At 67.3% G+C, this 52,652-nt stretch carries 72 protein-coding genes and 1 tRNA gene (1 of these 73 running past the window's edge); 13 read left to right on the forward strand and 60 right to left on the reverse strand.

The features are described from left to right. Positions 1-206 precede the first annotated feature (206 nt). Entirely contained in the window at positions 207-1,061 is an 855-nt protein-coding gene (locus DEI89_RS12895; RefSeq protein WP_110904541.1) for a trimeric intracellular cation channel family protein, read from the reverse strand. Positions 1,062-1,131: 70 nt separating this feature from the next. On the opposite strand from DEI89_RS12895, the gene efeU reads away from it, so the two are divergent. From efeU to DEI89_RS12910, 3 genes are read left to right on the forward strand one after another with little or no spacing between them, the layout of a single operon-like run. Further along, complete coding sequence (gene efeU, locus DEI89_RS12900; RefSeq protein WP_110904465.1) at positions 1,132-2,748, forward strand: iron uptake transporter permease EfeU; 1,617 nt, start codon at positions 1,132-1,134, stop codon at positions 2,746-2,748. After that, complete coding sequence (gene efeO, locus DEI89_RS12905) at positions 2,735-3,982, forward strand: iron uptake system protein EfeO (RefSeq protein ID WP_110904466.1); 1,248 nt, start codon at positions 2,735-2,737, stop codon at positions 3,980-3,982. The genes efeU and efeO overlap by 14 nt, the downstream gene beginning before the upstream one ends. Then, positions 3,979-5,277, forward strand: coding sequence for a Dyp-type peroxidase (locus DEI89_RS12910; RefSeq protein WP_110904467.1), 1,299 nt, complete (start codon positions 3,979-3,981; stop codon positions 5,275-5,277). The genes efeO and DEI89_RS12910 overlap by 4 nt, the downstream gene beginning before the upstream one ends. Positions 5,278-5,586: 309 nt before the next feature. On the opposite strand, the gene DEI89_RS12915 is transcribed toward DEI89_RS12910, so the two are convergent. From DEI89_RS12915 to DEI89_RS12930, 4 genes are all read right to left on the reverse strand, one after another. Beyond that, positions 5,587-7,989, reverse strand: a complete 2,403-nt coding sequence (locus DEI89_RS12915; RefSeq protein ID WP_110904468.1) for a bifunctional UDP-sugar hydrolase/5'-nucleotidase — start codon at positions 7,987-7,989, stop codon at positions 5,587-5,589. Positions 7,990-8,140: 151 nt separating this feature from the next. Continuing rightward, positions 8,141-9,955: a thiamine pyrophosphate-requiring protein gene (locus DEI89_RS12920; protein WP_110904469.1), complete on the reverse strand. Its 1,815-nt coding sequence runs from the start codon at positions 9,953-9,955 to the stop codon at positions 8,141-8,143. A gap of 113 nt (positions 9,956-10,068) precedes the next feature. After that, positions 10,069-10,992 carry a sugar phosphate isomerase/epimerase gene (locus DEI89_RS12925; protein WP_110904470.1) on the reverse strand — a complete coding sequence of 308 codons (924 nt, stop codon included), beginning with the start codon at positions 10,990-10,992 and terminating at the stop codon, positions 10,069-10,071. Continuing rightward, positions 10,989-12,206 (reverse strand): Gfo/Idh/MocA family protein, encoded by a 1,218-nt coding sequence (locus tag DEI89_RS12930; RefSeq protein ID WP_110904471.1) that lies wholly within the window; start codon positions 12,204-12,206, stop codon positions 10,989-10,991. The genes DEI89_RS12925 and DEI89_RS12930 overlap by 4 nt, the downstream gene beginning before the upstream one ends. 102 nt (positions 12,207-12,308) lie before the next feature. Between DEI89_RS12930 and DEI89_RS12935 the strand changes: the two genes are divergently transcribed. The 3 genes from DEI89_RS12935 to DEI89_RS12945 all read left to right on the forward strand — a co-directional run bounded on the left by DEI89_RS12935 (position 12,309) and on the right by DEI89_RS12945 (position 14,725). Beyond that, a complete protein-coding gene (locus tag DEI89_RS12935; RefSeq protein ID WP_110904472.1) occupies positions 12,309-13,730 on the forward strand; it encodes a glucose-6-phosphate dehydrogenase in 1,422 nt (473 codons plus the stop codon). Positions 13,731-13,772: 42 nt separating this feature from the next. Then, a complete protein-coding gene (locus tag DEI89_RS12940; RefSeq protein ID WP_110904473.1) occupies positions 13,773-14,558 on the forward strand; it encodes a dienelactone hydrolase family protein in 786 nt (261 codons plus the stop codon). 94 nt (positions 14,559-14,652) lie between these two features. After that, positions 14,653-14,725 (forward strand) — tRNA-Arg (locus DEI89_RS12945). A gap of 105 nt (positions 14,726-14,830) precedes the next feature. Here DEI89_RS12945 and DEI89_RS12950 read toward each other — a convergent pair. After that, positions 14,831-15,067, reverse strand: coding sequence for a DUF3263 domain-containing protein (locus tag DEI89_RS12950; protein ID WP_110904474.1), 237 nt, complete (start codon positions 15,065-15,067; stop codon positions 14,831-14,833). Between the two features lie 54 nt (positions 15,068-15,121). On the opposite strand from DEI89_RS12950, the gene DEI89_RS12955 reads away from it, so the two are divergent. From DEI89_RS12955 to DEI89_RS12965, 4 genes are all read left to right on the forward strand, one after another. Further along, the gene (locus DEI89_RS12955; RefSeq protein WP_110904475.1) at positions 15,122-15,421 is read left to right on the forward strand and encodes a hypothetical protein; all 300 of its coding nucleotides are present in this window, start codon (positions 15,122-15,124) and stop codon (positions 15,419-15,421) included. A 53-nt stretch (positions 15,422-15,474) separates the two neighbouring features. After that, positions 15,475-15,867 (forward strand): hypothetical protein, encoded by a 393-nt coding sequence (locus DEI89_RS17395; protein WP_146236789.1) that lies wholly within the window; start codon positions 15,475-15,477, stop codon positions 15,865-15,867. A 28-nt stretch (positions 15,868-15,895) separates the two neighbouring features. Further along, complete coding sequence (locus DEI89_RS12960) at positions 15,896-16,171, forward strand: hypothetical protein (protein ID WP_110904476.1); 276 nt, start codon at positions 15,896-15,898, stop codon at positions 16,169-16,171. Between the two features lie 114 nt (positions 16,172-16,285). Next, complete coding sequence (locus DEI89_RS12965) at positions 16,286-17,023, forward strand: SGNH/GDSL hydrolase family protein (protein WP_181421645.1); 738 nt, start codon at positions 16,286-16,288, stop codon at positions 17,021-17,023. A gap of 1 nt (position 17,024) precedes the next feature. Here the strand turns inward: DEI89_RS12965 and DEI89_RS12970 are convergent, their stop codons facing one another. The 5 genes from DEI89_RS12970 to DEI89_RS12990 all read right to left on the reverse strand — a co-directional run bounded on the left by DEI89_RS12970 (position 17,025) and on the right by DEI89_RS12990 (position 20,593). Then, a complete protein-coding gene (locus tag DEI89_RS12970; protein WP_110904478.1) occupies positions 17,025-17,810 on the reverse strand; it encodes a hypothetical protein in 786 nt (261 codons plus the stop codon). A gap of 2 nt (positions 17,811-17,812) precedes the next feature. Beyond that, positions 17,813-19,180, reverse strand: coding sequence for an SGNH/GDSL hydrolase family protein (locus DEI89_RS12975; protein WP_181421646.1), 1,368 nt, complete (start codon positions 19,178-19,180; stop codon positions 17,813-17,815). 180 nt (positions 19,181-19,360) lie between these two features. Beyond that, positions 19,361-19,741 carry a hypothetical protein gene (locus DEI89_RS12980; protein WP_110904480.1) on the reverse strand — a complete coding sequence of 127 codons (381 nt, stop codon included), beginning with the start codon at positions 19,739-19,741 and terminating at the stop codon, positions 19,361-19,363. Beyond that, positions 19,738-20,094, reverse strand: a complete 357-nt coding sequence (locus DEI89_RS12985) for a hypothetical protein (protein WP_110904481.1) — start codon at positions 20,092-20,094, stop codon at positions 19,738-19,740. Before DEI89_RS12985 ends, DEI89_RS12980 begins: the two co-directional genes overlap by 4 nt. 124 nt (positions 20,095-20,218) lie before the next feature. Then, positions 20,219-20,593, reverse strand: coding sequence for a hypothetical protein (locus tag DEI89_RS12990; protein ID WP_146236790.1), 375 nt, complete (start codon positions 20,591-20,593; stop codon positions 20,219-20,221). 50 nt (positions 20,594-20,643) lie between these two features. Between DEI89_RS12990 and DEI89_RS18335 the strand changes: the two genes are divergently transcribed. Then, positions 20,644-21,147 (forward strand): NUMOD4 motif-containing HNH endonuclease, encoded by a 504-nt coding sequence (locus DEI89_RS18335; RefSeq protein WP_110904483.1) that lies wholly within the window; start codon positions 20,644-20,646, stop codon positions 21,145-21,147. A gap of 31 nt (positions 21,148-21,178) precedes the next feature. On the opposite strand, the gene DEI89_RS13000 is transcribed toward DEI89_RS18335, so the two are convergent. The 49 genes from DEI89_RS13000 to DEI89_RS17800 form a co-directional block, all read right to left on the reverse strand. Further along, a complete protein-coding gene (locus tag DEI89_RS13000) occupies positions 21,179-22,012 on the reverse strand; it encodes a hypothetical protein (protein WP_110904484.1) in 834 nt (277 codons plus the stop codon). A 67-nt stretch (positions 22,013-22,079) separates the two neighbouring features. Then, positions 22,080-22,535: a hypothetical protein gene (locus DEI89_RS13005; protein WP_110904485.1), complete on the reverse strand. Its 456-nt coding sequence runs from the start codon at positions 22,533-22,535 to the stop codon at positions 22,080-22,082. An 18-nt stretch (positions 22,536-22,553) separates the two neighbouring features. Continuing rightward, complete coding sequence (locus DEI89_RS13010; protein WP_110904486.1) at positions 22,554-23,354, reverse strand: hypothetical protein; 801 nt, start codon at positions 23,352-23,354, stop codon at positions 22,554-22,556. Positions 23,355-23,367: 13 nt separating this feature from the next. Next, on the reverse strand, positions 23,368-24,456 hold the full coding sequence (locus DEI89_RS13015) for a hypothetical protein (RefSeq protein WP_110904487.1): 1,089 nt from the start codon (positions 24,454-24,456) through the stop codon (positions 23,368-23,370). Positions 24,457-24,470: 14 nt separating this feature from the next. Beyond that, entirely contained in the window at positions 24,471-25,247 is a 777-nt protein-coding gene (locus DEI89_RS13020) for a hypothetical protein (protein WP_110904488.1), read from the reverse strand. Then, positions 25,244-28,234 (reverse strand): phage tail tape measure protein, encoded by a 2,991-nt coding sequence (locus DEI89_RS13025; RefSeq protein ID WP_110904489.1) that lies wholly within the window; start codon positions 28,232-28,234, stop codon positions 25,244-25,246. Before DEI89_RS13025 ends, DEI89_RS13020 begins: the two co-directional genes overlap by 4 nt. Before the next feature lie 27 nt (positions 28,235-28,261). After that, positions 28,262-28,720, reverse strand: coding sequence for a hypothetical protein (locus tag DEI89_RS13030; RefSeq protein ID WP_181421647.1), 459 nt, complete (start codon positions 28,718-28,720; stop codon positions 28,262-28,264). A gap of 50 nt (positions 28,721-28,770) precedes the next feature. After that, the gene (locus tag DEI89_RS13035) at positions 28,771-29,394 is read right to left on the reverse strand and encodes a hypothetical protein (RefSeq protein WP_110904491.1); all 624 of its coding nucleotides are present in this window, start codon (positions 29,392-29,394) and stop codon (positions 28,771-28,773) included. Between the two features lie 93 nt (positions 29,395-29,487). Then, positions 29,488-29,994, reverse strand: a complete 507-nt coding sequence (locus DEI89_RS13040; RefSeq protein ID WP_110904492.1) for a hypothetical protein — start codon at positions 29,992-29,994, stop codon at positions 29,488-29,490. Next, positions 29,991-30,293, reverse strand: a complete 303-nt coding sequence (locus DEI89_RS13045; RefSeq protein WP_110904493.1) for a hypothetical protein — start codon at positions 30,291-30,293, stop codon at positions 29,991-29,993. The genes DEI89_RS13040 and DEI89_RS13045 overlap by 4 nt, the downstream gene beginning before the upstream one ends. Positions 30,294-30,306: 13 nt before the next feature. Then, complete coding sequence (locus DEI89_RS18140; protein ID WP_110904494.1) at positions 30,307-30,759, reverse strand: hypothetical protein; 453 nt, start codon at positions 30,757-30,759, stop codon at positions 30,307-30,309. Then, entirely contained in the window at positions 30,756-31,169 is a 414-nt protein-coding gene (locus DEI89_RS13055) for a hypothetical protein (protein ID WP_110904495.1), read from the reverse strand. Before DEI89_RS13055 ends, DEI89_RS18140 begins: the two co-directional genes overlap by 4 nt. Continuing rightward, on the reverse strand, positions 31,162-31,587 hold the full coding sequence (locus tag DEI89_RS13060; RefSeq protein WP_110904496.1) for a DUF6093 family protein: 426 nt from the start codon (positions 31,585-31,587) through the stop codon (positions 31,162-31,164). Before DEI89_RS13060 ends, DEI89_RS13055 begins: the two co-directional genes overlap by 8 nt. Beyond that, positions 31,584-32,054 carry a hypothetical protein gene (locus DEI89_RS13065; RefSeq protein ID WP_110904497.1) on the reverse strand — a complete coding sequence of 157 codons (471 nt, stop codon included), beginning with the start codon at positions 32,052-32,054 and terminating at the stop codon, positions 31,584-31,586. Before DEI89_RS13065 ends, DEI89_RS13060 begins: the two co-directional genes overlap by 4 nt. Before the next feature lie 15 nt (positions 32,055-32,069). Continuing rightward, on the reverse strand, positions 32,070-32,201 hold the full coding sequence (locus tag DEI89_RS18145; protein WP_258368907.1) for a hypothetical protein: 132 nt from the start codon (positions 32,199-32,201) through the stop codon (positions 32,070-32,072). Further along, positions 32,201-33,100: a phage major capsid protein gene (locus DEI89_RS13070; protein ID WP_110904498.1), complete on the reverse strand. Its 900-nt coding sequence runs from the start codon at positions 33,098-33,100 to the stop codon at positions 32,201-32,203. The genes DEI89_RS18145 and DEI89_RS13070 overlap by 1 nt, the downstream gene beginning before the upstream one ends. Before the next feature lie 19 nt (positions 33,101-33,119). Continuing rightward, positions 33,120-33,596, reverse strand: coding sequence for a hypothetical protein (locus DEI89_RS13075; RefSeq protein WP_110904499.1), 477 nt, complete (start codon positions 33,594-33,596; stop codon positions 33,120-33,122). Between the two features lie 83 nt (positions 33,597-33,679). Continuing rightward, positions 33,680-34,357, reverse strand: a complete 678-nt coding sequence (locus DEI89_RS13080) for a hypothetical protein (protein WP_110904500.1) — start codon at positions 34,355-34,357, stop codon at positions 33,680-33,682. Beyond that, the gene (locus DEI89_RS13085) at positions 34,341-35,771 is read right to left on the reverse strand and encodes a phage portal protein (protein WP_258368908.1); all 1,431 of its coding nucleotides are present in this window, start codon (positions 35,769-35,771) and stop codon (positions 34,341-34,343) included. Before DEI89_RS13085 ends, DEI89_RS13080 begins: the two co-directional genes overlap by 17 nt. Then, entirely contained in the window at positions 35,768-36,736 is a 969-nt protein-coding gene (locus DEI89_RS13090; protein ID WP_146236795.1) for a hypothetical protein, read from the reverse strand. Before DEI89_RS13090 ends, DEI89_RS13085 begins: the two co-directional genes overlap by 4 nt. A 469-nt stretch (positions 36,737-37,205) precedes the next feature. After that, positions 37,206-37,502 (reverse strand): hypothetical protein, encoded by a 297-nt coding sequence (locus DEI89_RS13095; RefSeq protein ID WP_220034542.1) that lies wholly within the window; start codon positions 37,500-37,502, stop codon positions 37,206-37,208. Between the two features lie 179 nt (positions 37,503-37,681). Continuing rightward, the gene (locus DEI89_RS13100; protein WP_110904502.1) at positions 37,682-37,957 is read right to left on the reverse strand and encodes an HNH endonuclease; all 276 of its coding nucleotides are present in this window, start codon (positions 37,955-37,957) and stop codon (positions 37,682-37,684) included. A 145-nt stretch (positions 37,958-38,102) separates the two neighbouring features. After that, positions 38,103-38,543: a DUF3307 domain-containing protein gene (locus DEI89_RS13105; protein WP_110904503.1), complete on the reverse strand. Its 441-nt coding sequence runs from the start codon at positions 38,541-38,543 to the stop codon at positions 38,103-38,105. Between the two features lie 962 nt (positions 38,544-39,505). Further along, positions 39,506-39,952, reverse strand: coding sequence for a hypothetical protein (locus DEI89_RS13115; RefSeq protein WP_110904505.1), 447 nt, complete (start codon positions 39,950-39,952; stop codon positions 39,506-39,508). 95 nt (positions 39,953-40,047) lie between these two features. Next, complete coding sequence (locus DEI89_RS13120) at positions 40,048-40,704, reverse strand: hypothetical protein (RefSeq protein WP_110904506.1); 657 nt, start codon at positions 40,702-40,704, stop codon at positions 40,048-40,050. Then, positions 40,701-40,943, reverse strand: coding sequence for a hypothetical protein (locus tag DEI89_RS13125; protein WP_110904507.1), 243 nt, complete (start codon positions 40,941-40,943; stop codon positions 40,701-40,703). The genes DEI89_RS13120 and DEI89_RS13125 overlap by 4 nt, the downstream gene beginning before the upstream one ends. 202 nt (positions 40,944-41,145) lie before the next feature. Next, positions 41,146-41,850: a hypothetical protein gene (locus DEI89_RS17770; protein ID WP_181421648.1), complete on the reverse strand. Its 705-nt coding sequence runs from the start codon at positions 41,848-41,850 to the stop codon at positions 41,146-41,148. 5 nt (positions 41,851-41,855) lie between these two features. Then, positions 41,856-42,320, reverse strand: coding sequence for a single-stranded DNA-binding protein (locus DEI89_RS13135; protein ID WP_110904508.1), 465 nt, complete (start codon positions 42,318-42,320; stop codon positions 41,856-41,858). Further along, positions 42,317-42,643 (reverse strand): hypothetical protein, encoded by a 327-nt coding sequence (locus DEI89_RS13140; protein ID WP_110904509.1) that lies wholly within the window; start codon positions 42,641-42,643, stop codon positions 42,317-42,319. Before DEI89_RS13140 ends, DEI89_RS13135 begins: the two co-directional genes overlap by 4 nt. Then, on the reverse strand, positions 42,640-43,092 hold the full coding sequence (locus DEI89_RS13145; RefSeq protein ID WP_181421649.1) for an HNH endonuclease: 453 nt from the start codon (positions 43,090-43,092) through the stop codon (positions 42,640-42,642). The genes DEI89_RS13140 and DEI89_RS13145 overlap by 4 nt, the downstream gene beginning before the upstream one ends. Then, positions 43,092-44,321: a DnaB-like helicase C-terminal domain-containing protein gene (locus DEI89_RS13150; protein WP_110904511.1), complete on the reverse strand. Its 1,230-nt coding sequence runs from the start codon at positions 44,319-44,321 to the stop codon at positions 43,092-43,094. Before DEI89_RS13150 ends, DEI89_RS13145 begins: the two co-directional genes overlap by 1 nt. After that, the gene (locus tag DEI89_RS18150) at positions 44,311-45,036 is read right to left on the reverse strand and encodes a hypothetical protein (RefSeq protein ID WP_110904512.1); all 726 of its coding nucleotides are present in this window, start codon (positions 45,034-45,036) and stop codon (positions 44,311-44,313) included. The genes DEI89_RS13150 and DEI89_RS18150 overlap by 11 nt, the downstream gene beginning before the upstream one ends. A gap of 25 nt (positions 45,037-45,061) precedes the next feature. Continuing rightward, positions 45,062-45,238: a hypothetical protein gene (locus tag DEI89_RS17775; protein ID WP_181421651.1), complete on the reverse strand. Its 177-nt coding sequence runs from the start codon at positions 45,236-45,238 to the stop codon at positions 45,062-45,064. Then, positions 45,235-45,738 (reverse strand): DNA N-6-adenine-methyltransferase, encoded by a 504-nt coding sequence (locus DEI89_RS13160; RefSeq protein ID WP_309146532.1) that lies wholly within the window; start codon positions 45,736-45,738, stop codon positions 45,235-45,237. Before DEI89_RS13160 ends, DEI89_RS17775 begins: the two co-directional genes overlap by 4 nt. 326 nt (positions 45,739-46,064) lie before the next feature. Continuing rightward, the gene (locus DEI89_RS13170; protein ID WP_110904515.1) at positions 46,065-46,430 is read right to left on the reverse strand and encodes a hypothetical protein; all 366 of its coding nucleotides are present in this window, start codon (positions 46,428-46,430) and stop codon (positions 46,065-46,067) included. Then, positions 46,417-46,806 (reverse strand): hypothetical protein, encoded by a 390-nt coding sequence (locus DEI89_RS13175; RefSeq protein WP_146236796.1) that lies wholly within the window; start codon positions 46,804-46,806, stop codon positions 46,417-46,419. Before DEI89_RS13175 ends, DEI89_RS13170 begins: the two co-directional genes overlap by 14 nt. A 174-nt stretch (positions 46,807-46,980) precedes the next feature. Continuing rightward, complete coding sequence (locus DEI89_RS17400; protein WP_146236797.1) at positions 46,981-47,313, reverse strand: hypothetical protein; 333 nt, start codon at positions 47,311-47,313, stop codon at positions 46,981-46,983. A gap of 207 nt (positions 47,314-47,520) precedes the next feature. Further along, a complete protein-coding gene (locus tag DEI89_RS13180; protein WP_181421652.1) occupies positions 47,521-48,204 on the reverse strand; it encodes a lambda exonuclease family protein in 684 nt (227 codons plus the stop codon). Positions 48,205-48,586: 382 nt separating this feature from the next. Continuing rightward, positions 48,587-48,856 carry a hypothetical protein gene (locus tag DEI89_RS13185; protein WP_110904518.1) on the reverse strand — a complete coding sequence of 90 codons (270 nt, stop codon included), beginning with the start codon at positions 48,854-48,856 and terminating at the stop codon, positions 48,587-48,589. Between the two features lie 170 nt (positions 48,857-49,026). Next, positions 49,027-49,281 (reverse strand): hypothetical protein, encoded by a 255-nt coding sequence (locus DEI89_RS13190; RefSeq protein ID WP_110904519.1) that lies wholly within the window; start codon positions 49,279-49,281, stop codon positions 49,027-49,029. Next, positions 49,278-49,448, reverse strand: coding sequence for a hypothetical protein (locus DEI89_RS17780; protein WP_181421653.1), 171 nt, complete (start codon positions 49,446-49,448; stop codon positions 49,278-49,280). The genes DEI89_RS13190 and DEI89_RS17780 overlap by 4 nt, the downstream gene beginning before the upstream one ends. A 157-nt stretch (positions 49,449-49,605) precedes the next feature. Then, on the reverse strand, positions 49,606-49,773 hold the full coding sequence (locus DEI89_RS17785) for a hypothetical protein (RefSeq protein WP_181421654.1): 168 nt from the start codon (positions 49,771-49,773) through the stop codon (positions 49,606-49,608). A 103-nt stretch (positions 49,774-49,876) separates the two neighbouring features. Next, entirely contained in the window at positions 49,877-50,065 is a 189-nt protein-coding gene (locus DEI89_RS17405; RefSeq protein WP_146236798.1) for a hypothetical protein, read from the reverse strand. Then, a complete protein-coding gene (locus tag DEI89_RS17790; protein ID WP_181421655.1) occupies positions 50,062-50,226 on the reverse strand; it encodes a hypothetical protein in 165 nt (54 codons plus the stop codon). The genes DEI89_RS17405 and DEI89_RS17790 overlap by 4 nt, the downstream gene beginning before the upstream one ends. Next, a complete protein-coding gene (locus DEI89_RS13195) occupies positions 50,223-50,537 on the reverse strand; it encodes a hypothetical protein (protein WP_110904520.1) in 315 nt (104 codons plus the stop codon). Before DEI89_RS13195 ends, DEI89_RS17790 begins: the two co-directional genes overlap by 4 nt. Then, positions 50,534-50,677, reverse strand: coding sequence for a hypothetical protein (locus tag DEI89_RS17795; protein ID WP_181421656.1), 144 nt, complete (start codon positions 50,675-50,677; stop codon positions 50,534-50,536). Before DEI89_RS17795 ends, DEI89_RS13195 begins: the two co-directional genes overlap by 4 nt. 134 nt (positions 50,678-50,811) lie before the next feature. Then, entirely contained in the window at positions 50,812-51,138 is a 327-nt protein-coding gene (locus tag DEI89_RS13200; protein WP_181421657.1) for a GIY-YIG nuclease family protein, read from the reverse strand. Between the two features lie 430 nt (positions 51,139-51,568). Beyond that, on the reverse strand, positions 51,569-51,778 hold the full coding sequence (locus tag DEI89_RS13205; RefSeq protein ID WP_110904522.1) for a hypothetical protein: 210 nt from the start codon (positions 51,776-51,778) through the stop codon (positions 51,569-51,571). Next, positions 51,775-51,999 carry a hypothetical protein gene (locus DEI89_RS17800; protein WP_181421658.1) on the reverse strand — a complete coding sequence of 75 codons (225 nt, stop codon included), beginning with the start codon at positions 51,997-51,999 and terminating at the stop codon, positions 51,775-51,777. The genes DEI89_RS13205 and DEI89_RS17800 overlap by 4 nt, the downstream gene beginning before the upstream one ends. Positions 52,000-52,091: 92 nt before the next feature. Between DEI89_RS17800 and DEI89_RS17805 the strand changes: the two genes are divergently transcribed. Together DEI89_RS17805 and DEI89_RS18340 are read left to right on the forward strand one after the other, a co-directional pair. Next, entirely contained in the window at positions 52,092-52,466 is a 375-nt protein-coding gene (locus DEI89_RS17805) for a helix-turn-helix domain-containing protein (RefSeq protein WP_181421659.1), read from the forward strand. A gap of 21 nt (positions 52,467-52,487) precedes the next feature. Further along, positions 52,488-52,652 carry the 5' end (the start) of an ImmA/IrrE family metallo-endopeptidase gene (locus DEI89_RS18340; RefSeq protein ID WP_110904524.1) on the forward strand. It continues 222 nt past the right edge of the window, so the window shows 165 of its 387 coding nt (coding positions 1-165); it begins with the start codon at positions 52,488-52,490; its stop codon lies off the right edge, out of view.

Here is a 52,652-nt window from a genome sequence, read left to right on the forward strand (position 1 = left end):
GCCGGCGGGGGGCCCGGGGGACCGCGCCGCGTGCTGATCCCGCGCGGAGCGGTTGCCCCTCGTGCCGACACGTGGTGCCTGCACACCCGGCGTCAGGACCGCCGTCTTCGGGTCACGTCGGTCCGTCCTCGGAGGGAGTGCAGCCGGGTCGATACCCGGCGGTCTCGAGTGTACGACCTGGTGGTCGTCGTGCACAGGGCGGCGGGTCAGTCCTCGCCGTGCTCCACGGGGTGTGGCTGGTCCGGAGTGACGGGCAGGGTGCCGGTGTGGACGCTGTCGATGCGGATGCTCCCGGTGTGCACGCCGCCCGCACCGGCGCGCTGCCCGGGGCGACGCAGCAACCGGGCGGCACCCGGACGGACCGGTCGCGGCGTCCGTCCCCGCCCGCGGCCGCGCCGGAGCAGCGAGGCGAGCTGGGACTGCGGCTGCCAGTTGCGGCCGTTCGGCAGACCCCAGCCCCAGCGAACGGCTCCCCAGCGCAGCAGCAGCGACAGCACGACGGCGGCGACGATGCCGATCGTCGGGGAGCCGAGCGCGGACGCCCCGACCATCACGGCGGACGCAGCGACGGCGACGGAGGCGTAGAGGGCGTTGCCGCCGAACACCGCGGGCACCCGGCGCAAAAGCAGGTCGCGCCCGACCCCGCCGCCCACCGCGGTGATGGTCCCCATGATGATCGCGGCGGGCCACTCGAGCCCCGCGTCGAACGTGCGCTGGACCCCGACCACCGCCCAGAACCCGATGACGGCGGCGTCGAGGAACGTGAACAGCCGGTCCCACCCGCGCTCGGAGAACGACACGAAGAACGCGACCAGCGCCCCGGCCACTGCGACCGGGACGTAGAGCGGGTCGGTGAGCGCGACCGGCGGTCCGTCCTGCAGCAGGACGTCGCGGAGCATGCCGCCCCCGAGTCCCGAGACGAACCCCACGACGAGGAAGCCGAACAGGTCGAAGTCCATCGACCGTGCCACCGCGCCACCGAGCAGTGCGGACGCGAAGACCCCGGCGAGGTCGAGCACGTTCGTCACGGCGGCGAGGCCGTCCACCGTCAGCAGGTTCATGAGGACCATCAAAGCGCACGCGTCCTCCGCTGGCGGTTCGTGCGCTGGTTAGGTTAGCCTCACCTTCGTCATGCTCGCCACACTCGTCATCGGTCTCCGTGAAGGCCTCGAAGCCACCCTGATCGTCGGGATCATCGCCGCGTTCCTCCGTCGGAACCGCGTGCCGCTCGGCCCGATGTGGACCGGTGTCGGCGTCGCCGTGCTCCTCAGCATCGCCGTCGGGCTCGGGCTGCAGGCGGTCGAGCAGGCGCTCCCGCAGGCGCAGCAAGAGGCCATGGAGGCGCTCATCGGCATCGTCGCGGTGGTGTTCGTCACCGGGATGATCGTCTGGATGCGGAGCCACGCTCGGCACCTCGGCCGCGAACTCGAGGCCAGCGCCTCCGCCGCCCTCGGTCGCGGCACCGCGTGGGCACTCGCCGGCATGGCGTTCCTCGCCGTCCTCAAGGAGGGCTTCGAGACCTCGGTCTTCCTCCTCGCGACCTTCCAGGCGTCGAGCGACACCGGACCGGCCGCCGTCGGCGCGGTGGTCGGCATCGCGACGGCGGTCGTCATCGGGTACGGCATCTACACCGGTGGCGTCCGGTTGGACCTGGCGAAGTTCTTCACCGGCACGGGTGTCTTCCTGGTCTTCGTCGCCGCCGGACTCGTCCTCACCGTGCTCCGCCGTGCGCACGAGGCCGGCTGGGTCGTGATCGGACAGCAGCGCACCGTCGACCTCGCCTGGCTCGCCCCGAACGGGTCCGTGCGGGGCGCCCTGGTCACCGGCGTCCTCGGCATCCCGCCGGACCCGCGGGTCGTCGAGGTGCTCGGCTGGGTGCTCTACGTCGTCCCGGTCCTGGCCCTGTCGCTCTGGCCGCGCCGCTGGAAGCCGTCGGTCGTCCGCGTCCCCACCGTCCGGATCGCTGTCGCGTCCGGCCTCGTGGTCGCGGCGTTCGCGCTCGCCGTCGCCGTGCCGACCGGTCACCCCGACGTCCCTGCGACCGCCAAGGTCACCGGCGACGCCTCGTCCGTCACCGCACGGGTCTCCGGGTCCTCCGCCAGCCTCCGCGTCGGTGGGAGCAGCACCGGCAGCACCGGCCGGGAGGCCCGGATCACCCTCCCCGCATCGGCCCACCGCCGCGTCGTGCGCGCCGGCACCGCGACCGCCCGGTGGCGCCTGACGTCGGACCGCGCGCCCTCGGACGCAGCGGACACCGACCAGCCCGCCACCCTGACGCTCGACGACCTCGTGCAGCTGTTCGGCCGGATCCCGGTCGGCATCTCGCCGAGCAGCGCGCCGGGGCCGTACCGGGCCTCCTGGGCGACCCGCGACACCGTGACGCTGTGGAGCGCCGACGGCGGCGTGGTGGACGCGAGCCGCGTGGAACGCTCGGTGCTCACGCTGACCGGTGGGGGCCTCCCGACCGCCCGGACCAGCACCCTCGACCGCACCGTCTGGGCCGTCCCGCGCGCCACCGTCGACCGGACGACCGCCGCCCTGGCGGCGGACCGGACCCACACCGCGGAGCTGGCCCTCTGGACCCGCTGGCTGCCCCTCGCGCTCGGCATCGCCGCCGCAGCGCAGGTGCTGCTCGCCCTCCGGGACCGCAGTCGCCTCGGCCTGCCCGACTCGACCGTCCCCTCGACCACCCCCACCCGTGGCCCACCCGTCACGGCGACCGCAAGGAGCACCGATGCCGTTCGGTAGAGCGACCACCGTCCGACCCCTGACCACGCGGGGGCGCCTCGTCACCCTCGGCGCGCTGGGTGCCGTCGCGGCACTGGCCCTCACCGGCTGCGCGAGCAACGGGACCGCCGCGGGCGACGCCACCGAGACCTCCGGCAAGGTGGCCCGCGTCACCGTCACGCTGACGAACGACGGATCCGACCGCTGCGCCGTGAGCAGGAGCAAGGTCGCCGCCGGCCCCGTGACCTTCACGGTGGAGAACCAGTCGTCCACCGCGATCACCGAGGTCGAGCTGCTGCAGGACCAGCGGATCCTCGGCGAGAAGGAGAACCTGGCGCCGGGACTCGACCCCGTCTCGTTCACCGCGACCCTCATCGGCGGGAAGTACCAGGTGTACTGCCCGGGCGCGGAGCACGAGCTCACCGACCTGACCGTCACCGGCTCCGGGAAGTCCACCGCGAACAGCAGCGCCGCGAGCCTGCTCCGCGACGGCACGAAGGGGTACGCCGAGTACGTCGACGGCCAGGTCGCCGACATGGTGACCGCGGTCGACGAGCTCAAGAGGGACGTCGACGCCGGGGACCTGGCGGCCGCGAAGACCGCCTACGCGAACGCCCGCCCGTACTACGAGCACGTCGAGAGCGACGTCGACGGGTTCGTGAAGCAGGGCCACGATGCGACGGACAACGCCGGCAACCTGGACTACCTCATCGACATGCGCGCGTCGAACGCCGATCCGGCCGTCGGCTGGAGCGGCTTCCACGCCGTCGAGCGCGACCTGTTCGGGAACGGTGCGATCACCGCGGACACCAAGCGGTACGCCGACGACCTCGCCACGAACGTGCACCTGCTCGCGAAGCTCGTGCCGACGCTCGACTACAAGCCCGAGGACCTGGCGAACGGGGCCGCGGGCCTGCTCGAGGAGGTCCAGTCGAACAAGATCACCGGCGAGGAAGAGGCCTACAGCCACATCGACCTCGTCGACCTGGCCGCGAACGTCGAGGGCTCCCGCCAGGCCTTCGCGTACCTCAAGCCCGGGCTGACCAAGGTCGACCCGGCGCTGACGAAGCAGATCGCCCAGCAGTTCGACGCCACGAACACGCTCATGGACGGGTTCCGGAACGCCGACGACCTCGGCGGGTTCGACAGCTGGGACGCCGCCACCCGAGCCGCACACGCGAACGCGATCTCGCAGCAGGTCCAGGCGCTGCAGGACCCGCTGTCCCGGCTGGCCGAGAAGGTCGCCACCGCGTGAGCGACAGCGACGACCGCAGCAGGCGGGAGGACGAGACCCGTGGAGTCTCGCGGCGAGGACTGCTCGGCGCGGGACTGGCCGTCGCCGGCGCCGGTGTCGGCGCGGCCGCCGGCATCGCCGGTTCAGCGGTGGCGAGCGGCGTCGACCCGTTCGTGGCGGCGGCGAACGGCGACGAGTCCGTCGACATGTCCCGCAGCCACCCCTTCTACGCGACGGCGGCCGGATCGCCGCAGGGCGGCATCCGGACCGACCCGCAGCGCCACTGCGTGTTCATGACCTTCGACCTGACCCTCGGCACCGCGACCGAGCTGCAGGTGCTGCTCGCCCGCTGGTCGGCCGCGATCGCACAGCTGCAGGCCGGGCAGACGATCGGCAGTGTCGAACCCACGCACGGGGACGGCGTCGGGGCGGACACCGGCGAGGCGCTCGACCTCGGGCCCGCGTCCCTGACGGTCACGGTCGGCCTCGGCCCCGGGGTCTTCGACGAGCGCTTCGGGCTGGCCGGCAAACGTCCGGCGGACCTGGCCGAACTGCCGTCCCTGCCGAGCGACCGCTTCGAGTCCGGGCTGACCGGCGGCGACCTGTCCCTGCAGGCGTGCGCCGACGACCCGCAGGTGGCGTACCACGCGGTCCGTAACCTGGCCCGGATGGCCCGGGGGAGCGCGACGGTGAAATGGACCGTCCTCGGCTTCGGTCGGGCGTCCGCCGGACCCACCCAGGCCACCCCACGGAACCTGATGGGCTTCAAGGACGGCACCCGCAACATCACCACCGACGCCGACCACGACCGCTTCGTGTGGCTCGACGAGGACGCCGACTGGATGGTCGGCGGCACGTACCAGGTGGTCCGGAAGATCCGGATGAACCTGGAGATCTGGGACGCCGACGTCGTCAGCGACCAGCAGCGGGTCTTCGGCCGGACGAAGGTCACCGGGGCACCGCTCTCCGGCGGTCAGGAGCACACCACCCCGGACTTCCAGGCGACCGCGCACGGCGAGCCGGCGATCGACCCCCGCTCGCACGTCGCCCTCGCCGCGCACGAGGCGAACGGCGGCGTGAAGATCCTGCGCCGTGGGTACAACTACACCGACGGCCTCAACCAGTACGGGCAGCTCGACGCCGGACTGCTGTTCGTGGCGTACATGAACGACCCGGACCACTTCACCCGGCTGCAGCGGAAGCTCGGCGCCTCCGACCGGCTCAACGAGTACATCGCACACATCGGGTCGGCGGTCTTCGCGGTCCCGCCGGCACCCCGCAAGGGCTCGTACATCGGCGAGCAGCTCTTCCGCTGAGCACGGCACCGGTGACCGCCAGGAGGTGAGAGGGGTGTCCTCCGCCGTTTCCCTGGAGGCGGAGGACACCCGCGACGCGGGGTCCGATCGGGCGGAACCACCGTCCGGCGACCCGGCGCGGCGCATCGCGCGTGGCGACCGGTGCAGCGTACCGCGATGACATGCGGAAACTGCCCGTGCTGTCCGAGAGCGGCTGCCGGACCACGCAGGAAGGCGCCGCCCTCCGGTCGGCTGCCGGAGGACGCAGGACGGGCCCGCCCACCGGTCGGTGGACGGGCCCGTCGGTGAACCGCGAGGCCGGGAGGCGCGTCAGCCCTCCGAAGGCTCGCCCACGTCGTGCACGGCACGCTTCCGGCGGACCACCAGCAGTGCGGTGAGCCCGGCGAGGAGCAGCAGCCCGGCCGCGATGGCCGGTGCCGTGAGCTCGGCACCCGTGTAGGCCAGGGCACCACCGTCGGCCGCGCCGATCCCGCCACCGGCGATCGGGACGACACCGGGGCCGGTGCCGCCGAGGCCGGTGTCGCCGGAGCCCCCGTCACCACTTCCGGGGACGGGAGTCGGCGTCGGGTCGGAGCCGTCGACGGGCTCACCCGGACCGGTGCCGGGATCGGGGACGACCGCGATCGGGACCGTCACGGCCAGCGTGATCTGCTGCCCGTTCGGCAGCTCCACGATGAGCGGCTCGTCCGAGGTCTCGACGGCCGTGGCGGCCAGGCGCGACCCAGCCGACGGCGCTGCCGGCTCCGCGGGCTGGGCGACGCCCGGCTCGGGGACCGTGAAGGTCAGCGAGGCGCGACCCTGCTCGTCGGTCTTGTCGACGACGGTGGTGTCGATCGGGCTCGTGGCGAGCACCTGGTCCCCGGCGGAGACCGAGACGTCACCGCTCTGGTCACCGGCGTTGCTGAACACCAGCGAGGACAGGTCGACCGTCACGGCGTCACCGGGCTGGAAGCCGCCCTCGGGGACCGGCGTCGTGCGGACGCCGATCGACCGCTGGTCCATCGGTGGTTCGACGGCGTCGTGTGCCGCGAAGTAGTCCGCCTGCGCCTGCAGGTCGACCTGACCCGAGTCCGCCTTGTTCGTCCCCGCCGCGAACGCCGCGAAGTTGTCGCCACCGGTCGACAGGAACGAGTTGACGGTCACCTTGATCGTCGCATCGAGCGCGATCGGCTCACCGTCGAGGGTCATGCCCGTGATGCGCTCGCCGCGGTCGGCGGACGGGTCGTACGTGTACGCGAAGCCGTTCGAGACACCGAGCTTCAGGAACGGACGTTCGAGGCCGTCCGGCTGCCACTGCTGCTCGAGGGCGTCCTTGATCTGCTGGCCGGTGAGGTCCTCGGTGACCAGGGTGTTCGCGAACGGCTGGACGAGTGCGGCCTCCTTGTAGGAGACGCTGCCGTCCGGGTCGCCGGCACCGCTGGAGGCGTACACGAGGTCGGTGCGCAGGCCGCCCGGGTTCATGAAGGCGATCTGTGACCCCTGGCGTTCAGTGGCCCAGCGCTGCACCTCGGCGATGTTGTTCCCGAGGGTCGACTCGCCGCCGCGGTTCTCGGTCTTGCCGTCGGACTGCAGTGCGCGGCGGAGGTCGCCCGTGATCGTGCCGAGTGGCTCCTTGCCCTTCACGTCGGCGACGGCCTTCGCGTCGGCGACGGTCTTCGTCACCGCGTCGACCGAGGTGGTGTCCTTCGGAGCCGCGGTCGCGGTGTTGAGCGGCAGCACCTCGGCGCTGATGCCGGTGAGCGTGTGGTCCGCGCCGACGGTCAGCTGCAGGTGGCCGTAGTTCATGCCGTACGAGCCGGTCTGGATCACCGGGCGGACGGTGCCGTCCGGGCCGGCGATCTCGTGGTCGTACACCGCGTGGGTGTGCGCCGACACGATCGCGGCGACCTTCGACGACACCTTGCCGGTGATCTGGCCGAAGGCACCGCTGCCGGTGGCGTCGCTGAGTGCGCTCGTGGTGGCGCCCTCGTGCACGAGCAGGACGAGGACGTCGGCCTCGCCGTTGGTCGCGTCGCCGTCGGTGAGCTCGGTCGCGTAGCGGTTGACCGAGCTGACGATCGGGGCCATCGCGAGGCCCTTGACGCCACCCGGGCTGACGAGCCCGGGGATGAGCGCCTCGGTGGTCGCACCGATGAAGCCGACCTGGACGCCGCCCTTCTCGACGATCGACCACGGGGTGAACGCCGGATCGGTGGTGCCGGCCTTGACGATGTTCGCCGAGATGTAGGGCCAGGTGGCCCGGTCCTCGATGCGCCCGGTGAGGTCGTCCTGGCCCTTGTCGAGCTCGTGGTTGCCGATCGCGCTGACGTCGAGGTGCATCTGGTTGAGCACGTCGATCGTCGGGTCGTCGTCCTGCACGAACGAGGTGAACGTCGAGGCGCCGACGTTGTCACCCGCGCTCGTGAAGATGGTGTTCGGGTTCGCCTCGCGCTGCGCCTGGACGACGGCGGCGAGCTTCGCGGCACCGGCGGCCTTGTCAGCCGTGGTCCCCTCGGACTCGATGCGACCGTGGAAGTCGTTGACGTCGACGATGTCGATCGTCGTGTCACCGGCGGCCGCGGCTGCGGGCGGCACGGCGATGGTCGGTGCCTCGGCTGCCGACGCCGTGGTCGGGGCGCCGAGGGCGACGAGGACCCCGGCGGTGGCGAGAGCGGTGCCGGCGACGATGCCGCGCCTCCGCCTGGTGGTCTCGGGGATGTGGGACGGGCTCATCGTGTGAGGACTCCTGGTGTGGTGGTTCTGCCCCCGGACGGGGGACGCGACCTGCCGAACCTACGAGGATCCACAGGCGACACGCCAGACCCGGGTCCGCGGCGTCACGTGTTGTTCAACTCCCCGGAACACCGCCCACCCGTGGTCCTGGTCAGTCGCGGCCGAGTGCGCCCTTGGCACGCTCGACGACGTCGGCAGCCATCGCCTTCGCGGAGTCCTTCACGACGTCCAACTCGACGGGGTCGCCCTTGAGCAGGCTCTTCGCCGTGTTCATCGCGTACTCCTTGGTGATGTGCGGCGGCAGCGGCGGGACGCTCCGGCTGACGTACGCGTCGATGAGCGTGACGCCCTGGTGGGCGAAGGCCCGCTCGACGGCGGCCTCGACCTCGTCGTCGCTGTGCACCGCGATGCCCTGGAACCCCAGGAGCTCGGCGTACCCGGCGTAGTCCATCGTCTCGACGTCCTGCGACCCGCGCCACATCGGGTTGCCGTCCTCGGTCCGCATCTCCCACGAGACCTGGCCGAGGTCGTCGTTGTGCATGACCACGATGACGAGTTGCTTGTCCTGCCAGCGGTGCATGTACTTCTTCACCGTGATCAGCTCGTTCATCCCGAGCATCTGGAAGGCGCCGTCGCCGATCGTGCACACCGCCGGTCGGTCCGGGAACGCGAACTTCGCCGCCACGGCGTACGGCATCGCGGCGAGCATGGTCGCGAGCCGGCCGGACATGTCGCCGTGCATCCCGCGGCGCAGGCGGATGTGGTGCCCGTACCAGTCGGCGGTGGTGCCGGCGTCGCAGGTGACCGTCACGCCCTCCGGCAGTCGTTCGTTCACTGCGTGGATCACCCGTCGCGGGTTGACGCCGTCGCTGTAGGACACCTCGGCCTGGCGGCCCATCTCGGCCTCCCACTCGCGCATCTCCTCGGCCAGCTGCTCCTGCCAGCCCAGGTCGCTCTTCTGCTCGAGCTGCGGCAGCACCGCGTCGAGTGTCGCGCCGACGTCGCCCCACATGTTCAGCTCGTTCGGGTAGCGCACGCCGAGCTGCTCCGGCTTGATGTCGACCTGGATACCGCGCGCCTGCCCGGCCTTCGGCAGGAACTCGCCGTACGGGTAGTTCGTGCCGAGGAGGACGATCGTGTCGCACTCCTTGATCTGCGTCAGGCTCGGCCGTGAGCCCAGGAGTCCGACCTGCTGCGTGTGGAACGGCACGTCCGAGGGCACGACGTCCTTGCCCCGCAGTGCGGTGATGATGCCGGCCCCGGCCTTCTCGGCCGCGGCGATCACCTGGTCGGTGGCACCACGGGCGCCGGCACCGACGAGGAAGGTGACGCGCTCGCCGGCGTTGATGATCTCGGCCATCTTCCGGACGTCCTCGGCCGGCGGGGTGATCCGGGTCGAGGCCGGCACGTCGCTCGAGCGGGACACCCAGTGCTCGGAACCGGGCGTCGACCACTTCATCGCCTGCACGTCGTGGGGGAGGACGACGACGGCCGGCTGCTTCCGGAGCATCGCGGTCCGGAACGCGGTGTCCACGATGACCCCGGCGGAGTCGGGCGTGGTGATCGTCTGGACGTAGCAGGCGACGTCGGCGAACACCCGCTCGAGGTTCGACTCCTGCTGCGTGAACGTCCCGACGGCCGCCAGGCCCTGCTGCCCGACGATCGCGACGACGGGCTGGTTGTCCATCTGGGCGTCGTACAGCCCGTTGAGCAGGTGGAACGCGCCGGGGCTGGACGTGGCGACGCAGACCCCGACCTCGCCGGTGAACTTCGCGTGGGCGGTCGCCATCAGGGCGGCGATCTCCTCGTGCGTGGGGCGGATGTACTCGACGCCCTCACCGGCACGGTCGGCTTTGCCCAGGGCGCCGTCGAACTCGCCGATGCCGTCACCGGGGTAGCCGTAGACGCGGGTCACGCCCCACGCCTGGATGCGGTCGAGGACGAATTCGCTCACGTTCTGGCTCATGCGCCCAAGGTGCTCGCGCGGGGTCCGCGCGCTCTCAGCGCACGGTCGCCAGCCGGGAGGCCCGCACCACGTGAGCCGGTCCGCCCGCGTGATCCGGACCTCCCGTCAACCCCTCACTCGGCCGCGATCAGGGGCCGCAGCGTGCGGTGGGCGATGCGGAGACCTTCGAGGACCTTCACGTCGTCTCCGCCCCAGAGCGGGTCCTCGTGCTCGACGCTCAGCGTGCCGTCGAAGCCGGCCTCGTAGAGCCGGTCGACGACTCGCGGCCAGTCGACCACGCCGCGGCCGGGCACGCGGAAGCGCCACCAGCCCATCTCCCAGGGGTCGTCGCCCTTGTCGACCTTGCCGAAGAAGCCGTACCGGTTCCGCCGCTCGGGGAACAGCTCGACGTCCTTCGCCTGCGCGTGCACGATGTGCTCGGCGAAGGGCAGGATCGTCTCGACCGGGTCGATGCCGATCCACGTCAGGTGCGACGGGTCCCAGTTCAGCCCGAAGCCGAGCCCGGTGACCCAGTCCCAGAGTTCGGGGGAGTACGCGATGTTGCCGGGGTAGCCGTCCGGGTGCCAACCCTCCATCACGCAGTTCTCGATGACCAGGCGGACGCCGCGCTCACCGGCGTAGTCGAGCAGTTCCGGCAGGACCCGGTCGCCCTCGGCCATGTTCTCGCGGACGCTCTTGGTGTTGTCACGGCCGATGAACGTGCCGACGTAGGGGACCCCGAGGCGCTGGGCAGCGTCGACCGCGTGCTTGAGGTGGGTGCGGACCTCCTCCCGCCGGGCCGGGTCCTGGTGCAGGTTGTTCTCGTAGTAGGCCAGGGCGGAGATCTCGAGTCCAGTGCGGTCGAGCAGCTCCCGCGTCGCCTGGACGTCCTCGTCGGTGAGGGTCGCCACGGGGAGGTGCGCCGCCTCGAAGTCGCGGCCGCCGGTGCCCGGCCAGACGGCGACCTCGAGTCGCTCGTAGCCCTGACCGCTCGCGAACTCCGCGATCCGGCCGAGGTCCCATCCGGGCAGGCAGGCGGTCAGCATCCCCAGCTTCATCGGATCTCCCTCCAGGCGTGGTCGCCGGCACTGGCGACCACGGTGTCGATGATGCGTGCCGACCGGGCGCCGTCCGCGAAGGTCGGCAGACCCTCCGGAGCGGTGCCGGTCGTGACGGCGGTGTAGGTGTCGGCGACGAAGGCCGCGAACGCGTCGACGTAGCCCTGCGGGTGCCCGGACGGCACGACCGCCAGACGGCGCTGGTCGGGCGAGCCCTGGGACGGGTCGCGGACCACGATCTGGGCGCCGGTCTCGTTCCCGAACCAGGCCGACTCCGGCTGCTCCTGGTCGAAGGCCGCCGACCCGAGGGTCCCGTCGACCTCGAACCACAGCCGGTTCTTCCGGCCCGCCGAGACCTGCGAGATGACGACGTTGCCGATCCGGCCGCTGCCGGTCCGGAAGGTCGCGACCGCGGTGTCCTCGGTCGTCACCTCGGCGCGCTCGGCCGCGTCCCCGATCGGATCGGGGTCCGGGGTACCGGAGAACGACGGACCGGATGCCGCCGGGCGGGTCGGGTAGACGATGTCGGTCACCGCGCTCACCGCGGCGAACTGCTCGGCCATGACGAACTCGACGAGGTCGCACCAGTGCGACCCGATGTCGGCGAAGGCCCGGGACTGCCCACCGGCACCGGAGTCGACCCGCCACGACGACGCGTCCGAGTCGAGCATCCAGTCCTGCAGGTAGTGGCCGTGCACGGCGAGCACCCGACCGAGCTGTCCGCCGACGATCCGGGAGCGGATCTCCCGCACGATGGGGTGGTAGCGGTACACGAACGGCACCGTCGCGACGACCCCGGCCTCGGCCGCGGCCCGCTCGAGTTCGTCGGCCTGCTCGGCGGACACCGCGAGGGGTTTCTCGCAGACCACGTTGATGCCCGCGCGGATCACCGCGAGCGCCTGCGGGTGGTGCTGGTCGTTCGGGGTGCAGATGTGCACGACGTCGGGGCGGTCGGCGATCACCGCGTCCAGGTCGGCGTACCCGCGCTCCAGGCCGAGCTGCTGCGCCACCTGCTCCGAACGCTCCCGGTTCCGCCCGAGCACACCGATGACGTCCGCTCCGGCCGCCCGCGCGGCGCGCACGTGCACGGCGGCGATCATGCCGGTGCCGACGACGGCGACCCGCAGCCGCCCGCCCCGCGCTGGTTCCGCCCGTGGTGGACCGGCCAGCTGCTGACCCACACCGGGTGCGTGGACGTTGCCCTCTGTCGTCATGGTGCTCCCTCGCGCCGTGTCGACGCTCCCGCGCGTCGGCACCGCGACCACCGTACCGGCAGACCCGGTCCTGCTCGGGAACGGGTGAGTACGTTCTGGGGCATGGCGAGCCTCCAGACCACACTGCTCATCCTCGGAGCCAGCGGCGACCTGTCCAAGCGCCTGCTGTTGCCCGGCCTCGCGACCCTCCTCGACGTCAAGGAGGACTGGGAGATCCAGCTCGTCGGCGCCGGTGTCGAGGACATCTCCGACGCCGACTGGAAGCACCTCGTGCACGAGGCGTTCGAGAACGCTCAGGCGTCCAAGAACGAGGAGGACGAGGGCGCGACCGGTGAGACGGCACTGTCCCCGCGCCTCCAGGCCGTTGTCGACGCGTCCTCGTACCGGAAGTCCGACGTCACCGACCCGGACGACCTGAAGGCGTTGCTCGCGGACTGCCGGTACGACCCCGCCATCTACTTCGCGCTGCCCCCGGCGGTCACCGAGAAGAGCTGCGAGCAGCTCGCGCACCTGGACCTGCCCGCGCACACCCGGCTCGCGCTCGAGAAGCCGTTCGGCACCGACGCCGACAGCGCCGAGCACCTCAACGACCTGCTGCACTCGTTCCTGCCGGAGTCGCGGATCCACCGCGTGGACCACTTCCTCGGCCGCTCGACGGTGCTCAACCTGCTCGGTCTGCGGTTCGCCAACCGCATCATCGAACCCCTGCTGTCGTCCCAGCACGTCGCGCGCGTCGACATCGTCTACGACGAGACCCTCGGACTGGAGGGTCGTGCCCGCTACTACGACAAGGCCGGCGCGCTCGTGGACATGATCCAGAGCCACCTGCTCCAGGTGATGGCGGTCGTCGCGATGGAGGCACCGGCCTCGATCGACGCCGAGGACCTCCGCACCCAGAAGGAGCTCGTGCTCCGCGCCGTCCGGCCCTGGGGCGGAGACCCGCTGACCGCCGGCAAGCGGGCGCGCTACACGGCCGGCACCGTGGGGGACCGCTCGATGCCGTCCTACGCGGACGAGGAGGGTGTCGACCCGTCGCTCGGCACCGAGACCCTGGCGCAGCTGAAGCTCGAGGTCGCGAACTGGCGGTGGGCGGGCGTGCCGTTCACGCTGCGCTCCGGCAAGGCGCTCGGCAGACAGCGCCGCGAGATCCTCATCACGTTCAAGGACTCCCCGCACGTGCCCGACGGTCTGACCGGAGCGCACAAGCCGGACCGCCTGTGCATCTGGATCGCGCCGGACGAGATGCAGCTCGAACTCAACGTCAACGGCCCCGGCGACCCGTACACGATCGACCACACCGCCATGGAGGTCACCTTCAACCCCGGACGGCTCAGTGCCTACGGCGAGGTGCTCGCCGGGGTGCTCGAGGGCGACGCGACGCTGTCGGTCCGCGGGGACAGTGCCGTGCAGGGGTGGAAGGTCGTCGAACCGTTCCTCACCGCATGGCGGGCGGGCGACGTGCCGCTCGACGAGTACGTGGCGGGGTCCGGCGGGCCGGACGACTGGGACAACGTCGACGCGTAGGCACAGACCTCCCGACACCGGGCAGGCGTAGCGTGCGTCGACGTGACCACCACTGACGACGTCCTCTCAACCGTCCCCGCACCCGCCGGCTCCGACATCCGTGTCGAGACCGTCGACTACGCCCACGACGACGCACCGCTGCAGGGCGTGCTCGCGAAGGACGCGGCCGTCGCCGGTCCCCGTCCGGCCGTGCTCGTCATCCACGACTGGCACGGGGTGAACGAGCACGTCGAAGCGCGGGTGACGATGCTGGCGCGCCTGGGGTACGTCGCCTTCGGAGCCGACGTCTACGGCGCCGGCATCCGCCCCGGTGACGACAGCGCTGCCGAGGTCGCCGGTCGCTTCTACGGCGACAACGCCCTGTTCCGTGCCCGCCTGCGCGCCGGACTCGACCGTCTGCTCGCTGACCCGGACGTCGACGCGTCGAAGGTCGTCGTGATGGGGTACTGCTTCGGCGGCTCGGGTGCGCTCGAACTCGCCCGGTCCGGTGCCGACCTGGTCGGGGCCGTGTCGTTCCACGGTGGACTCATCGCCCACGACCCCTCGGACGCGGACCAGATCCGCGCCAAGCTCCTGGTCCTGACCGGCGGCTCGGACCCGGTCGTGCCGGACGAGTCCGTGCACGCCTGGCAGGACGAGATGCGAGGCGCTCCGCACGTCGACTGGCAGGTCGTCACCTACGCCGACGCCATGCACGCCTTCGCGGTCCCCGGCACCGACGCACCCGACCACGGCGCGCAGTACCAGGAGCGTGCGGACCGCCGGTCGTGGCAGGCGCTGCAGGTGTTCCTCGCCGAGGTCTTCGACGAGGAGCCGACCGTCTCCTGACCCTCGGCGACACGCCGGGTGCGCCGGCCGGGGCCGTTCGATTGGCGCTGCGACCGGAGCTGTTGTAGAGTCTTCCACGGCTCGCAAGGGCCACGCGCTCGTAGCTCAATGGATAGAGCATCTGACTACGGATCAGAAGGTTGGGGGTTCGAGTCCCTTCGAGCGCACAGGAAGTAGGGACGGGGTGTATCCCCGGTAGTATCCCATCGGTCGAGAGACCAACAGACAAGCCCCTCAGGCGGATCGCCTGAGGGGCTTCGTCGTGTCCGGGCCTAGACGAACGTCCGCGCCGCCCTGCTCGCTGCTCCGCGTTCTGTGGCCCGCTGCACCCGGTGCGCGACCACGGCGTACTCCTCGAGCACGTCCGGCCGGGCGACCAAGCGGCCGAGCAGCTGCCGGTACCGCACCCACGACATGTCGAGCTCCGTCCGGATCGCGGCTTCCTTTACGCGGTCGTTCCGGGGATGCTGCTCCTCGAACGCGAGGACGGCCCTCTCACTGTCGATCATGCGGCCATCGTCTCTCTGGCCGCTGACACTCTGACGGGGCGGGATACTGGTTTGGTGACGACTCTGCGAGGCACCATCCGCTCGACCGAGAGACGTGAATCTGAGGCCGAGGGCGGCACGATCGGGGAAGCCCGTGAGGCGGCCACTGCAGCCCTCGACCTCGACGGGTTCGAGCTGCTGCAGGTCATCACCGTCGCGAGCAAGGCCACCGGGGAGTCCACCGTCCGCGCGACCGCGCGCTCGAGGGCAACACAGCCGCACGAGGCCACGGGGCCGTCGTACCCCGCGGCGCTCGCAGCGTTCCACGCCTCCGTGCCCGAGGGTTGGCAGGCGCAGCACGTGCACGAAGCCTGACCGGCCATACGAGGGGCTGTACGGGGCGCAGGGCGGCGGGCAGGATGAGGGACATGAGCGAACCTCTCCTCAACTCCGGGGTTGAAGAACCAGCGCGACCACGGTGGCGTTGGCGTCGACGATACGGGTGCCTGGCATGGGTCGTCCTGGGGCTCATATTCGCCACAGTTGCGATCATCAGCAACATCGGGCCCAACGACGGACCGTCGCTGAGCGACAAGCTGGTCGATGCGAAGATCGCCTGCCAGGACCAAGTGAAGAGCCACCTTAAGTCGCCAAGCACAGCCGTGTTCGACACTTCGGCTTCCGGCACTGGACCATTCACCGTCACTGGCTCGGTCGACTCGGAGAACAGCCTCGGCGCGACGACACAGAGCGGTTTCCGGTGCACTGTCCGTGTGACTGACAAGGAAGAGACGCGCTCGACCCTCGATAGTCTCGGCTGATGTCGGCGGCCCGCGGCATCATCACCGCATGCCGCAGTACCAGTGGTCCCCACCCGAGCACCCGGACCCGCCCGAGGATCAACCGATCGGCATCGACGGTGTCGAGTGGTCTGAGTTGGTCGACCACACGCCCGTGTGGGTGCGTGTCGAGTTCACCCGCACGGGTTGGCAGCGGGTCCCGGGGTTCGTCGACGCGGACGCCGGCGATCGGGTCTACGTCCAGTTCGTGCACATGGGGTTCGCCCACCGGGTGTGGCTCGAGCGTGACCGGGTGACTGTCCGGCAGCTGAAGCCGCGCCGGTGAACGACGAAAGCGCCCCGCCTCCCTCCGAAGAGGGGGCGGGGCACGTCGTGAGGGTCCCTTAGGATCAGCGGCATGGGGAACGGATTCATCGGCTGGTTCGCGCGGTCGTACAAGGTGATCGTCGTCGCGCTGGTCGCGATCATGGCGATCATGCTCGTCATCCTCGCGATGCAGCACGTGAACGCGTCCCGCCCCGCAGCCGGAGCGACGGCAGGACCCGTTCCTACCTTCAGCTCCAGCCCGAGTCGTGCAGCGCTCCCCGCCATCACTTCTGCAGCCGGAACCCGGACTGTGATCCTGGGCGACTCGTGGACCGTCGGATACGGTGCCGACACACAGGAGCATGGACTCGCCTACATGGCGGCAAGGGACCTTCAGCTCGACGCCACGATCAGCGGGATCTCTGGGTCGGGCTACACCAGCGCTGGGCCGAACAACGAGGGAACGTACCAGACCCGCATCGAGCAGCTTCCCGCCGACCTGGACCCAACCTTGATCATCCTGCAGGGCAGCGTGAATGACGCAGCGCCGACGACCGAGGAAACCTCGGTCGCCGTCGCGGACACAGTCGAAGCGGCGAAGACCAAGTTCCCGAACGCTCAGATCGTTCTCTTTGGCCCCGCAGCACCTCAGCTCCCCGTCTCTGGCGGCATGCAGAAGATCGACAGGGCCCTCCACCTCGCCGCGGCACGCGAGGAGGTGCACTACATCTCCCCGATCGCCCAGAACTGGATCACCGTCGGCAACATCAAGGAGATGATCGACCCGACGAAGCAGTTCCACCCAAGCACGGCCGGACACGCCTACCTCGCGGAGAAGCTCGAAGAGAGCCTCCGAAAGATCAGCCAGTAGGTCAGCTGACCGACAGCCCGTAGTAGCCAGCGGCCCACGACTTGAAGGACGGCCACCACGGCTGCGCGGTGACATCACCGAGGTAGAGGCCGAGGAAGCCGATCGTGCCGCGCCACCCGTTGCCGAGCGACGGTGTCCCAGCGATGATGCCCGCGCCGAGAGCGATCTGGTTCACGGCCGTCGTACCTGCCGATCCGGATGCGACGGTGGAACCGTCGACCTGGATCTTGCTTGTTCCACTCGCTGCCACTGCCGCAATGAGGTGCGAGTTGAGGTCTGCGGTTCCGCCAGTCAGCGCCGGGTTCGGGTTGATGACGTAGCCCGCGTTCGGGTTACCACCGGTGGGTGCGGTGAGGCCCGCGCCCTGACCGCTGTTCGCCGCGGTCTCGCCCGCGAACAGCTGGTAACCGGACGTCGGGAGGGCAGTTGCACGGGTGATCGCTACCCAGCTCCACGGCCAGTTCACGCCAGCCGTCAGCGCCTTGTAGAGCACTTGGGTCCCGTCGAAACTGAGGGCTGGGCGACCGTTCATGCTCGCGTCGGACGACAGGTACTTCGGCAGGCCTAGCGAGCCGAGCGGTGCGAGCGCGTTGCCGTTCCCTGACCCGTCGCGCAGGTTCGTCATCGGCTGCCCCGTTGCAGGGAACGCCTGTGCCGGGTCGCTGGCCCAGTACGCCGCCGCCCAGGTGCCGAGGTTGAACGGGTCCGGCGGGGAGAACGACGGCAGCGTGCTGGCGTTCGGTCCGGTGAACTTCCCCGGCAGTTGGTGGACGTAGGTGCCTGGCATGGTTACCAGCCCTTCTCGGTGAGGAATGACTGAACGGCCTGCGCGTACAGGTTGTAGCCGAGGCCGTTCGGGTGGGTGGAGTCAGTGCGCAGCGACGGCGGCACCGTGTCACCGGCGACCGCAGCCGTGTCCGCAGCGGTCGGCGTGACGCCCTGAGCCGTCAGGTAGCTGATGGCGTTCGCGATCATGTAGCCGCGCACGTCAGCGAATTGAGAGCCGAACAGGCGGCGAAGCTCGTCGTTCGCCTGCGAGACCTGCTGGTACCCGACTGTGCCCCGCGTCTGCGTGGTGGTGTTGATGATCGACACGACGAGGTACTTCGGGTTCGTCGGGGTGAGCCTGGACAGCGACGCCACTGCATCACGCGCCGTGTCGAGGTAACTGTTCACGACGGCTCCGCTGCCAACCGGGAAATCGTTGACCCCGAGTGCGGTGATCAGGATCGCGTCCGACGGGACCGGTGAGCCACCCAAGGTAGGAACGTCGGGGATGAACGGCGCGCCGGCTGGGACCGTGAGCGTCTGCGGCAGCGCGGCGTCGGGCGTGATCGTCCACCCAGCCGTCTGCGACTTCGTCGTGTCGTGCGCCAGCGTGCACGGGATCCCGAGCAGCGTGCCGTGCCAGCTCGTCGTTACCCCAGATGCGCCCTGCCGGTACGTCGTCGACGGCGTCACCGCGGTCACAGCCGTCGATCCGGACACGGCGAGTTGGTTCCCTGCGAGGGTGAGCAGTGGCACGATCGCGCCCCAATGGATGCCCTTCTCCGTGGACGTCCATCCACTGGTCCCCAGGTTGACCATCGTCTTCCCTGTCGTTGCCCCGACGCGGCCCGGCCAGCCGCCGAGGCTCAGGTCGTCGCCGTATCCGAACGTGATCGAGTCACCGAGGCAGACGATCGTGTCGGTGCGGGACGTGGCGAACCGCACCGACCCGTCTCGTCCTCGCATCGCGCCGAGCCCGGCGGGTACGGGTGGCGTCAGCCCCGCGGCGAGGGCGAAGATCGACTTGTCGAACCGACGTGCGTACCCGTCGAGGACGAACCCCGGCGTGCGTCCGTCGGTGCCGAGTGCGTCGTCCGCGACCTTCGTGCCGTCAGTGCTCGCGCTGGCGAGAGGTGTCCCGTCCGGGCCAGCCACCCAACCCGTGGTGACGTAGTCCGTGGCTTTCGTCCCGTCAGGCCCGACCGTGCGTCGGGTTGAGTCGTGCAGCGGGGTCTGAACAGTGCCGTCGGTCTTGATGCCGAGCGGCATCCGCCCGTTGCCGTCCTGCCACTGCTCGAGAAAGCTCGGGACCGTGCTCTCGTCGGGGATCCTCGGTTCCGCGTCGAGGAAATCACCCAGTGCCGTCCGCGTCTTGCTTGGGCCGGCCACATACGCCGCAGTCGACTCGTCCCCCGTAGCACCGCCAGGGCCCGGAAGTCCCTGAGGCCCCACCGGGCCTCGTGGTCCGATACGTCCGGACTTGAGGTCTGCCTTCTTCACCCACACCATGTGTGTGCTCCACTCCGCCCCGGTGGGGCTGCTCAGTCCGCCCGAGGCGGGGTGTTGTCGTTACTCAGTGCTGAGTCGTTGCTCTGTGGGCCACATGGAGTCGTCGTCGCGGAGGACCTTCGCCCGGTCGATAGCGTCTTGCTCTCCGCGGGTGAACACGGGAGCCGGCATTGTCCGGGACAGGGCCGCGGCGAGAGCGTCGTACGCGTCCGACAGGATCCGGTACGCGGTCCGCAGCCGGTCCCGCTCGCCTGTGACGCCGTCGATCTTCCGGCCGAGGGCCTCGATCTTCACGTCCTGCGCGTCGATGCGGTCCCACAGCCCGTCGTAGCCGACGTCCTCACGGCGCGGGTGCGGCTTCTTCCTGCGGATGAGGAGCCCGACCACGCCGATGAACGCGACGCCGAGTCCGCAGAGCGCTGTGATCGCGGCATCGCTCACCGTGCGCTCCCCCTTTGAACCACTCCGAGGAGCCTCGAGTACGGAGCCACCGAGATGATGATGGGAAGGAGCGCGACCGGTAGCCGCTCTACATGCCCGTCGTTGAAGGTCCGGACGATGATCGCGACGCTGTAGGACGAGAGCAGGATCACGAGCGTCATCGTTGCGATGATCTCCGTCGTGTGACGGCCACCACGCATCGAGACGATGACACCGACGCCCGACGCGATCGCTGACAGCATGACCAGGATCGGCCATGCCAGCGACCAAGTGAATCCAACAGTCACGTCGAGAGTGGTGACCCCGACGAGACCCGATGCAGCTCCGTACCCGGCGATGAGCGCGTACTTCACGATGAGCGTCGGGCCGGGCGGCGGTGCCGATTGTTCACTCTTCCGAGGCCGACGATCCATCAGGGGCCCCCTTCTCGGGCGGTGCCCGGCGTCTGTTTCGTGCTCCGGCGAGCGGTGACAACGCTCACTGCCGCGGCTCGTCCTGTTGCTCGGTGCGGTAGTCGATCGTGGACGGCTCGAACTGTGCGGGCTGCAGTTCGGGCGACTTCGCCGCCGCCTGCTCCTTCGCGATCGCGCGCGGCACGGAGCCGAGCCCGACCGCGGTCAGCCAGCGGTTCACCGTGGGGATCGCCATCACCCTCGACAGGCCAGCCGCAACCGCCGTCACCACAGCTGCCGCAGAGACGAGCCACAGGTACACCTTCCCGTCGACCGGCAAACCAAGCGCGTCGATGATGACGGGGAGGACACCGGCGAAGGTGAGGAACGCGGGGATGCCAACCTGCACGACGGTGCGGAGAACTCTTTGCGCGCTAAACCAAATGGGTTCGACGACCACGCTTACCTTTTCATGCTTGCTAGACAATGGATCTCCTGTAAAATGGTTATATGAACGAGTCACGGGAAGAGTGGCGTCCGGCGCCCGAACTTCCGGACCACTACGAGGTCAGCTCTCAGGGTCGGGTTCGGCGACGTCCAGGCTTTTACAACCCCGGGCAATACCGATTGTTGCGGCCGGTCCGCGAGACGTATCTGGGCCACCTCGCGGTGAACCTGAGCGTCAACAACGTGCGGTACCGTCGAAAAGTGCACCGACTTGTCGCAGCAGCATTCATAGGCCCGTGCCCAGACGGTTACCTTGTTCGTCACCTAAACGGCGACCCGTCAGATAACCGACTCGTCAATATCGCTTACGGCACCCCGCAGGACAACAGCGATGACGCCAAGCGCCATGGGACAATCAGCCATCACGGCTACCCGGTGCGTTCGCACTGCAAAAATGGGCACGAGTTCACCCCGGAGAACACCTTCAAGCGGCATGACTCTGGCCGCGGGTGCCGCGCGTGCCGTGCAGTGATAGCGGCACGCTACCGGGCAAAGCGGTCTGGTTAGGCGCTCAGCGAGGTCTTCTCGTGGTCAGCCATCACTTCCCGCCCTTCTTGATGAACGCTCGGAGTTCCTGGACGGCGAGTGCCTGCAGCGACCAGCGGCCGTTCGGCTGCGCAGCGAGGAGCGCCTTCGCGTCGGTGTAGGCGGTGGGGATGTCGCACTGGGCGAACAGCACCTTCGCGTCAGCGAGAGACAGCTCGTGGAGTTCGTCGGTCGCGGAGAACACCTTGCGAAGGAGGTCCGCGTCCTTCGTCGAGCTGGAGTACGTGAGGGTGCCAAAGCCCACCTGGAAGCGGGCTCCGGTCTCCTTGATCTTGACTGCGGCGGTCATGTCGTCGTCCTTTCGGATCGTCGGGATGGTGTTCTTCGCCGGTGGCGGCGTGGCTGCCGTGCCAGCGGCGAGCTGTGCGGCGTTCGGGTACGGGGGCAGTCGTTCGGCGCGGGTCGCCATCTCGTGGTGCCACTGCTCGCCGAAGTTGATGCCGGTGTGCGTCCCGCCGCGCGCCTCGACGAGCTCGTGGAGCTTCGCGAACTCGACCGGCGTGAGCGCACGGTTCGACCCGTCGGGCATCGTGATGCCGAAGTCGATCGCGTTGCCGTGCAGCACCTCGTCATGCCGAGACGTGAACGGCATCGCGACGACCACCGCGAGGATGAGGCGGTTGACCCACAGGTACGTCTGCCGCGCCCTCGAGCGCATCCCCTCGTTGACCGACAGGCTGCCGACTGCTCCACGCTGCTTCTGCCACGCGTTGAAGTCGACGATGACGGACAGCACCTGCAGCGCGATCCGCGCCGACATGACGTACTGCTCGATGCCGCGCAGGTCCCCGTACGAGGACTTGCCGACGCTGAAGCGTTTGACCATGAGGCCTCCTGGAACGACGAAAGCCGCCCCGGGGAGGGGGCGGCTCAGAGAACAGCGGCGGTGGGGCTCAGTGCCACTCGTAGAGGATCCCGGTGGCTCGGGGGTCGTCCGGGTCGTCCGGGTTGACCTGCAGCCACCAAGTGCGCGGAGCCACGTTCGGGGGTGGATCCAAGCCGACCCAGGTCCGGGACGGGTTCGCGGGCGTCTCCATGAGGTCGCCGATCGCGCCGCCCTCGGCGGGCACGTTGATCTTGTAGTCCCACTGGTCCATGCCAACGAACCCGCCGGCTGAGTCCAACCACTCGACCCGCACCGTGTACCAGGCGGGAGGCATGATGTCGTCGGTCGGTTGGACGTCGACGCTGAACGAACCGTCGGCGTCCACACCAACAGGGAACGGGCGGGATGACAGCAACCGCGTCCCAGCAGTCGACGGCTCGGACGGCACGAGGTAGAGCCTCGGCGAGTACGGCGACAGCGGGTCGAGCGAGAAGTCGAGGAGCGTGCCTGTGATGACCGCCATCGTGGTTCCTTTCCTGGGTCAGACGTTGACGCCGCCGCCGCTGGTTGCGGTGGTCCGCCACAGCTTGTTGTTGCCGTCGATGTAGAGGTTCGAGGGCTGGTCGCTGAGCGGCAGATCGCCGATGCGGATGCCGCCACTGTCAATGCGGAATCCGTTGCCGCCGAGGGTGAGCTGTGCGATGCCACCACCGACGCCAGCGAGTGCGGACCCGGACTGGATGGCGATCTTCGCCCCGTCGGAGGCGAGCTCGCCGACACCGAAGTCGACCTTGCCGCGGCCACCGGACTTGCCGATGCGCATGTCGCCGACGTCGATGTGGCCGTTGTCGTCCACGTTCAGGTCCCCGGAGAGCGTCGTGTCGCCGTTGATCTTCAGTCGGCCGTCGAAGTCAGCATCGCCGTCGACGTGAAAGGGGCCGGTGACGGTGGTGTCGCCCTTGATGTCGAGGTCACCGGTGATGTCCGTGTCCCCGTCGATCGATGCGGGGCCGGTGACGTCGAAGTGGCCGGTGACACTCGTGTTGCCGCTGATGGTCAGCGCGCCGGACACCTTCGTGTCGCCACCGAGCGTCGTCGGCCCGGATACCGTCAGCGTGCCGGTGATCCGCAGCGTGCCGTTCACGATCTCGGTGCCGTCGATCGTCAGCGTCCCGTCGACACCACCCGAACCCTCGATGAGGAACGAGTTTGCGCCGATGAAGCGAGTCCGGCCGCCCGACACCGCGGAGTCGGAGAGCGGCGTCCGGGACTCGAGGTTTCGGGTGCGGGTCTTCAGATCTTCGTGTGCACGGTTGGCGGTCAGGTCGTCAAGACGTCCCATGGTGTCCTCCCTGTCACAGCGTCTGCAACTGCAGCTTGATCGTGTTGGTCAGGTCGCCGGAGAAGCCGACGACGCGATGCGTCTGCCAGCCGTCGGCGAGCCAGTCGTCGTCCTGCGTGTAAGTTCGGACGGTCTGCCCGAGCCGGACCTTCGACAGTCCAGGTGTTCCGTCGGCCTGCATGCTCAGCGAGTACTGCCGGGTCGCCTTCTGGAACGTGTTCCGCGCCTCGTTAGCGTTGCCCTGCAGCACCGTCCGGTTGCGTTCCTGCGAGTACTGCAGGATTCGCTCGAGCGCGACATCATCGCCGGCGAGCAGGGAGGTGGACGTAGCGACCTTGAGGTCCCGGTCCGATCCGTTCCCGACCGCGTAGAAGATGTTCCCCTGCGCGTTGCCGTCCTCGACGAACCCGAAGTCGGTCAGTGCAGGAGCACCGGCAGCGAGGTTCCACTCGAGCGTGTTGCCGGAGAGGTTCCCGACGCGTGACGTCCACTGCAGGGTGCCGTCCTCAGCCCACGACGGCTCGAAGTCGATGTCCGGCCCACCCTCAGCATCCTGGATCGCGGTCAGTTCCGTCTCCACGACCGGGAGGTTGAAGTCGTGGTACGAGCGGTCCTGGGTGCCCGCCATGCCGCGGGGCGGGAGGATCAGCGGCAGCTGCCAGTTCGACGTCCTGCCGACCATCAGCACCCACAGCAGCTGCCCCGCGATCGAGGCGAGCGTCTGGTCCTTGTGCTCGAACTTCCCGTCCTCGAACCCGCTGTACCCGTTCAGGCCGAACGTGGTCCGGTACTTGAACACCTCGCGCATCTCGACGGTGCTGATCGTGACGGAGTTGCCCTTCCGGGACTTCCCGTCGATCAGGCCGGCGTACTTCGGTACGTCGTCCCAGCACTGCACGAGCGTCCGCGCCCACGTCCTGGTGAGGTCCAGCCGTGATGCCCGCCGAGCAGCGACGGTGTCGCCCAGGCCGAGGCTTGAGGAGACGAACTCATGCGAGCCGCTACCGACGCCGTTCATCCGACGGGAGAACGACCCGCCTGTCGGTTCGACCTTCGCGAGCTTCGTGCCCGTCGTCGTCGCACAGATCCAATAGGTCCACATGGCACGGCCTCCCCTCAGATGTAGGTGTCGCGGGTGTAGACGTCGAGAGTCCCGTTGCCGCTGCCGACATGGAGCCGGAAACCGACCGAGTCACCGGCAGGCACCGTCCACGTGTCCGCCTGCGTGAGCGACCCAGCGGGGGCCTGCGAGCCGTTGATCGTGAGCACTCCGGTGCGGAGGTCGTAGACGTGCGTCTGCCCGGACTGCAGGGCACGGGACACAGCTACGGTCATGCCGCGAGCGGTGACGTCCCAACTCGGGGCCGACCCGGTCACGACAAGCCGTGAAGCCGCATCGGTGTTGCCGTAGTGCGAGACGACAGCGAAGCCATTCGCGTCGCTCTGCTCGTGGTTCTCGTGGCCGTACTTCAGCGGGTTCGGGAACCGCCGCGAGAACTGGTACGCCGCCCGTCGTCCGGGAATGTCGACCTGGAACTTCGATGCGGCCGCCATCGCTCCCTGCCCGAACGTCGTCACCCCATGCTGGGTCACATCCACCCGAGTCAGGTCTTGCGTCAGCCCCATGAGCCGGTCCCGGTAGTAGCCGAGCTTCTCGCTCGAGTTCGCGTAGCAGAACCCCGAGACGGTGAGCACGCGGGCCCCGTAGTACACGGGCACCTCGAACTCACCGTCTCGGTTCGCGCGGTCGATCGAGTCGAACCGGACGTCCGGGCTGTCGTCCCACCCGACGATGCCGTCGGAGCCGAGGTAGAACCCCTCGAACCCTTCGCCGCCGCGGAACTCGAGCCCGCCGATGCGGACGACGTCTTCCGTCACCTGATCCAACGTCATCCCCTTCGTGCCTGGAAGTTGAACGCGTCAACAGCCATGCGCGCGATCTCCGCCTCCGACTGCATCGGCTGCGGGTTGATGGTCTGCTGCACCGTCAGCCCTGCCCCGGCGCTGCCTCCGCCCTGCACGACGACGACCTGCTGAGCAGGCGGCGCGTACCGGACCGGAGCGGCCACGGGCCCGCCGGACGCGTACCGGGGCACGCCCGCCATCGCGTCCATGAGTTGCCGCTTCGACAGGGCCCCCTGGTTGATGGCGTGCATGATCTTCGGCCCGTACATCGATGACGCGCGTTCGCGGATCACCCATTCACCGTTCGACAGCCACGCAGGGATGTCATCCGAGGTGCCCGACCCTGGGCCATACACCGGGCCGCCGGCGGCCCGGTTGTAGGCGGACTTCGCGGAGCCGGGAGAAGCCCCAGCCTTGATCGCGTCCGTGATCAGCTGCTGACGGACCGAGATGACCCGTCCGTTGTTCCGCATGATGAACGCGTCCAGCTGTCCCTGAGCGGCAGCCGTCTCCGCGACGATGGAGACGGTCTTGCCGTTCGGGATCGACAGGATCTTGTTCTTCAGGTCCTCGATTGCTTGCCCCGAGCTGGGTGCGTTGTTCGAGAACGTCGTCGACCAGTCCGTTGGCGTGCCGATGATCTTGTCCGCGTACTGCTGCGCCGCGTCACCGGTGATGCCGTACTGCTCGAGCGCCTTGATCAGCTCATCGCGGCCCCGCTGCATCGCATCAGTCGCCTGATCCTGCGACCCGGTCTGCGTGTACAGAGCCGCCGCAGACGCTTCAGCGGATGACGCGATCGCGTCGAGCGCTGATTGGTTGTTGCGGCCCTTGTCGGTGCCGATGTCGAGGCTCTTGCCGTTCTCCTTCAGGGAGTCCGTCACAGCGTCGACAGCGGCCTCGAAGTCACGCTGCGCCGACCGTGCGTCCAACGTCGGGGACGTCAGATCACGGAGGGCCTTCGCCGTGTTCTCGATCGCCTTTGCAGCATCCTCCGCAGAGGAATCGAGCTGCTGCAGTGCGTCAGCGTTGTCCTTCGTCGGAGCCTTCGCGCCCTCAGCCGCATCCTTGTACTCACCGGTGGCGAGCTTCAGCAGATTCGACTTCGAAGCGGTGATCCCGAGGGACGACGCCTGGTTGACGAGCTGCGCCTTGTACGCCGGCATCAGGTCGATCAGCTGCAGCGTCTGCTTCCGGGTCAGCCCCTGCTGCTCCGCCAGGTCCTTGAACGAACGGGCAGCGGCCGGCGCGTCCGCGGATGACACCTCAGCCAGCGCCGACCCGAGGTCCTTCAGGGACTTCGCCTCCTGCTTGACGGAGAACGCCGAGAAGATCCCGACGTCCGTCGCGCTGAGCTCTCGGATTACGCCCTTGAGGTCCTGCAGCCGCTTCGCGGTGTCACCCGCGATCAGCTTCGAGAAGTTGGACCGCTGCCCGGCCTTCTCGAGGACCTTCGTGGCGTCCGCGGTCGTGATGATCGCGTTCGCGAGGTCTTCCTGCGAGGCGGCACCCGAGCTGGCAGCGACGTTGAGGCCGATGACCGCGGCAGCCCCGACTCCGAGCGCGATGCCGAACGGGCCCGTCAGGATCCCGGCAGTAGCCGCGAGACCCCTCCCGAAGCCGTTCGCTGCCCGGAGACCGAGCGTCGCGGCGCGGGAGACACCAGGGATGCCGGCGGTCGAGAGGGTCTGCAGGGCGAGCCCGTACGCGACGACCTTCGGTACCGCGATGAGCATCGTGCCGCCACTGAGCGCAACGGCCGCCGTGACCGCACCGACTCCGAAGACGAGTCCCTGGACCGCGCCGGGCGCGTCGTTGTAGGTGTCGATCAGGTCGGTGACCACCTGCACCGCGGCGCGGAGAGGCCCATTTGCGGCCTCACCGGTGACGATGCCGGCGGTCTGGAAGGAGGCCTTCAGCTTCGTCAGATCGCCGTTGAGGTTGTCCATCTTGCCGACGGCCTGCTCGGTAGCGAAGCCCTGCTCGTTGACCGCCTTCGTCCACTTGTCGACTTCCTTCGCGCCGCCCTTCATGAGGACGGTCGCGGCGGTGATCTGCGCATTCCCGAAGATCGTGCCGAGGGCTGCGTCGCGCTGCGAGTCCGTCAGCGTGCCCAGCTTCGTGCTGAGCTGCTCGGCCACGCCGTTGAACCCGATGAACTTGCCCTGAGCGTTGTAGACGTCGATTCCGTACTGCTGCATCGTCTTCGCGGCGACCTTCGACGGGGCCGTGAGCGAGAGGAGCATGCCGCGGAGGCTGGTGCCCGCCTGCTCGCCCATGATGCCGTTCTGTGCAAGCAGCGCCAGGGAGCCGACTGTCTGCTCGAGGCCCACGTGCGCGGCCGCAGCGACCGGGCCGATGTACTTCAGGCCCTCGCCGAGCTCGGACACGCCACCGAGTGCCTTGTCGGCACCAGCGGACAGGAGGTCCGCGATGTGCGTGACGTCCTTGCCCTTGAGGCCGAACTGGGCGAGCGTCGACGCGGCGATCTCAGTCGCGTCGGCGACGTCGATCTGGCCAGCCGCGGCCAGCTTCAGCGCGCCGGACAGGGCTCCGCCGGTGATGTCGGCCGCGGAGGTACCCGCCTTGACGAGCTCGATCTCCGCTTCAGCGGCCTGAGTGGCCGAGTAGCCGATCGCCGTGCCGGTGGTGAGCGCGGCTTCCCTGAGCTCGCGCATCTCGTCCGCGGTCGCGTGCGACAGGGACTTGACCGACGACATCTTCTCGTCGAAGTCGGCGTACGCCTTGATCGCGCCACCGACAGCGATGGCCGCGACCGCACCAATGGCGAGGAGCGGCTTCGCGAGGGATTCAGCCGCTTCACGTTGCTGGTGCAGCGCCCGGGCAGCGGCGGCAGCGCCACGCACTGTCCGTTCCGACATGTTCGTCGCGGCAGTCTGTGCCTGCCCCATGGCGGTGACGAACCCGCCAATCTTCGCGCCGATCTCGAGGATGACGCTGCGATCGTTCGCCATGGGGCACCTGCTTCCTGCCCTCAGGCGTCAAGCGGTCGGGGGCGGTGGAGCGGTGCGTCGCTTCCGGACGCGGTCCTTCTTCGGCTGGACCTTCACCCGGTGAACGGGCACGATCAGGCCTGCGTGCGGGTCCGGGTCCTCCTTGCGGAGCCGAGAGATGAAGTGCAGGCGGGCGCGCTCGGCGAGGTCGTACGTGGGCGACCAGACGATGCCGCCCTCCGGCGAGGCCTGCGGAGTGCCGGCCATGAACCGGTAATGCGACCCGGGAAGATCAGGGTCAGCGTCCGGGTCGGTGGCCTCGGACATGAGGAACCCGTGCGGGCCGGTCTCCCGCTCGACGTCGAGGAGCGCCGCCAACCAGTCGACGTCGGTCGGCCCGAACTCGGACTCGAGGGTCGTCGTAGACGACGAAAGCCGCCCGTCGGCCCCGTACTCGTACACGGTCCGCTCGGACGGCTCCCACCCCTGCAACCTCCGCACGGACACGCCCATCGCTCGTGAGAGCTCGACGGTCCGGCGGAGGGCGGGGTCCTCGGTCAGCCTTTTTTCAGGCGACCCAGTCGGTTCGACGACTGCAGCACGTTGAGGTTCAGCTGCAGGTTCACGACGTTCGCAATGTCCCACCCGGACGCGATGTCCTGGATGAAGTCCCAGTCGTCGTCATCGAGCAGCTCACCGCGGTGGACGACGCCGTCGACCTCCACGTAGGTGGCGTCCTCGACGCGCTCCTCACCGTCCGCGAGGGGCTCCTTCACGTCGACCGTGTTCACCCGCGCGGCCACGAGGGAGACGGCGTGGTGGTTGTAGCCGAGATCGATGTCGAGCTGCACGTCGAGGCGCGGCGGGAACTTGTCCGCGATGTCGTTCCACTCAACGCCGGGCAGCTTCGTCATGTGGAGCAGGTGCACGTGCTCCCGCTCACGCTCCTCGAGCGCCTGCAACTGCTCGTTGAGCCGCAGGACCTCGTCGTTCGCCTTCTTCAGCTTCGGTGTGACGGGGCGGTCGCCGGCCTCGCGTCGGAGCTCGTCGACGTGGTCGTTGGCGGCTCCGATCTGCTTCAGGAGGGTGTTGCGCTCCTTGGCGAGCTCGACGTCGAGGACCATGCGGAGCGTGCCTGTCGGCGGCTTGTAGGTCTGGCGGGCCTTCGCGATGTTGCCCATGGTGAATCCTTCCGGGATCAATCCGGGATGAGAGATGAGAGGGGTGCGGGCGGCGGCTCCCGGAATGGACCGCCGCCCGCACGTGTGTCACCGTCAGGCGGCGGCGAGGACCTGGTCCTCAAGCACCCGGCGGCGCGGCGCGAGCGCCTGGGTCTTGGTGAACTTCCCGCCGGCCGCCGTGTTGCGGACCTTCGTGCCGGCCTGAACGTCGAAGACGTCGTACTTGTCCGTCGCGGCGAGTTCCTGCTCCCACGGCGTCGCGTACCGGGCGAAGAGGATGTACTCCTCCTCCTCCTGCAGGAGCGGGTCGGCAATGTCCTCCTCGCTGCCGTAGACGTACGTCAGCGAAGCGGTGTGCGTGACGGGGCCGAAACCGCCGAGGATCTCGCGCAGCGAGAAACGGGGGTCGGTGGTGGTGTCCTGGGACTTCCCGTGCGTCCACCCGTCCGTGGTCAGCGAGTAGGTGATGTCGACGGTGGTGTCGGCGATCACGTCGCTGAACTTCGGCGGCCAGGTGAGGACCGTCGACTTCGGGGCGGCGAGCAGCGCGAAGTTACTGTCGACGTCGACGCTGGGGGGCAGGATGAGATCGCGAGTCACGACGTGACTCCTTCCGTGGTCACGCCGGACGTACCGGCAGTGGTGACGGCCGCGGCGGTCGCCGTGGTCGTGTCTCCCGCAGCGGGAAGGTCAGCGGCGTCCGTGATGGGTGCCGACTCCTTGCCGCGGGCGTCCTTCGCGCGGCGGGCCGCAGCGGTCTTGTTGCCCTTCGCGGTCTCCGTTCGGCGGTAGATGTCGGGCCAGCGGTCTGCGATCGTCTTCGCGACGGTGACGAGGCGTTCCTCGCCCTCCTCGCCGATGACGACGTCGACCTGCTCGACGATGGGCTGCTTGCGCATGGGGTTCTCCTTGTCAGGCTGGGTCGGACTCGAAGCCGTAGACCGCGATCGCGGACCAGACAGACGGCTTGACGGCGTCGTCCTCGGCGTTGCCGGGACGCTCAATGCGCTGCACCGGTGAGGTGGTGCGACCGCGGACAGGGATCGTGATGCCGCGCCGGTACGGGCCGGGCCGGAGCTTGTCGTCGATCCACCCGAGGGCAGCGACAGCCGACAGCTCGGACGATCCGACTGCATGCACGATCCACGTGGGCCTGCGACGCCATCCGGCCGCAGCGAAGCGGTCGGAGGTCTCATCGGTGCGGGATCCGTAGATGACGGCGTACGGCTTGTCCGCCGGGATGACCGTCCCATCAGCCATGGTGGGTGCCTTGCCGACGCCGACCCTGCCTGCCAGCTGCGGTATCGCAGCGATGACATCGCGGAAGGCGACCGTCTCGTCGAAGTCCTCCGTCTGCACGGTCATAGGCCAGCCGCCGCGGCACCGTCTGCAATCGCCCTGGTGATGCCGTGCCGCAGGTCGTCGAGGTTGTCCTGCACGGCCTGCATGCCGTAGCCGCGCGGAGCGAGCTTCTTCGCCGGAGCGCCGTACTCGAGGAGCAGCGCCACACCACCCTGTTTGCCGGTGCCCTTCTCGGCACCGATCTCAGCAGTCACAGCATCGGCCAGCTCATGCGTGTCGTACGTGATCGCGTACGGCACTCGAGGCGCGAACCGGTTGCCCTGCAGCGACTTCCGCCACTCCTGCTTCACGAGGGTCGCGTTGAACTGCACCGCCGACCGCACCTTCGGCAGGGTTGCGCCGGGCACGTTGCCGAGCGCGACAGCGATCTGGTCCAGGCGGTGCGTGTCGATGAAGAATTCTTCATCAGCCACTGGAAGTCACCTCCACTGGGATGCGCCGTGCGGTCGCGTAGGTCTGGTTGTGGCCGCCGCTGACTGCCGCGACGATAGGTGCCGCATTGGGGTCGTGCGCGCGGAGGGTGATCGTGGCCTCATGGCCGGCACGGACGAGCACAGATCCGGGAGCGTCGATCGGGATCTTCAACGCGGCCCCTTGCTGGACGAGTTGCCGCCCGCCGGACGCGACGCTGCGCGCCTGCGTGTCCGCAGCCTTGAACTCGCACGGGCCGCTGTAGACCACGGTGCGGACTACTGTCGGCAGCCCCGTCGCCGGGTCAGGGTCTCCGCCGGTCACGATCGACTCGATGATGCAGGTGTCGACCATCTTCGACTCAGCAGCAGCCCGCAGTTCAGGGAGTGCGTCGGCGATGTCCGCGCCGAGGTCGCTCATGCACCGGCCTCGTAGATCGGGGTGCCGGCGAGGTCAGCGCCACACGAGCAGAACGTCGCGCCGAGGTTCGCGGAGCACCACGGCAGATGCCGGGAGGTGGGCGACGCCATGTCGAACGAGTACGCGCCGGTGTTGACCGTGACGAGTCCGAGCAGCGCCCACCATTCGTCGATGATCGCGACGCGGCCCTTCGCGGACTGGTACGTCTTCGATGAAGACCCGTCATCGACCGAGATCGTCACCTGTGTGGCATCGTCGGGCTTCTTGATCTGCGCGACGACGGCCTGCCGGACGACATAGTCCAGCTTCGCCTCGTCGGGCATCGGCTTCTGCAGTTCCTGCGCGCGGAGCTCGATGAGGAGTTCCGCGTCGTCGATCCACATCTGCCACTGCTGCGCGAGCAGGGAGTCCGGTTCGGGGGCGGCCCGGCCGAGAGCGACCGCGATCTTCTCGATGTCGACGGCCATGACCGCCCCCTTCCCTTACTCGCTCTTCTTGGTGCGGGTCGACGTCGTCTTCGCGTCGGCGTCGACCCACTCGGAGTCGAGTGCCTTTGCGACGTCGTCACCGACGGTGACGACGACGCCGGTCACCGTGGACTTGAGTCGCGGCATCACGCGACCTTGTCGACGATGAGGGAGAACGCGTTGAGGTCCGCGATACCCCAGCCGTAGACGACCTCGGCGCGGAACGCGATCTGGTTGTTCCGCTTCAGGTCGCCGCCGCCATCCGGGTCGCCGTACTCGATCAACTCGAGCCCGATCTGACGCTGGATGCCCCAACGGAACGCACCGAAGTCGCCGACGATGCCGAGCAGGTTCGTCGGCGTCGCGGCGACGCCGAGCGCCTGAACCGTGTTCGACACCGATGCCGTGTGGTTCTCGAGCTGCGAGGTCTCCGTGGTCAGACGGAAGTCCGGGTACAGCTTCTGCTCCGACTGGGTACCGCGCAGAGAGCTGAACTTGGACGCCAGGGCGGTGTCGAGCGCAAAGCCCGACGGCACGTACCGGCTCGCGAGGACGAGTTCATCGGCCGCGTCGAGGTTCGCGTACGGCTTGTCCGTCGAAGCACGCTCGACCTGGTTCGTCGAGGACGAGATCCGCTGGTCCATGGCCGCCACAGCGGCACCGCCGGTGGGGTTGATGCCGTGGATGCCGCCGAAGTCCAGTGCACGGGACAGCGCGGGCTGGATCGCCGCGAGGATCTGGTCGACGGCCTCGACGCGGTCGTCCTCGTCGGCCCACTTGACCTCTTCCGTCATGCGGACGGTCTTGTGGAACTTGTACGGCTTGACGGTCTGCGTGGACGGCGTGACGGTCGAGCCGCCCTTGTTCGCGCCCTCACCGACGTACTCGGCCTCGCCGATGTCGAAGGTCATCGCCTGGCCGGCACCGAACTTCATCGGGATTGCCGGGGACAGCTGGGCGAGGACGGATCCGCCCCTCACCTTCCCGAGCCACGGGTCGAGGATCTGGTTGGGCAGGTTGAGTTGCCCGGTGGTCAGCGTAGCCATCTTGGGCTACTCCTTTCGGTCAGTCGGTCTGGCCGAACAGGGTGCGCGTGAATTCGCGCATATCCTTGCTCGGCCCACCGGTCGTGGTGGTCGTGCCCTCCTTGGGCGCGACGTTGCCGTTCTTCTTCCGGTCTGCTTCCCGTGCAGCGAGGCGTTCCGCCTGCGCCGTGAGGGTCGCTTCGTCCGTGCCGGTCAGGAACAGGTCCCGGTCCTCGGCGCTGATGCCGTGCTTCGCTGCGATGTCGCTGCGGATCGCTCGGGCTTCAGCAGCCGAGTACTTGCCCTCGAGGTCCGCGAGCTTCTGCTCAACCGTCTTCGCGCCGTCGGCCTTCGCCTTCAACTCGTCGTAGTCGGCGTACTTCGCCCGTTCGCGCGCCACGCGCTCCTTGACGATGCGGTCGACCTCCGACTGCGTGATGATGGTCTCGCCGGTCTTCAACTCGGCGTTCACGCCTTCGGTGTTCGTCGCTTCGATGGGGGCTTCGTTCTCTGCCATGTCGGCACTCCCGTTTCTGTCCCGTCGGACATCAGACCGGCCTTGGACGCGGCCGTAGCGTTCTCCCCAGAGGGGAAGTCATGTCACCCGTGCACATCCGGGTAGTTCTCGTTGAGATACGCGCGGATGTACGCCCGCTGCGCAGGTGAGCGGCTCCGACGCGACGCGAGGTACTGCACCGCGTTCGCTTCCGGTCCGTGCTCGCCGCCCTTGAACACCGGGTACGCCGTGCAGTGGCAGTGCGAGTGCGCGGCGAAGTTCGCTGTCTGCTCCCGGTACACGGCCCCACGGTCCGCGAGCATCAGGCAGAACTTGCAACCGCCTGCAGTCGCACGAGCCCAACCAACAGCCGCCGGGTCCTGCCGTCGGTTCGAGAGGATCGTGTCCCGGTACGGTCGGGCCGACTCGAGCTGCACCACCTCAGCGAGCCGTTCCGCCGGATCCGCATCGACGTCCCCGAAGAGGGGTTCGGCGGCCCACGCGATTCCCCGGCGGATCTTCACCGTGCGATCAGCGACGACCGGCACCACCTGGAACACCGACCGGACGGCGGCGGCTTCGCGGGACTCCTCGTAGAAGTCCGCCGCCAACGCAGACGACCCGTCCGCGTAGTAGCCGATGAGGCTTGGCACCGTGTCGAGCATCTGCAAGCGACGCTGCTCCGGTGATCCCACCGTGCCGGCGAGGAACGACTGAGCGTCCTCGACAGCAGCGGCGGTCAGCAGTTGCAGCGTCGCCCGCTGCTCACGCGCCGACGGCATTCGCCTGCGGCGGCTGTGCCGGCGCACGGTTGGCGAGTGCAGCGATGACCGCGCGTCCGGCGTCGCGCCGCTTCTCAACGAGCGCGCGCTGGATCTGCTGCTCATCGAGACCGAGGAGCTCGAGGCCAACCTCGGTCTCTGCGAGCCATGGCACCGCGGACAACTGCTGCGAGCCCGCAGCTGCCGCCTGCGACTTCGACAAGTACAGCGGCGACCGCCACTTCGGCTGCATGCTCTTCCACGACTCAGGGACGGCGGTCAAGCCGTTCTGCATGGCGAGCGCGGCTGCCACCCGCCTGCGGATCGGGATAGACCACGCTCCCGTGGCGTTCTCCGCCTCCGCAACCAACGAGTCGCGGCCCTGAACGTACGAGCCCTCCGACGTGGGGTTCGCCATGTCGGTGAGGGCGAAGTCCTGGTCCGGGAGGTCGAACTCGCGGGCGATGAGTTTCGCCTGCACGTTCAACTGCGCGTGGTGCGGCGCTGGGGACTCGGCGTTCACCGTCTTCACGTCAGCGCGAGGGGTCGGGTTCTTCGGGTTGTCGTCGTCGGGGATGCCGAACACACGGCCCATGACGACTTCCCACGACGCCTTCGTGGAGCCGTCCGGGTTCTTGAACATCGCATCCGACCCGCCGAGCAGAATCATCTTCGGGATGGCGTAGATGTCCATGTGCGCCTCAGCGCGGACCAGAGCACGGAGTGCCGAGTTCTGGATGCTGATGGCCGGCCGGCTGATCCGCGAACGGCCCATGCGACGCGACCCGCGGGGTCGGTACACGAGCGGATCGGCTGGCACACCGAACGTGTGCTCCGACCGGTCGACCGTCCACGTGCCCGCGGTCTTCGACGCGTTGATCGTCATGTTGTCGAGGTAGAGCACGAACCCGGTGATCCGGTCGTCGTCCCAGCTCGTCACCGACAGGAGCGCGTCGAGCGCGCGTCGGCGGGTGTTCCACTCGCCGCTGGCATGCAGTGCGTCGCGTGCATGCACGAGCACCGGCGGTTCACCGTCAGCCTCAACACCACGCGTCGTCACCAGGTACGAGACACCATGGATCAGGCTGTCCGTGCGCGCCATAGCGAGCTCCGACAGCAGGTAGTTGCTGTCCTCAAGCTGCTGCATGCCGAGCGCGTCGAGGTCCCCGCCCGTCCACACCATCTTCTCGAGGGTGCAACGGTTGTCGAGACCGTCGACGCCCTTCGCGACCCACCCCAGGACCAGCGCCAGGTCCGCGTACTGCGGGGGGATGACGCCGCCGACCTGGCGGACAGCGTTCCGGCCGTCGTACAGGTTGGAGCGCATCTGGTTGCGGCGCTGCTTGTCCGCGAGCTGCTGCACGAGCAGGTTCAGGGTGACGGTTTCGTCATCGGTGAGGCCAGGAACGGTCAGCTTCTCGATGGTCGTGCTCACATGACCACCGCCGTCCTGGTTCCAGTGCGACGCCACGTTGGCACCTGCACGTTGTCGTTCTGAGCGCCCCACAGGGCGAGTGTCTCTGCCACGATCGGAGTGATGTCCGACGCGGCGTCCTTCCGGTTCCACGCCCACGCCGCACCCACGGGACGCTTCCGCGCCACCGACAGAGCCACGTTCACCTGCGGCTGATCCGTGTGCCGCACCGAACCGTCCATCACCGAGTCGAAGAACTTCGCGCAGGCGATCGCCATGTCACGTCCCTCCGCTGCTGCGAGCGTCACCTCGACGTCCGTACCGATCAGGTAGTGCCCGTCCCGGCGTTTCTCCGTCAGGCCGGCGAGCTCATCGACGACGACCGCATGCAGCTGGTTCTTGTCCGCCGCCTGCACCACCCACGGGATGACCCAGTCGACGCCCTTGCGCTGCTCATCGAGCTCGACATGCCACAGCCCGTCAGGACGGCGGCCCGACAGCGCCACAGCGGCCACGGAACGATCCGGCGGAACATCGATCGCCAACGTCAACCGCTCCACGGCCATCGACGCAGCATCCTTCACAGCACCCCACGACAACTCGTCGATGACAAGCGCGTCGTTCTTCGGATCCCAGATGCCGCGACCCTCCCGGTTCCAGGAGTCGTCGTCCTTCAAGTTCTTCCGCAGCCGCAGCAACGACTCCCGCGGCGTCCGCAACGGGTACGACGGGTTCATCACAGCCCACTGCGCTTCATCGTTCGGATCCGAATCCGGGTCCGCCGCGATCTCCAACCAGATGGCGTCCTCAGCCTCACCCGTGAGCGCTTCATCCCGCCGCTGACGGAACGCCTGCGACGGGTCCGACGCTCGAGGCGGCGTCCCCATGAACAGTAGGAGCGCCCCATGCTCGTGACGGGCCTGGTTCGTCGCGGCAACCATGTCCTCGAGCGACTTCGTGTCAAGGATCTGCGCCTCGTCGAACACCTCGACGTCGATCTCGTCGAACCCGCGACCGAACCCACGGGCGCGAGACCCGAACATGATCTTCGATCCGTTCCGGAACTCCGCCTGCTGCTCACCGTTCGCCGCTCGCAGCGCCCGGACGTGCGGGGCGACCTTCTTCCGCCTGCAGATTCCCCGCAGCGACGTGAACGTCTTCGTCGACGTGCTCAGGTGATGCGCAGTCCAGATGACCTGCAGCCCAGGGAACAGGATGCACAGCACCACAAGCATCGCGAGGACGAAGTACGTCTTCCCGACCTGACGTGGGATCGACATGCCGACACCACCGACCGTGGCGACGTACTTCCCGTCCTCGCCGTAGCCGAGACACACCGTGCCGGCCTGCGCCTGCCACCAGTCGAAACCCAGCCCGAGCTCCGCGCCCTTCGCTTCAACCCGCGGCCACACCGTCTTCGTGATCCCAGCCGGAAACGTGAACTTCTTCGCGTACTCAGACAGCCGAAGCGTCGAAGAGCCCGTCCTGGACGGCGTCTGCTGCGCTGCTGGCATTGTCCGCGTCCTCCCGGGCGTCCAACGCCTCGATCTCCCGCACCGTCTCAAGCAGCCGCTTCGTTAGCGCCGCGAGATCACGTGCAGGGGTGTTCGGGTTCTCCACCGCGACAGCGATACGATCACGCGTCGCCTCGAGAAGCTCACGGACCGTCCCCGACTTCGCCGCCTCCGACACCGACTTCGCACGCACCGGAACATCCGCAGCAGTGACCGCGCGCAGCCTCCGATCAGCCATCACGATCACCTCCTGCCGGGTTGGTACAAGCCCTCAGGGTTGGTACAAGTTCAGTGGAAAAAATGGCGGAGGGAGAACGCGCCTATCCCCGGAGGTCCGTCGGGTTGGTACAAAGGGGGGTATTCCCCCCATCTTGTACCAACACCTGGGTTGGTACAAGTGGCTTGTACCAACCCGGTTCAGCGTTGCAGTGACCCGCTGCGGCACACGATGGGTGCGATGAGGCGGGCTCTCTTGGTGCTGTTGCAGTCGCGGTGTGCTGCTGCTTTGTTGTCGATGGTGTCTGGTCCGTCTTTGGCGAGTGGGATGACGTGGTCGACGACGAAGGATCGTGGGTTGGTGTGTGGCAGCGTGTAGTCGATGGCCTGGCCGCAGATGTGGCAGGCGGCTGCTGTGTTGCGGATGCGTGCACGGTCGGCGTCGCGTTGCTTGGTGTTGCGGTGGTGACTGCTCATTGCTTGTCCTCGAGCGGTTCGTACAGGGTGTCAACAGCGGCTAGGAGTGGCGCGGTCGGTGTCTGCTGCCATGGGTACAGCGGTGCAGCGTGTCCGTCGTAGCCAATGGGTTCGGGCCATCGGTTGGATCTGACTCGGTGTGCGCTCAGTTCATCATCCACAGCAGTACCGCGATCGTGCCTGCATTGATCGTCAGGTGGATGGTGTTGTCGACGATGATCATGAGCCAGGTCTTCATCCACACCGGAGAAGACGGGGAGTAGCCGGCGTTATCGGAGGCCTCGGCCCAGGTGTACTCGTCACGATGGTCGTGCGGAAGCGTGTGGTTGAGCGCCCAGATGACGTGCTTCGCGAGGCGGTACCGGTCGATGACGGCGTGCGTGCTGCCAATGATCAACACGGCGACGAGCCAGTGCCAACCGAAGCCGCCGAGCAGCAAGAACAGCAGCACAGCGTGAGGCACCGAATACATGGCAGCATGCGTGAGCGCCCACCGCCATGACGCCGTCTTCCGCTGCGCCATGCTGTCGGTCTGCAGGAGGTAATCGCCCAGGAGGTGGGCGATGATGATCGCGAGTCCGAGCATGCGCTGCCTCCTTGACGTGGTCGGCCGGTCTCGTCCGGGGTCCGCATGCCAGCGCGGCTTCCCTCGGGGTCTCGGCCTGAAGTGGTTCTCCGACTCAGCGCCGCACGTGGTGTGCTTGCGGCCAGCGTTCGCGCTGTTGTGCGCGTTGGTGGCGGCGTTGCTGTGTTGGTGTGACCGGCGGGTCGGAGAAGAGGACCGATGGTTGTTGTCGCAGGCATCGGTGGGCTGCGGGTGGGCTGACCACCGTGTGTAGTGCGCATCCTCGTGGTGGATGCTTTGAACCCGATCCGCTCCTCGGGGCACTGTGTTGGTCACGCCTCACATATGCGTGGGCCAACGAGAAACGGCCGGCACCTGTGTGGGTGTCGACCGTGTGGTTGCTGCCTTTGGACGTCGTTCATCGAGGCAGGCCTATTGTGTCACATGGTTGCGGTGTCCGCATCCTCCTTTTCATCGGCGTGTCGAGTTATGCGATTGGCGGGGTGACGTCGCGGATCGTGGACGGGTCGATCTCGTCTGCGTCAACCAGTTCACCTCTGTCGTTCACTAATTCGGAGTCAGCAAGGAATACGAGCTTCATGAACCGCCTGCCGTGGCGGCGTACGATCTGTCCACCCTCAGCGACGAGGTGCCCCTTGGGTCGGTCCCCCGTGAACGTCGTCCCCGGTGCCATGTCCTCGATGCGGGGCGGCTCAGCGGTGGACAAGTCGATCTGGCGTCGTTCTTCCGCGCCCCTGCCATGTAGGTGGCATTCGGGCATTGGCTCGGTCGGGGAACAGTGGCAGTTCCCGAGAGTGGCCGGACGCTCGATTCGGACCAGTTCGTCGTGGCGAGTGCCCCCGATCACGTGCTTGTTAGTCCACTCCCAGGTCAACCGATCGCCTTGCTGGGTTGGGACCGTCATGTCGTCGCCCTTGTCCCTGTCCGCGACTACACGCCACTGCTGCTCGTGCGTCGTCGGCTCAGCCACGGTCGCCCTCAATCTCGTAGTCGTCCGGCAGGTCGTGGGAATCGAGCTCGGTCGGGCCGCCGTACTGATCGAGCGCTTCACGGTCCTCCTCGGACTGCTCATCCTCGGTCTGGGGTGCGATGTAGCCATTGCTGTTCATGGTGATCTCCTCCTGCGGTGCGGTTTGGTCGCTCTCGGGATTGAGGTAGTCGCGCATCCGGGCTTCGTCGTCGCCGACGTACGCCCAGTGCCCGTCCACACCGACCATGAGGCCGTGAAAGGGTGACCGGCGTAGACGGACCTCGCGGTCGAGGACGTCGACGTGCTGCCAGCCGTCGTTGCGCTGCACCCACGTTGTGCCGTCGACCGGCGACACCGACTCGTGGTCGCTCGACGCGGCGTTCGGGGCCGGCCGCGGGAACAGGGCGAGCACGGCGTAGACGGTCTGCTTGATCTCCACGACAGGCACATCCGCCGAAGATTCGCGGTGCGCCAAGCCGAGGAGGAGACCGCGCGCTTCCGCGATTTGCTCGCATGTTGGAACGTGATTCTCGTTCATGCTGTTACCTCTCGTTCTTTGAGTTCGTCGCCGAGTTCCGCGATCGCTCCGACACCAACCCATTCGGCTTTGCAGTTGGGGTTCTTGCAGATGGTGCGTGCTCGGGTGAGGTCGGGTTCGTGGCGTGGGTATTCGACGATGAGCATGTTGGGGTGCCGTTCGCCGTCGGTGTCAACCCAGGGTGTTGGTCCGCAGATGGGGCATGGGTAGCCGGCTTCGAACGTCTTGGGCGGTTCTGTGCGGGCGCGGATCTGGTCAGCCCATCGACGTAGCTGTCCGAGGTACCACTGTTCGCTGTCGAAGTCCGCTCGTCCGATGTAGGCGGCGTACCACTTGCGGAGAGTGCAGGGCAGGTCACGTCTGTCCCCGACGATGTTGACCCAGGAGCACATGTCGAGTAGCTGCTTCTGGATGAGCAGCAGGTCGTAAAGGGCGGTGCTGTCGAGGACGTTACGTGATGAGGCGGATGCGGACTGCCCGCCGTGGTCGTTACTGCCGGATGGAAGCACAGCATCTGCCAACTGCTGCAACAGTGGCGGGTGTTCGACGGGGACGGTGCGGATGTAGGTGCCGTCGTCGGTGGTCTGCTTGACGTTGTCGACGGTCGGTTTGGTGAGCGCGTCGACAGCGTCGAGGAGGCGGTTGTCAGTCATGCGTCCTCCCATGGGGTGTGCGTGGTCGTGGTGCGGCGGTGTTGCACGGTCGCGTCGTGGCCTTGGCCGATGTAGTAGCCACGGGTGTACTCGAGGTCCGTTCGGTCCGTCGTCGGGTCGATGGGTTCGAACTCGTCGCCGGCCTTGAGGCCGCTCCCGACGTCGTGGGCCAGGGTGACCTTTAGCCGGTACTCGATGTGGGTCTCGGGCTGGTCCTGAGTGGTGAGTTTGCGGGTCACTGTTCGTCCTCCTCGTAGCCGACGTCGTGTGTCGGCCAGTGCGGGTATCGGTGAATGGGGGACGGGCTAGAACCAACCGGTTCTAGCCCGTCGATGCCTGACGCCTGGTCGAGCATTGCTTTGCGGATAAGGTCAGCGTCAGTCACCTGTGTCCTCCTGGAACTCACGGAGCCCGCATGTGTCGCCGCAGATGGGGCAGCGGTCACTCATCAGCGGCTCCGAGGATGTTCCCGACCGCCCGGGCGAGCTCGTGCAGGTCATGGGTGGACTGGAACTCGGCGTAGGCGGCGTGGATGGCGGCGATGCTCACCGGCTCGGCGGTCCGGGGGGACGGAGCGAGGTAGGCGCGTACGGCCGCGCGTCCCCCGCGCACCTCCTCGTTCACCACCGCAGAGGTGTCGCGGCCGTCATGGTCCGCCGCTTCCCATCGAGCAATGGCGGTCCGGACGCGGTACTCCAACTCCCGCTCGACCCGATCGGTGACGGGCTGCTCGGCGCTCGGTCCCGGCTGCGGGAACAGGGCGAGCACGGCGTCGGCAGCCTGCTGCGCTGCCTTCTGGATCAGGTCGACCGCACTGTCCGCGTCGGGCAGCCCTGGGCGCTCTCGGTAGTAGCCGTCCTCGTTTTCGTCACCCCATGACTGAGTGTGATGCGACCCCTTCCCAGCGATCGCGACAGCCGAGAGGATCGCGTCGATGAACCCGACGCCGGTGTGCTCGAAGTCGTAGTAGTACGCCTCCATGCGCGCGTCATCTGGCAGATGCGCGATCTGCTCGCGCGTCGGCGGCTGCACGGACGCGTAGTGCGCTTCGATCCGCTTGACGAGCGAGGGCAGGTCGTCGAAGTCGAGGTGTGTGCCGCGAGCTTCGTCCGTGTACCAGGAGGTGAGGGTCTGTTCGAGTGTCATCGCGTTCACCAGGGCGTCTCGTCGTTGAACGTGCTGGTGCCGGATGCCCAGTTCTGCTGTCCGCCCGTCTCCGGCCCGTTCTTCACTGGGGCGTCCCATGCAGCGGAGGCTGTACCGTTCGTGCTCTGACGGCCTGCCTGTGCCTCCCTGGGGATGATGCCGAGCGTCGCCCCCTTGATGCGGATCGACGCGGACGGTTCGCCACTGTTCTTCAGGTACGCGTTCACTTCCACGTTCCCGGAGACGGTGACGAGTGTTCCCTTCCGCACCGCGTCCATGACCGGCTGAGCGTCACGTTCCCAGAACGACGCCTGGAACCAGATCGTGTCGCCCGCATCCACCCACTGGTCGCCTTCCTTCTTGCGGGGTGTGTGCGCGATGTCTACCGCGACGACGTTCTTCCCGCCGGCCTGACGCATCTCCGGGTCCTTCGTGACGAAACCCTCGACGGTGATCGTTGCCTTGCTCATGCTGCTGTTCTCCTCTGGTAGTCGTGCAATGCCGCTTGGTTGCGGCGTTCGTAGGTGTGCATCGCTGCAGCGTTCTTCCGGGCTGCGATGAACCGGTCAGCGTCCGCTTCCTGCAACCGGACTGCCCGCTGCTCACGGATGTCGGCAGCAGTCGCAGCGGTGAGGCGGCGTTGGTACTTCAGCCAGTCGTGGGCGTAACGCATGTCCCGGTCCTGCGGCGAGCCCGGCCGTTCGTGATGTAGCGGCCCGTGGATACGTGCTCGTTCCTGCTCGAGCTCGTCGACGTTGAGGGCGGCTATGAACGTGTCCCAGTCGGCGCTCATAGCAGCCAGGACTCGTTGGGTACCCATGTGTGTCCGCACCGTCCGCAGTACGCCGGCACTGTCATCTCGACGTATTCCGTGCTTTCGGGGTGTTGGCAGTCCCAACACATCGCCGTGACTCCGATGGTTTCGGGGGCCCACGCGTACACGTAGTTCGACTTCTGCTGATTGCAGTCGACGCATGCGGTGCGCAGGTTGTCGGATCGGTCTGCGCGGCGGAGTTGGTCGGGCGTGAACGAGGACCGTGGTTGCAGGTGGTCGACTTCCCCGGTGCCCTTGTCGACGTGGTGGCCGCACATCCAGCAGGCCCCGCCGTCACGTTCGTAGATCAGGTGCCACTTGTGACCGCCGAGACGGGCGCGTGGTTCCCGGTTGCGGATCGGTGCACGCTGCGGTTCGGGGTCCTCCTCGCTGAGGATTTCGGCGAGGGACTTGGCGATGAGTTCCATCAGTTCCACTCCACTGCTCGGGAGAACTCGCCCTGCCATGCAAGGTGCACGTCTCCGGTTTCGCCGTGACGGTTCTTCGCCACGTCGATGATGAGTTCTTCCGTGTGCCCGTCGCCTTCGCGGCGGAGCAGCATGACGACGTCCGCGTCCTGCTCGATTGCCCCTGACTCGCGAAGGTCCGACAGTTTCGGCAGGTTGTCGGCTCGTGACTCGGATTGCCGGTTCAGCTGAGACAGTGCGATGACGGGGACGTGCATGTCTTTCGCGAGGATCTTCAACTGTCGGCTGAACTCAGCGACTTGCAGGTGCCGGTCCTGTTTGGTGCGGGACGTCATGAGCTGCAGGTAGTCGACGACGATGCCGGCGAGTTTCCCGTGTCGTGACACGGACCGCGCGAACGATCGGACGTCGCCTGCGCTGATGTTCGACCGGTCGTCGATGGCGATGTTCAACGCGTCGAGTTCCGCTCTCCTGCCGTGGAACAGCCCCCAGTCGTGGTCGGTCATGCGGTTGTCTTTCACCTTCCCGACCATGATCGACAAGCGTTCCGAGATGAGCCGGGACACCAAGTCGTCTTCGGACATCTCGAGCGACGAGAACGCGACCGGACCGTGGTTCGCGAGTGCAGCCGCCACCTGCGCGGCGACAACCGTTTTGCCCATACCAGGTCGGGCGGCGACGACGTACACAGCTCCTGGACGGAACCCGCCGATCGCCCGGTTCAAGGTGGGCCACGGGGATGGCACGAACGTGGTGCGCTCCGTCATCCTCTGGATGACGTCGGGAATGATGTCTCGCACGAACCTGACCCGGGATGCTGGTGCGCCGGCTACTTCATCGAGGATCTGCCGGGCGAGCTCGACCATGTCCGCGGCCGACACATCGGTGACGCCGATGGTGCGGATGCTCTCAGTCGCTGCAAGGAGCTTCCGTCGCATGCCGTGTGCGGCGACGATGTCTGCGTAGGACTGGTACGCGGACGCGAACGGGGTGTGGTCGGAGAGCGATGCGATGAGCACGTCCTGCGTGGGCAGTGCGCGCATCATCGTCAACGTGTCGATGTGTTCGCCGTTCTCGTGCATGGCGCGCATGCGGTCGAACAGGTTCCCGTAGGACAGTTGGTGGAAGTCGTCGCCGTGTAGCGCGAGGTCGTCGAGTGCCTTGCCACCGGTTGCGATGACTGCGCCGAGGACGGCCAGCTCGGCTTGTTCGACTAGGTCAGTCGTCATGTGGGGTGAACACCTTCCTCTCCGATCTCTCGTTGGGCTTCCACCCGCGTTCCTCAGCGCGTTGCTGGTCGGACAGCAGCCAGTTGCGCCATGCCTTCGACCAGTCCGTCTTCGTCGCTGTGCGTCCACTCGCTGACTGCCAGTGGTTGATGAACATCTCTGTGGCCCGTTTGCCGTCCACTGCTGGGGCTTTCTCCCTGGACCAGGCGACCATGTCTGCCGTCACGGTGAAGTCGTCAGGGATGCGGTGGCCGCGCTTGCGCGGTGTGCCCTCTTCTTCTTTAGAAGAAGGTCGGGTCGGGTCGGGTCGGGTCGGGTCGGGGGTGGTGTGACTCCGCTCTTCGTCCGGTGGGACGGACGCGAATGTCCCATCGGAGTCACGGTGTGACTCTCTCCACTTGGCTTTCCGTCTTCGGTCCTGCTCCCGTTTGGTCAGGATCTCCTCACGGGTTGGCTGGTAGTCGGTCCAGTCGTGGAACTGGTAGCCGTTGTCAGTCCGCAGCCACAACCCGCATGCGACGAGTGCCGCCGCTTCCTCTTCGGTGCCGCCGAGCTCATCGACTTCGTGGTCTTCGATGAGCCCGTCGGTGAGGTTGTCGGCGCACCAGGTGGCGGCCATGACCCACAAGCCCATCGCTGACATGCGTCGCTGTCGGGGGATGCGGATGACTTTCCGGGCGGAGTGGAGGCCGTCGTCTACTTTCATCCAGGGCATGCGTTACCTCCTTCCCTTGTGTCATTCATGCGTCCCCCTCGAGGTGGCACCACTGAGCGAGTAGGTATTGCTTGGTGGTGTTGATGCGTATCCCGTCGAGGAGTACGGTGACGCCGCCGTCTGGTGTGGTGTCGACGACTTCGAGGTAGACGGACGGGTTCGTTTTCGACACCATCCAGTCGCCGGTCTCGATGCTGCTCATGCGGCTGCCTCCAACGAGAGGAACGTGCCCGGTAGTGTGCAGGTGCGGAGGCGCTCGGCAGCGCCTGCGCCGTAAGCAACCAGCACGGATGGTGCACCGCTGTTAGCGGCGGCGCGTTCCCCGTCGGGTCGGTGGAAGAACAGGCGTCCGTGAAGGAAGCGCACTGCGGTTGCCTTGCCCCAGACCTGTTCGACGAAGCCGGCTGTCTCGGTGCGGGCGAAGACGAGTGCGATCCCGTCGCCGTGGTTAGCGAGCTTTGCCAACCACTTCCATGCCTCGAACGAGTACGGCGGGTTCAGCCAGACCCGGCCGGCCCACTCGACAGCAAGGCCGTCTTCCGGGAGCTCAACGTGCCGTGCCGCTGTCGGCCACGGGCGCGGTGAGGGTGCAGCGCACGGATCCATGTCGAACGGTCCGAGCGCTTCGATGATCTCGGGCGGCGTCAACCATGTGGTTGTGACCGCTCGTGCTGACTGATGCGAACCCATTGCTCGGCTCATGCCCTGTCGTCCGCTCGTTCGAACCTGTCGCGTAGGTAGCCGATGGTGGTGCTTGTGCGGGTGCCGTCGAGGAGTTGCAGGAGGACGGTGCCGGATGGTGTGACGGTGGTGACGTTGACGAGTTCCCACCGGTCCGTGACGCGTCGTAGCCATGCGCCGGGAGTGAGACGCGGAGTCATGTGTCGTCCCCCCAGATAGCTGCGTGGACGAGTCGTTGGACGTCGTCGATGCGGAGTGTGATGGTGGTTGCGGTGAACGGTGGCGTGACAGAGTCGGTGCGTTTCTCGATCGCGTTGTCAACACGGTCGATGATGGTTTGCAGCGGTTCAAACGGCATCGTTCTCTCCGATCGGTCCGCCGAGGAGCTTCACGAGCCCGTCGACTGTCAACGTGACGTACTGGTCGCCGGGCCACCCTTTGCCGCGTCTCTTGTGGACGACGACTCCAACGAGGGCGTCAGCGTTGCCGCGTTCCGTTTCGGCTTCGTCGACCCACACAGCGAGTTCCTGCCGGTTGTGGTTCTTCAGCTCGAGGACGATGCGGCCGAAAGGAGAAACGACGCCGGAGATGTCTCCGACGTCGTTCTTTCCGTGCAGTGGTGCCCGGTCTATCCGGTCATCCGCCATCGCGCTTTTGAGGTAGTCGGCGATGGCGCGTTCGAAGGCGGTGCCCTTCTGCTTACTGCGGCTCATGGTTCGTCTCCGCTTCGGTGAGTGCTGCCCTGATCGCTGCGATGGTTGCTCCGTCTGCTCCTGCGGCTTGTGCGGTGCGGCCGAGTTCACGGATCGCGACGGGGTTGCCGGCGATGGGGGCGAGGTCGGCCAGCCAGTCACGCTGCTGCACGGGTGCGACGTCAGGGAGCGGGTGCACGGTGAAGTTCTTCCGCTTGCCTCGTGTGGCCGTGAGCGCGACAGTGAGCGGCTTGTCGATGTGGCTCAGGTGTGACACCTCGATGCCGCCCACCTTCTCGCGGCCGAACATGATGTCGGGGTTGCGCACGAGGGTCACTCGCCGGCCGACGTAGTTCGACGCTTCCGGTCCCCATGCGGCGACCAGGACTCTCCTCATTGATTTGGAAGGTCGCCAGGTGCGTCCGGGTACTTCGGCCAGGTGCACGAACACGGGCTGCTCCACTGATCCTGCCTCCACGTCCGTGATGGTGACCGTGCGAGGTGCAGCAATGAGGTCATCCGCGTTGACCTGTGAGCTGTTCGGTTCAATGCTCTGGGTAAGGTCCATGCCTCACACCGCCTTTCGTTGGTCATGGATCGAGACGGGCATGTTCTCTCTGCGCCAAGCGACGATCGCCGCTTCGGCTTCTTCGATAGTCGGGAACGGCCCCATCCGGTAGATTCGGTCGCGTACTGACGCCGCGGCCAGGTAACCCTTGCGCGCCTCGTTCCAGTAGACGCCACGGACTCCGGTCTTGCTGTTGCTATTAGCGCTAGATCGGTTCTGGCCGTTCTTCTGGTGATCGAGCAGCCGCAGATGGGCGGGGTTCACGCAGCTGCGGTTGAAGCATGTACGCAACGCGGTGTGCGACGCGGTCGCGGCTGTTGAGGCGAAAGATCCCATAGCCGCGGACCTTCGCGCCTTGCCAAAGCCAGCAGTCGCCCCCCTTGTCGACTTTCGACCAGAAGCGTTCGTGATCAGTGGCGTGCGCATTTCGTACTGCCGCTTCCATTGGTCGCCCAAGCCGCTGCCGCGCATAGTGCGCGTTGCAAAGCCCGAGAGCTTTGCCCCGTGGCATGAGGCAGGTGCCGTAGTTGCATGTTTCCGCCATCAGATACGGATCTCCTCGTCAGCCCAGTGGTCGACGCGCTCAGCGACGGGCCGTCCTGCTGCGATGAGCTCGTAGCCGCGGATGGTGTCGGCGGCGGTCTGTTCGTAGGACTGCAGTGCGGCTCGGATGACGTCGTCCCACTTCTCGTCACGGTGAACACGCTTGACGTAGAGGGGCCAGCCACCTGCGTAGGACACGTAGTCCCACCACTCACGGTCGAGGACGAACATGCAGGCGTGGATCTGCGCGAGGTTCTCGGTGGGCACACGATCGTCGAGGAACGTGCGGAGTTGCGTCTTCGGGGCGCGGGACTTGATCTCGATACCGCCATCTACGTCAACGAGTCCGTCAGGTGATGCTCCGAGCAGGTGCCCGCCGACGTTGAGTGTTGCGAATCCGATCTCGTTGACCGGTGCGTGGTGCTGTTCGTACAGTTCCCGCGCATACGGCTCATCCATCGTTCCGCGTTGCATGTCGAACGACGGATGCGAGTATTCGACGTGGCCGCTAATCCGTTCCGCGATGAGGGTCTGCATGACGCCACGTGACGTGTCGTTGTCTGCGACTTTCAGCGTCGGCGTGATGAGTTTCCCGATGGTGGATGCGGTGAGGATGCCGCACCTGAGTTGCAGCCACTGGTCTGAGCCTTGTTCCACATCCATGTGGATCGTCAGAGCGGTCATGCGGAGGCCTCCGTCTGTTCCTTCTTCCATGAGGCGAGGACGCTTTGCAGCTCAAGGCGACGGACATTGAACGCAGACCACAGTCCTGGGTCAGACACGATGCGATCAACTTCTCGGAGAACGCGCTCCGCTCGCAGTCGTCGTACGAGTTCATCGTTATATTGCTCGGCCAATGCGCTCATCGTCCGTCTCCCAAATGGCTTTCTTCGCATTCTTCGGCAGCGCTGTACGACGTGTACGGCACCCCGCATCTGTCGCAGATGTACTCGTGGATTTCGGTTGGCATGTGCTGCCTCCTGGGCATGGTGATTGGCGCGCTCAGAGGGCGCGTGAGAAGTGGGGCTGAGGGCCGGTCCGTTGCCGCGGGCCGGCCCTCGAAGACTTATGCGTCGGCCTGCTTTTCGATGTAGTCGAGCGCGGCACGAGCAAGGTCGCGGTACTCGACAGCGTCACTGAGCACGGAGCGAGAGCCGTACGTAAGCTTGTCTGCATCAGCCAGCGCCTGTGCCATCTTGTCGAGGTCGATGCTGAACCCGCCGTACTGCTCTTTCGCGGCCGCGTACCCGGCATCCCAGGCGCGCCCAGCCGCAAGCGACTGCGTCCACGCCATGTACTTCCAGTCAACCTCGGCGGTCGCCGCTGTGTCGCTCATCGTCTTCTCCTGTCGTACTGCAAAGTGATTTTGCTGCGTGTGCGGTGGTTAGTCGCAGGTGTCTAAGTGGTCCCACTCGGCGGCGCGGGTGATGGCTTTCCCGTCGCGGTCATCGTCCATGTCGGCGGTGGTCCAGCAGACGCTGCAGCCGCAGAGGGGGCCGTGGACGGTCACTCCTCGCCCCACATGCGGTACCTGCCGGGGAAGCAGTCGCCGTCGGTGAGGTGGCAGACGGCGCAATGGATGGATCCGCTGGGGCCGTAGTAGTCGTGCTCCCAGTCGACGGCCGTGGTGACAATGAACCGGAACTCACGGCGCTTGCGACACTTGAAGCACCAGCGATCCTGGCCATCTTTCTCGTCGCGAATGACCCTGGTCGGCCCCGGTCCGCAGATGACGACCTTGTCGTCGGCGTAGGTGATCACGACGTCATGCGCTCGTCGGCAGCGGGGACGGCGGCATTCAGTGCGGTTTCCACCGCACGCCATATCCGAGCGTTCGTGTACACGTCCATCGTGAGCAATCCGCTGGCCCACACCGCCGCATACCCTGCGCTGAGTTGTTCGTCACGGGCTTGCTGAATCTCACTCATCGTCGTCCTTTCCTTTCGTCAACCCGGTTGCAGATGATCGCGACCCCCCACAACGCGCAAACAGCGGCGAGGAGTGTGGCCCCGTTCACTGCGGCGGGGAGGAACAGTTGCGTGACGAACACGGCTGCTGCGAGAGCGAGGAGAGCAAGTGGGGCTCTCATGACCACACCTGCTTGCGGCCCTCAGCGACACGAGACCAGAGCTCGGACGCGCCATCAGCAGGCTCGTCCAAGCCGAACCATTCATCGTCTGCGGACCACTCCCGTTCGATGTAACGACGAGTCTGAGGCTGGCGTGATCGATGCATGACGATTGCTGCGGTCATGATGTGGTTCCTCCGATTCCGATGACGGCGAAGATGAGGGCACCGCAGACGAGGAGTCCGGCAACCCAGGTGGCGGCGACGAGAGCGACCGCGTCGAGACGGCTCATGCGTTCACCGACTTGAGTGCGAAGGTGAATACCCAAAACGCAAAGAAGAGGACCATCATGGCGATACCAATTCCTCGCATCCATGCACGATCAGCAGTCGCGGCGATTACAAGTCCACCGCCGAGTAAGCCGAACCACACAAGGAAAACCGCTGTGATGACGGCAGCTTGACCGAAGTCGTTCATGCGGCCACCTCCTCGAGCTTCAGCATCTTCATCAGGTCGTCGCAGTCGCCGTCCAGGTGGCGGCTGATCGTTGCCGCCGCAGCAGCACGAGTCGACGCCTTCAACGCTGCGACACGTGGGTCTTCCGTGCGGAGGTCATGCGGGGTGATTGCGCTCGTCATGACGTCACCTCAACGAACCCGTAGACGCCGACGGTCTTCCCGTGCGTCGACTGCATCGTCCCAACCTTCTGGATCCGCTTGTCCAGCCTGCGCGCATCGGAGCAACGCTTACGGACCGACTCAGCTGCACACATCGGCCACGACGGGTGACTGTCCAAGTGGTCCACGTACCGGTTGACGATCTGCTCATCCGACGCCGGACCAAGCGTGTAGAGCCAACTCACGGCTTCCACGACGACACGTGCCTGATCAGCGTCGAACGCGGCAGACGACTCGGACGGGTCAGTGCGTCTGGCGTGGGTGAGAGTCATGCGGACACCTCCTTGTGTCGTCCAGCACCCGGCGTCGCCAGACCGGTGAGCACGAAACGCAGGTGCTCGAGGTCTTCCGCCTCACGAGCTGTGGTGATGTAGCCGCGGTGCCTGCCCACGGTGGAGGTCATAAGTTCCATGTCCGTCTCCTTCGATTGCATGTGGATGTGGTGAAGCGGCCAGTTAGGGCTTCGGGCGAACTAACTGACCGCTTGGTGCCCCCGGTGCGGCTCGAACGCACGCGATCCCGGAAACGACTCGGGGGCTGTGGTGGTTAAACGGACGTCGGGAGCGCCAGCTGCTTCTTGATGAGGCGGAGCACCTTCGGGGTCGGGGCGAACCACTCGCCGCTCAGGCGATGCGGGCTGAGGGCCTCATGCATCTGGCGCTCGAGCTCAAACCCTCCAGGCACCGTCCCGAGCACATTGAGGGGCTCGGCCGATGATGTCTGCAACGAATTCACCCGGCTCTTGAGATTGCGGGTGCAGCCGATCTTGATCGGCCCGGAGTTGCCCTGTTGAACGAAGTAGACGACCGACACGCGGTGCCTTCTGTCACGGGTAGCTGCTTGGCCGACTGCTTGCCGGAACTCATCGTTCACGATGCCAAGCCACGTTGGATGCGCCCAAGCCACGGCTCGGAACGCCTGAAAAGCGGGGTCTTCAAGCGAGACCGTCGCATCAAAAGGGGTGTAGCGGATGTCTACTAGTTCCATGTGGCAGCGCCGGAGTCGAACCGGGTGCTGCCGCCTGCCGGCAGGGACATACCTGCCGGACGCACGCACCTGGCCGCGCCTTCCTAAGAGGCACACCGTTTAGCTGCTCGTAAGGGACCCAGCCGTGTAGGGGCTTGGGGTTGCATCCCGCGTATCTCGCAACCAAGTGCTTGTCTGTGTTCTCGAATCGCCCCGTACGTGAGGGCCTCACCACCGATCAACGCCGCCTGTGACGGGGACTCCTGGTGGGTCGCGTGCCGCGCTCCGATCGCGACAAGTACCGCCCCGATGAGGGCGAAGACCTGAGGGCCGAAAGCTAGGAGGCTTCGGGCCTTTCAGTGGGAAGCGAGTGCAGCCAGCGCTCGGCCTCCGTCTTTGGGATCAGGGCCTTCTTCTTGCCCGGGTAGACCGGGATGAGGTCGCCTGAGTTGATCGCCTGGCGGATGGTCCAGTCGGACACGTCCACCGCGCGGGCGAGGTTGTCGATCGTGTACGCGAGCTTGTCGCCCGGTGTCTTGTCGTTCACGCGGTTCCTCCTGGGAGAAGCGCGGAGGTGCTGAGACGCAAAAAGCCGCCGACACGGGCTAGCTCCCGGACCGTGAACTCGCATTCACCGTTGAGGCGTGCGAGAAGTCCGGGGGCGTCCATGTCGGCGGCTGCTGCGACGGTTGCCACGTTGGCACCGCCAGCGGCGATCAGCGCACTCACGTGCTGGCCGATCGCCTTGGGGTTCGTCCTCCTGCTCATGTCTGCAACGCTACTCGTCATATCTGACGAGCACAAGCGAGGACGCGGAATTTATCCGCAAATTTGCCGCGCGGCTCCGGTACTGTGACGAGGTGACCGATCCGAACGACTTCATCAACCAAGCGACCGCTGACGTGATCGAGGGCATCATCGCCCGCGAACGCACCAACAAGCGGGCAGTCGCAGAGGGGGCAGGGTTCTCGGTCGCGACCATGACTCGGCTCGTGTCTGGGAAGGCAGAGATCCCGATCAGCCGGCTCTACGACATCGCTCGCGCCCTGGGTATCTCGGCTCAGGAGATCCTCGACGCTGCCGACGCACGGGCCGCGAAACTGTCAGAGGCTGCAGGCAATGTGACACCCCTCCGCCCTAAGAAGGTGGAGGACATGACCGTCGACGAGATCGAGCAGCTGCCTTACGCAGCCACCCGTGACCCCGAGATGGACACTGACGAACAGTACGACTAACTGCAACGGGGCTGGGGGAGCATGTACGACCCGTACCAACACGCTGAAGAGCTAGGTGTCAACGTCTTGCACCGGCCCATCAGGACCGCGCATGAACTGTGGCTGCCGGAGCACAACATCGTCGTGGTGCGGAGCGGGTTGCGGCGGGTGCACGACAGGTCAGCTCTCGCTCACGGGCTGGCGCAT

This window comes from Curtobacterium sp. MCBD17_030 (genome assembly GCF_003224255.1).
Lineage (GTDB): Bacteria > Actinomycetota > Actinomycetes > Actinomycetales > Microbacteriaceae > Curtobacterium.

What these genes read in the sequence shown, in the direction of transcription:
- DEI89_RS12895 (WP_110904541.1), bottom strand. Translation starts at nt 1,061, where the DNA reads ATGAACCTGCTGACGGTGGACGGCCTCGCCGCCGTGACGAACGTGCTC.
- efeU (WP_110904465.1), top strand. Translation starts at nt 1,132, where the DNA reads ATGCTCGCCACACTCGTCATCGGTCTCCGTGAAGGCCTCGAAGCCACC.
- efeO (WP_110904466.1), top strand. Translation starts at nt 2,735, where the DNA reads ATGCCGTTCGGTAGAGCGACCACCGTCCGACCCCTGACCACGCGGGGG.
- DEI89_RS12915 (WP_110904468.1), bottom strand. Translation starts at nt 7,989, where the DNA reads ATGAGCCCGTCCCACATCCCCGAGACCACCAGGCGGAGGCGCGGCATC.
- DEI89_RS12920 (WP_110904469.1), bottom strand. Translation starts at nt 9,955, where the DNA reads ATGAGCCAGAACGTGAGCGAATTCGTCCTCGACCGCATCCAGGCGTGG.
- DEI89_RS12925 (WP_110904470.1), bottom strand. Translation starts at nt 10,992, where the DNA reads ATGAAGCTGGGGATGCTGACCGCCTGCCTGCCCGGATGGGACCTCGGC.
- DEI89_RS12930 (WP_110904471.1), bottom strand. Translation starts at nt 12,206, where the DNA reads ATGACGACAGAGGGCAACGTCCACGCACCCGGTGTGGGTCAGCAGCTG.
- DEI89_RS12935 (WP_110904472.1), top strand. Translation starts at nt 12,309, where the DNA reads ATGGCGAGCCTCCAGACCACACTGCTCATCCTCGGAGCCAGCGGCGAC.
- DEI89_RS12950 (WP_110904474.1), bottom strand. Translation starts at nt 15,067, where the DNA reads ATGATCGACAGTGAGAGGGCCGTCCTCGCGTTCGAGGAGCAGCATCCC.
- DEI89_RS17395 (WP_146236789.1), top strand. Translation starts at nt 15,475, where the DNA reads ATGAGCGAACCTCTCCTCAACTCCGGGGTTGAAGAACCAGCGCGACCA.
- DEI89_RS12960 (WP_110904476.1), top strand. Translation starts at nt 15,896, where the DNA reads ATGCCGCAGTACCAGTGGTCCCCACCCGAGCACCCGGACCCGCCCGAG.
- DEI89_RS12970 (WP_110904478.1), bottom strand. Translation starts at nt 17,810, where the DNA reads ATGCCAGGCACCTACGTCCACCAACTGCCGGGGAAGTTCACCGGACCG.
- DEI89_RS18335 (WP_110904483.1), top strand. Translation starts at nt 20,644, where the DNA reads ATGAACGAGTCACGGGAAGAGTGGCGTCCGGCGCCCGAACTTCCGGAC.
- DEI89_RS13000 (WP_110904484.1), bottom strand. Translation starts at nt 22,012, where the DNA reads ATGGTCAAACGCTTCAGCGTCGGCAAGTCCTCGTACGGGGACCTGCGC.
- DEI89_RS13005 (WP_110904485.1), bottom strand. Translation starts at nt 22,535, where the DNA reads ATGGCGGTCATCACAGGCACGCTCCTCGACTTCTCGCTCGACCCGCTG.
- DEI89_RS13010 (WP_110904486.1), bottom strand. Translation starts at nt 23,354, where the DNA reads ATGGGACGTCTTGACGACCTGACCGCCAACCGTGCACACGAAGATCTG.
- DEI89_RS13015 (WP_110904487.1), bottom strand. Translation starts at nt 24,456, where the DNA reads ATGTGGACCTATTGGATCTGTGCGACGACGACGGGCACGAAGCTCGCG.
- DEI89_RS13020 (WP_110904488.1), bottom strand. Translation starts at nt 25,247, where the DNA reads ATGACGTTGGATCAGGTGACGGAAGACGTCGTCCGCATCGGCGGGCTC.
- DEI89_RS13025 (WP_110904489.1), bottom strand. Translation starts at nt 28,234, where the DNA reads ATGGCGAACGATCGCAGCGTCATCCTCGAGATCGGCGCGAAGATTGGC.
- DEI89_RS13035 (WP_110904491.1), bottom strand. Translation starts at nt 29,394, where the DNA reads ATGGGCAACATCGCGAAGGCCCGCCAGACCTACAAGCCGCCGACAGGC.
- DEI89_RS13045 (WP_110904493.1), bottom strand. Translation starts at nt 30,293, where the DNA reads ATGCGCAAGCAGCCCATCGTCGAGCAGGTCGACGTCGTCATCGGCGAG.
- DEI89_RS18140 (WP_110904494.1), bottom strand. Translation starts at nt 30,759, where the DNA reads ATGACCGTGCAGACGGAGGACTTCGACGAGACGGTCGCCTTCCGCGAT.
- DEI89_RS13060 (WP_110904496.1), bottom strand. Translation starts at nt 31,587, where the DNA reads ATGAGCGACCTCGGCGCGGACATCGCCGACGCACTCCCTGAACTGCGG.
- DEI89_RS13065 (WP_110904497.1), bottom strand. Translation starts at nt 32,054, where the DNA reads ATGGCCGTCGACATCGAGAAGATCGCGGTCGCTCTCGGCCGGGCCGCC.
- DEI89_RS18145 (WP_258368907.1), bottom strand. Translation starts at nt 32,201, where the DNA reads ATGCCGCGACTCAAGTCCACGGTGACCGGCGTCGTCGTCACCGTCGGT.
- DEI89_RS13070 (WP_110904498.1), bottom strand. Translation starts at nt 33,100, where the DNA reads ATGGCTACGCTGACCACCGGGCAACTCAACCTGCCCAACCAGATCCTC.
- DEI89_RS13075 (WP_110904499.1), bottom strand. Translation starts at nt 33,596, where the DNA reads ATGGCAGAGAACGAAGCCCCCATCGAAGCGACGAACACCGAAGGCGTG.
- DEI89_RS13080 (WP_110904500.1), bottom strand. Translation starts at nt 34,357, where the DNA reads ATGCCGTCGGCGCGTGAGCAGCGGGCGACGCTGCAACTGCTGACCGCC.
- DEI89_RS13095 (WP_220034542.1), bottom strand. Translation starts at nt 37,502, where the DNA reads ATGGCTGATCGGAGGCTGCGCGCGGTCACTGCTGCGGATGTTCCGGTG.
- DEI89_RS13100 (WP_110904502.1), bottom strand. Translation starts at nt 37,957, where the DNA reads ATGAGCAGTCACCACCGCAACACCAAGCAACGCGACGCCGACCGTGCA.
- DEI89_RS13105 (WP_110904503.1), bottom strand. Translation starts at nt 38,543, where the DNA reads ATGCTCGGACTCGCGATCATCATCGCCCACCTCCTGGGCGATTACCTC.
- DEI89_RS13120 (WP_110904506.1), bottom strand. Translation starts at nt 40,704, where the DNA reads ATGACTGACAACCGCCTCCTCGACGCTGTCGACGCGCTCACCAAACCG.
- DEI89_RS17770 (WP_181421648.1), bottom strand. Translation starts at nt 41,850, where the DNA reads ATGACACTCGAACAGACCCTCACCTCCTGGTACACGGACGAAGCTCGC.
- DEI89_RS13135 (WP_110904508.1), bottom strand. Translation starts at nt 42,320, where the DNA reads ATGAGCAAGGCAACGATCACCGTCGAGGGTTTCGTCACGAAGGACCCG.
- DEI89_RS13140 (WP_110904509.1), bottom strand. Translation starts at nt 42,643, where the DNA reads ATGAGCGCCGACTGGGACACGTTCATAGCCGCCCTCAACGTCGACGAG.
- DEI89_RS13145 (WP_181421649.1), bottom strand. Translation starts at nt 43,092, where the DNA reads ATGGAACTCATCGCCAAGTCCCTCGCCGAAATCCTCAGCGAGGAGGAC.
- DEI89_RS13150 (WP_110904511.1), bottom strand. Translation starts at nt 44,321, where the DNA reads ATGACGACTGACCTAGTCGAACAAGCCGAGCTGGCCGTCCTCGGCGCA.
- DEI89_RS18150 (WP_110904512.1), bottom strand. Translation starts at nt 45,036, where the DNA reads ATGCCCTGGATGAAAGTAGACGACGGCCTCCACTCCGCCCGGAAAGTC.
- DEI89_RS17775 (WP_181421651.1), bottom strand. Translation starts at nt 45,238, where the DNA reads ATGAGCAGCATCGAGACCGGCGACTGGATGGTGTCGAAAACGAACCCG.
- DEI89_RS13160 (WP_309146532.1), bottom strand. Translation starts at nt 45,738, where the DNA reads ATGAGCCGAGCAATGGGTTCGCATCAGTCAGCACGAGCGGTCACAACC.
- DEI89_RS13170 (WP_110904515.1), bottom strand. Translation starts at nt 46,430, where the DNA reads ATGAGCCGCAGTAAGCAGAAGGGCACCGCCTTCGAACGCGCCATCGCC.
- DEI89_RS13175 (WP_146236796.1), bottom strand. Translation starts at nt 46,806, where the DNA reads ATGAGGAGAGTCCTGGTCGCCGCATGGGGACCGGAAGCGTCGAACTAC.
- DEI89_RS17400 (WP_146236797.1), bottom strand. Translation starts at nt 47,313, where the DNA reads ATGGGATCTTTCGCCTCAACAGCCGCGACCGCGTCGCACACCGCGTTG.
- DEI89_RS13180 (WP_181421652.1), bottom strand. Translation starts at nt 48,204, where the DNA reads ATGACCGCTCTGACGATCCACATGGATGTGGAACAAGGCTCAGACCAG.
- DEI89_RS13185 (WP_110904518.1), bottom strand. Translation starts at nt 48,856, where the DNA reads ATGAGCGACACAGCGGCGACCGCCGAGGTTGACTGGAAGTACATGGCG.
- DEI89_RS17780 (WP_181421653.1), bottom strand. Translation starts at nt 49,448, where the DNA reads ATGAGTGAGATTCAGCAAGCCCGTGACGAACAACTCAGCGCAGGGTAT.
- DEI89_RS17785 (WP_181421654.1), bottom strand. Translation starts at nt 49,773, where the DNA reads ATGACCGCAGCAATCGTCATGCATCGATCACGCCAGCCTCAGACTCGT.
- DEI89_RS17405 (WP_146236798.1), bottom strand. Translation starts at nt 50,065, where the DNA reads ATGAACGACTTCGGTCAAGCTGCCGTCATCACAGCGGTTTTCCTTGTG.
- DEI89_RS17790 (WP_181421655.1), bottom strand. Translation starts at nt 50,226, where the DNA reads ATGACGAGCGCAATCACCCCGCATGACCTCCGCACGGAAGACCCACGT.
- DEI89_RS13195 (WP_110904520.1), bottom strand. Translation starts at nt 50,537, where the DNA reads ATGACTCTCACCCACGCCAGACGCACTGACCCGTCCGAGTCGTCTGCC.
- DEI89_RS17795 (WP_181421656.1), bottom strand. Translation starts at nt 50,677, where the DNA reads ATGGAACTTATGACCTCCACCGTGGGCAGGCACCGCGGCTACATCACC.
- DEI89_RS17800 (WP_181421658.1), bottom strand. Translation starts at nt 51,999, where the DNA reads ATGAGCAGGAGGACGAACCCCAAGGCGATCGGCCAGCACGTGAGTGCG.